The organism is Microbacterium hibisci (assembly GCF_015278255.1).
Lineage (GTDB): Bacteria > Actinomycetota > Actinomycetes > Actinomycetales > Microbacteriaceae > Microbacterium > Microbacterium hibisci.
Map to the genome: position 1 here is coordinate 1 of NZ_JADIJC010000010.1, position 56,748 is coordinate 56,748.

The following is a 56,748-nucleotide window of genomic DNA, read 5'->3' on the forward strand; positions in this document are numbered from 1 at the left end:
GAATATCAAACTGACATCCATGAATTGATCCAAAAAAGACCCCCACCAACCACAAACGTGGTCGACAGAGAAAAAAATTGGCATTTGACAAGTGCACGCTGTTGAGTTCTCAAAGATCGGACGCACCAGCCAGCATCGGATCTCGCGATCCGCGCCCCGGCTGGGCAACTTCACTATCTTATCTCGCCGAAGCGATCCCGTCAAATCGACCGGAGCTCTTCGAGCAAGTCCCCCACGTGTCCGACGAGCGGACGATCCGAAGAACGGATCCAGTGTGTTGGAGGTGGTTCGCTGCTTGAGGGGAGCCAGACCTTCCGGTCTTCCGCTCTACCCTTTGGGGCGAACAACAAGAACATTACGCCGAAACCACCCCACCGTCGAATCCACCCCACATCCCGGGCGTGTCGCACCCCACCACCCCCGGAATCACGCGGAAGTGGAGTGGCCCGCCGCTTCCGCGGCGACGGGCACCCCCCTGGCATCGAGAAGCACCCCTGCGGTGCGCGCCGATTTCACCCGTCGAGGGTGCGCGCTACGGCCGCGAGCTCCACGCGGTCGGCGACCGCGCACTTCGCCAGCAGCACCGAGACGACGTTCGCCACAGTCTTGCCCGCCACGCCGAGCCGCTCCGCCACCTGGCGGTTCGTCAGGCCTCGCGCCACCAGGCTGAGGACCTCTCGTTCGCGAACCGTGAGTCCCAGTGCTTCGGAGGCAGGACTCTCGCGGATCGCGGCATCCGACGCTCGCGCGACCCCCGACCCGATCACCGTCGCCCCCTCGAGCGCGGCGGCGAGCGCAGCGAGGATCTCGGACGGCGCCGCGTCCTTCACGACGTAGCCGGCTGCCCCGGCGGCGAGTGCTCGGCGGACCGACCCGTCGTCGTCGAACATCGTCACGACGATGATCCTCGTGGCGGGGCGCTCGCCCACGATGCGCGCGGTCGCGTCGATGCCCGAGCCGTCGGGCAGACCGAGGTCCATCAGCACCGCGTCCGGGCACGTCCGGCGTGCCCAGGCGATCGCCTCGGCCGCACTGCCGACCTCGCCGACGACGTCGTAGCCCGAGGCTTCGAGGAGGGTGCCCAGACCCCGTCGATACACCGGATGATCGTCGACGACGAGTACGCGGATCATGGGACCGCCACCGATCCTTCGCCCGGGGTCGGCGCACCGACGCTGGGGACGCTGCGCCGCGGCAGCCTCACCGCGACGATCGTCCCGCCCTCATCCGCATCGAGGATCTGCAGCGAACCACCCAGCTCCTCGGTCCGTTCCCTCATGGACCGCATGCCGAGCCCTTCGCGGAGGTGTGCCGGAAAGCCGCGGCCATCGTCCGCCACTGATACGGCGAGGTGCGTCGCGTCGAGCTCGATCCGGACGACGCACCGAGTGGCCGCCGCGTGCCGTCGGACGTTCATGACGGCCTCCTGCACGATGCGGAGAGCGGCGAGCTCCACCGCGGCGGGCAGCTCCACACGCGACGGCGGCGCCTCCAGCCGGACGCTCGGACTTCCCTCCTCCGTCGCGACCCGTTCTTCGATCGCCGCGATGAGTCCGCGGTCATCGAGCACCGGCGGACGCAGGTCGTACGCGACGTCGCGCAGCTGGCGCGTCGCGGAGCGGAGCCCCTCGACGAGGGTGGCCGCGGCATCCGTCGCCCGTTCATCGCCCGCGCGCGTGAGCGTCTGCACCGCCGCTGCCGAGAGCCCCAGACCGGCGAACGTCGGCGCCAGCTCGTCGTGCAGGTCGCGCCGCAGTCGCTTGCGCTCCTCCTCGCGGGCGTGCACGACGCGCGTCCGGGCATCGATCAGTTCCCCCATGACGCGTGCCCCATGCAGGGCCGGGGCGGCCTGTCGGCAGATCTGCTCGATCACTGCGCGATCCTGGGCCGTGAGCTGCCGGTCGCCTCGACGAGGCGCCACCTCGAGGGTCGCGAGAAGGTCACCCTGATAGCGGATGGGGAAGGCGGCGATCTCGTCCGCCACCGTGCCGAGCTCCCCCGCGGTAGCCGCGAGGAGCGGATCACCGCGGAGCGCAGCGCCCGCGAGCCCCCAGGCGTCTGTGACGGTGGCCACGATTTCGGCGGGCACCTCGCGCGGATCAGCCGATGCTTCCAGCCGCCCGCCGAGCTCGTCCAAGGTCCGCAGCGCATCGGCGCGCCGGCCGTAGACCACGAGGTCTGCCAGCCGTCGAGCGCCGTAGGCCGCCGGGACGGCGGCGATGGCCGTCACCACCGCCGTCGTCCACGCGCGCGGAACAGGCGGCATGGCGACCGTCGCCACGGCGGCGGCCCAGGCGACGATCGCGACGGAGACCGCCCAGAGTCCGCCGTGCAGCACGAGGCGCAGCAGCTGGTCCACCCGCGCCATCCGCGGTGCGAGGAGTCCGACGGCGAACGCGGGCGCCGGGATCGCCAGCAGGAGGTTCGCGAACCACGTCGCGTCGAACGCCGCGACGCCCGCGACCGCGGCGATCGACCACAGGACGAATGAGATGACCATCACGAGGAGCCCGAGCAGCGGCCACTGCACCCGCTCGCGGCCGTCGACCGAAGAGCGCGAGAGGAAGCGGTACAGCTGTCCGCCGAACAGGAGCAATCCCCAGGTCACGAGGTAATGCGCAGGCCACCATGCCTGCTCCTCCCACCGGAGGCCGGCGATGAGATTGCCGAGCTGGATCGCGATCTCGGCGGTCGCCGGAATCAGGATCCAGCGCGGCACCGGTCGTCCGTCCGGGTACAGCGCGAGCAGCACGACCACGCTCATCTGCACGAACGCCACCGCCACGCGGGAGAACGGCCCCGCGGCCAGCGGATCCCAGGCGGCGATCGCCGCGGCGGCGAGCAGGACCACCACCGCTGCGCCCACCACAGCGGGGACTCGGCGGAATGCCGCCCGCCACGCGACCAGCGCGGCGAGCGGCCAGTTCACCACCTGAACCAGGATGGCGACGGCGAGGTCCATGGCGTCATCATGCCCCAACGGCTGCCGCCCCGACAGGCGGCGCAGTCCCCCCTGCGTCGACCGTCCGGCGTGCCCGGCGGAGCAGAATCACCCCGACGAAGACGAAGACGGCCATCACGATCAGGAACCCGTACTGGGCGCCGAGGACCACGAAACCCGCGAAAGACGCGAGCGCGGCGATCCACAGCAGCACCGAGACCGTCTTCGAGATGCGGCGCGCGGCCCCCACCGCAGCGACCGCCAGCCACGGCACGGCCGCTGTGGCGAACAGCACGCCACCGGTGTGGACGCCGATGAAGAGTCCGGCGACCACTGCCCGCTCCACCGCTGGTGCCGCGGCCTCGGCGGCGATCCCGTCGTTGAGCAGGGCCGACCGCTGCGCCAGGCCCGCCGCCCCGCTCATCAGCCACCCCGCTGTCGCGATCGTGCCGAAGACGGCGGAGATGCGGGCGGGCGCGCCGCCGGGACGGAGCGCTGCCGAAGCGAGTCCGACGGTCGCCACGCCGAGGGCGGCGCCACAACTGCTCCAGGTGACCAGGAAGAGCACGCCGCCCCAGTGATCGGCGGCCATCTCCGATGCCAGCGGGTGCTCGGGATAGTCCACGAGCACGGCGTTGACCAGCGCGTTGATCAGGAAGGTGGCGAAGAAGGCGATCCCGAAACCCAGGGTTCCCCAACCCGCCACCCGCAGCGATGTGCGCATGAGCGTTCCTTTCGACGGGGCACCCGGATGGTGCCGCTACCGTCAGGAAACCGGCATCCGTTCCCGGGACGCCAGGGTCACCGGTTCCCGGACCGGCGCGCGCGCCGCAGCTGCACCACGATGCACAGCGCCACGGTCACCGCGCCCCAGATCGCGCACGCCGGCGGGAGGACGCGGTAGCCGAGGTGCGCGGCGGTGAACTCGTCATCGAGCCCGCCGGAGACTGCGAGGCCCCACCCCCATGCGGCGACCAGCACCAGGGGCAGTGAGAGCCACCACACCCAGCGGACCGCGTCGGGCAGAACGCGGATGACGGATGCCGCTCCCCGGCGCCTCGCCAGCCACGCCACCATCCAGATCCCGATGATGGCGAGTCCGAGCACGCTCGATCCGTGCTGCAGCCACTTGTACCCGGGCACCGGACCCCACTGGGCGTCCAACGCGGGCAGGGCTGTCGTGCCCCAGCGCCCCTCGTGCGTGAACAGGTCCCACACGATGTGGCTCACGACGCCGAGCGCGAGCGACAGCACGAGCAGCAGCATCCGTCTCCACGACAACCGCCCCGGCGGAGCCGGGTCGATCCCCAACGTCTCGCGGAGCGCCGGGCCCGCACCGGCATCCCAGTCGGACGGCAGTCGCTCAGCGAGGCGGCGCGGCGCCAGCTCGCGCGCCGCAGGCCGCAGCACGCAGCGCCACACGAGCAGCAGCGCCAGCGCGAGCACGATCGTCGCCGGCAGCCATGCGAAGGTGTGGGTGATGCCGTAGTGGAGCGGGAGTCCGCGCACGAAGAGCGGCAGGTCGGGCGTCATCGCCCCGATCGCGATGGCAGCGGGGACGAGCGGCGTGCGGATGAAGGGCAGCGCGACGACGGCGTGGCTGGGAGTGAACGGCATCCGTCACTCCCCCGCCCGCGTCGCCGCGCCGCCCATCCGGTCAGCCGACGAAGACGCCGGCCAGGGTCTTCTTGCCGCGGCGGAGCACCGAGACGCCGCCGGGCAGCGAGCCCGACACTGTCGCCGTGTCGTCTTCGACCTTCACGCCGTCGAGAGACACACCGCCCTGCGCGATCGCGCGGCGGGCCTCCGACAGGCTCGAGACGAGTCCGGTGTCGACGAGCGCCTGCACGACGTTCGTCCCGGAGGCGACCGAGGCGTTCGGAAGCTCCTCGAGCGCGTGACGCAGTGTCGTCGCGTCGAGCGCAGCGAGATCGCCTTGACCGAACAATGCCTCAGATGCCGCGATCACGGCGGCCGTCGCATCCGCCCCGTGCACGATCGTGTTCACCTCGAGGGCGAGACGCTTCTGGGCGGCGCGGCGGAAGGGCTCCTCGGCCACGAGGCGCTCGTACTCGACGATCTCGTCGCGCGTGAGGAAGGTGAAGACCTTCAGCCGCTCGATGACGTCGGCATCGTCCGTGTTGAGCCAGAACTGGTAGAAGGCGTACGGACTGGTCATGTCCGCGTCGATCCAGATCGCGTTGCCCTCGCTCTTGCCGAACTTGGTGCCGTCGCTGTTCGTGATGAGCGGCGTGCCGATCGCATGCACCGAGACGCCCTCGACGCGGTGGATGAGGTCCGTTCCGCTGGTGAGGTTGCCCCACTGGTCGCTGCCGCCGGTCTGGAGCACGCAGCCGTACTGGCGGTACAGCTCGAGGAAGTCCAGGCCCTGGAGGATCTGGTAGCTGAACTCGGTGTAGCTGATGCCCGCTTCGGAGTTGAGGCGCGCACTGACGGCGTCCTTCTTGATCATCGTGCCGACCCGGTAGTGCTTGCCGATCTCGCGCAGGAAGTCGATCGCGCTCAGCGGGGCCGTCCAGTCGAGGTTGTTCACCAGGCGCGCCGCGTTGTCGCCTTCGAAGCTCAGGTACTGCTGCACCTGCCCACGCAGCCGGCCGACCCATTCCGCCACCGTCTCGGGCGTGTTGAGGGTGCGCTCCGCCGTCGGACGCGGGTCGCCGATGAGGCCGGTCGAGCCGCCGACCAGGCCGAGCGGCCTGTGGCCGGCCAGCTGCAGTCGGCGCATCGTCAGCAGCTGCACGAGGTGACCGAGGTGCAGGCTCGGCGCCGTCGGATCGAAACCGCAGTAATACGTGATCGGGTCCCCGGCGAGAAGGGCGCGCAGCGCCTCCTGATCGGTGGACACATGCACGAGCCCACGCCACACGATCTCGTCCCACACGTTCTCGAACGAGGGGTCGATCGCGGGCACGGTCGCGCTCACGACGATTTCTGACACGCTCGCCAGGTTATCAGCGACGGATGCCTCGACCCGCCGCGGGGCGGGTCGAGGCCCCAGTGGTCACGCACGGCGGTGGGGCGCCGCCGCGTCGGCGTCATCGCGGACGCCGACGCCGTCACGCGGGCGCGTCCAGGCGCTCGATCTGATCGGCCGTGAGCGGAAGGCGGACGGCGTCCATCGCCGCGTCGAGCTGCGCCACCTTGCTGCCGCCGAGCATGGGCCGGACGCCGTGCGCGACGTGCCAGGCGAGCACCGTCTGACCGCGGGTCGCGCCGAGCTCCGCAGCGACCTCGTCGAGCACGGCGAGGCGTCGATCGGTGCCGGGGTGGTCGTACACCTCGGGGATCGTCTTGTCGGGGTTGTCGTACGCGCCCCCGAGCAGCGGTGTGTACGCCCACACCTCCAGACCGTGGGTCTCGGCGTAGTCGCGCTGCTCCTCGGACAGAACGCCGAAGCGGTGCTCGACGCCGGGCGGGCGCGTCCCCGGCCGCACACGCAGATACGTCGCGTTGAGCTGCAGCGCGTCTATGGGCGTCGATCCGATGGCCCGGGCGTGCGCTCGCGCGCGCTCGATGCGCCACGCCGGATGGTTGGATGCCCCGACCCGGCCCGTGAGACCGGCTCCGGTCAGCTCGGCGAGCGCTTCCGCCGTCTCTTCGATCGGGACGGCGCGGTCTTCCTGATGCAGCCACAGCAGGTCCACGGAGTCGAGGCCGAGCCGCTCGAGGCTCCCGGCGAACGCGTCGCGGACCGCGCGCCGCGAAAGACCGGCACGCCGCTCCGGCCAGGAGCCCGCCCAGAGCGGCTCGGCGCCCAGCTTGGTGGCGATCTTGACGCGATCGCGCATGCCCGGTCGCGCTGCGAGCCAGCGGCCGAGCAGGCGCTCACTGTCGCCGCCCAGGCCGGAGTCGCTCGCCCAGAAGCTGTAGCAGTCGGCGGTGTCGATCCAGACGCCGCCCCGCTCCACGAACCGGTCGAGCAGCGCGAAGGACGTCGTCTGGTCGACGGTCGTGCCGAACATCATGGCGCCGAGGACGAGCGGGGATGCGGGAGGGGTGGAAGTGGTCATGTCACCACTGTGCAATCTGGAGCCCGCTCCAGGTCAAGCACTATCGTCGGCGCATGACGTCGTACACCCCTGCCGAGGCGGCCGCGCTCTCGGGCTTCTCGCTCGACACACTTCGCTACTACGAACGCGAGGGCATCCTTCCACCGGTCGCGCGATCGGCAGGCGGACACCGGCAGTACTCGGAGGCCGACCTCGGCACGCTGGGCTTCCTGAAATGCCTGCGCGAGACGGGCATGCCCATCGAGCGGCTGCGCCGGTACGGCGAGCTCTGCCGCGACGCCACGACCGTCCCCGATCGCATCGCGCTGCTCGAGGAGCACGCGGCCGCCGTGCAGCGCGACCTGGACGAGCTGCTCGCGCAGCAGTCCCGCCTCGACGAGAAGCTCGCCTGGTACCGCGACCAGCTCGCGCAGCCCGAGCCGGCATCCCTGGTCGCTCCGCCGCTCGCAGATTGAGTATGCAGGCTAATCTGATGGTCGTTTAAGCCCGAGGACTTATGTCAATGAAGCCTCTGCGCTAAACTAGCGATGGTTCAGCCCTCTGCATAAAGGATCCACCACGTGTTCGTCATCACCGCCGACCAACGAGACAGCCGGGTGAGCGCCGACCTCGTCCCCACCGCGCTCGAGGTCGTCGAAGAACGGGGCGCGCGCCGGCTCGCCCTCGCTCCCGAACGCACAGCCGGCGACGAGATGCAGGTGGCCCTGGCCGATCCCGCCGCGGTCCTCGCGATCGTGCTCGATCTCACGCGATCCCGCCAGTGGAGCGTGGGGGTCGGCATCGGCACGGTGGAGACACCGCTCCCCGACAGTGTGCGCGCTGCACGCGGCGAGGCCTTCCTCAACGCCCGCGACGCTGTCGACCGCGCCAAACGGGCGTCGACGCGCTTGGCGATCACCGCGCCGGGAGACGACCCCGACGCCGAAGCGCTGGTGCGGCTTCTGGTCGACCTGCGCGATCGCCGCAGCGCCGAGGGCTGGGAGGTGTACGACCTGCTCGCCGACGGCCGGAGCCAGCGGGAGGTCGCCGACCTGCTCGGCATCTCGGAGGGTGCCGTCAGCCTGCGCGCCAAGGCCGCGGGCCTGCGCGTGGAGGAGGCCGCAGCGCCGGCGCTCGTTCGCCTGCTCACGCGTCTCGACGCCGCCGCGGACACGCGCCCCGCAGACGACTGACAGCAGCAGCGCCCGCGGGTCCATCACGCAGATCGTCGGCGCGCGGCGGTGCGAAGACGGGATGGACGACGGGCGGATGCCGCGACCCGGTCACGTCGCGGGTCCGTGCCAGACTGACGCCATGGTCTCCCCCGACGTGCTGCTCGTCGCCGCGCTCTCGATCTTCCTGTTCCTCGCGCTGTGCGGAGCGCTCGTGCTCGTGGTGATCAGTTTTCGCAAGCCGGCGGACGTCCCGCTGATCGTCGCCGGCGTGCTGGTCGTGCTCTGCCTGATCGTCGTGACGGTGTCGCCCTTCAACGTGCCGCTGCTAGTGGGCCTGGCCATCGCACTCCTCGGCACCGCACTCGCCGTGCTGGGCGGGAACCCCGTCACCCGCCGCGTGCTCGACGTCGCCAGTCACGGGCGCGTGGAGGAGGGCGACAACGGCGGCATCCTGCTGCGCGCACCGTCATCCCCCGGGGTCGCCGCCGGCGACGAGCCGGTGCGCGAGATCATGCGCGGCGGCACCACCATCGGCTATCTCGAGCGCGTCGCGGTGGCCCTCGGGGTCATCGCGGGCTTCCCCGAGGCGATCGCCGTCATCGTCGCTCTCAAGGGCATCGGCCGCTTCTCCGAGCTGGCCGCCGCGGAGGCGCGCGAGCGCTTCATCATCGGCACCCTCGCGAGCCTGCTGTGGGCGTGCATCGTCGCGGGGCTCGTGCGTCTCGCGATCTGGTGACCGCAGCTGCGGTCTGAACGACGGAGGGGCCGCTACAGGCCCAGCGCGTGCGCGGCCGCCTGCACGCGCTCGATGAGCTCCGTGCGCTGCTCGGCGACGCGCACCGGCGCCGTGCCGCCGACACCCGCGCGGCTCGCGACCGAGCCCTCGACGCTCAGCACCTCGCGGACCTCGGGGGTGAGGTGCGCCGAGACGGACACCAGCTGCTCATCCGACACGTCGTGCAGCTCGATGCCGCTCTCCTCGCACACACGGACGAGGAGTCCGGAGATCTCGTGCGCGTCGCGGAACGGCACGCCGCGCTTGACGAGCCACTCGGCGACGTCGGTCGCGAGGGAGAACCCTTGCGGGGCGAGCGCCGCCATGCGCTCGGTGTGGAACCGCATCGTGGCGACCATGCCGGCGAACGCCGGGAGCACCGTCTCGAGCGTGCGCACCGAGTCGAAGACCGGCTCCTTGTCCTCCTGCAGATCGCGGTTGTACGCCAGGGGCAGTGCCTTGAGCGTCGCGAGCAGTCCCGTCAGGTTGCCGATGAGCCGCCCCGACTTGCCGCGAGCCAGCTCGGCGATATCGGGGTTCTTCTTCTGAGGCATGATGCTCGAACCGGTCGAATAGCCGTCGTCGAGCGTCACGAACCCGAACTCGCGGGTGTTCCAGAGGATGATCTCTTCGGCGAACCGCGAGACGTCGATGCCGATCATCGCGGTGATGAAGGCGAACTCGGCGACGACGTCGCGCGCCGCGGTCCCGTCGAGCGAGTTCTCGGCGGGGCGATCGAGCCCGAGCTCACGCGCGACCAGCTGGGGGTCGAGGCCGAGCGTCGAGCCGGCAAGGGCGCCTCCGCCGTACGGCGAGACGGCCGCGCGGGCCGACCAGTCGCGGAGCCTCTCGAGGTCGCGCACCAGCGGCCAGGCGTGCGCCTGCAGATGGTGCGCGAGCAGGACGGGCTGCGCGTGCTGCAGGTGCGTGCGGCCCGGCATGATGGCGTCGGGGTGGGCTTCGGCCTGCGCGACGAGCGCATCGACGAGACGCAGGATCTCGCGTGAGATGGTGCGCGAGTGGTCGAGCAGGTACATGCGCACGAGCGTCGCGATCTGGTCGTTGCGGCTGCGCCCGGCGCGCAGCTTGCCGCCGAGCTCCGCGCCGACGACGCCGATCAGCGCCTGCTCGAGTGCGCCATGGACGTCCTCGTCGGAGGCCGAGGGCAGGAGCGTGCCATCGGTCACCCCCCGCGCCAGCTCGTCCAGGCCGTCATGCATCGCACGTTCTTCGTCGTCGCTCAGATACCCTGCCGCGGCGAGCGCCTTCGCGTGCGCGTGCGACCCGGCGATGTCGTACAGCGCGAGATCCCAGTCGAAGTGCGTCGATCGGCTCAGTTCGGCCAGCTCCGGGGACGGCCCCGTCGCGAAACGGGCTCCCCACAGTGCGCCTTCGTTGGTGCCGTCGCCCTTCGATTCACTCACCCGACAAGCCTACCGACGCCCCGCCGCGCACACGGACGCTGTGACCGCGCCGCGGCGGTCGCGGCATCCGTCACCTCACGGGTGGGGCGGGCAAGCCGGCGTCGTCGGGCACCGCCAAGCGCGACGCCGTGTCGATCGCGGTCTCGAGCGGGCCACGACCCACGAGGAGCGCCCAGGCGGAGCAGAACAGGATCGTCCCCACCGTGAAGCCCCAGAAGGGCTCCAGCGCGCGGAATCCGCTGAGGTCGCGCACCCGGTCGAGTGAGACGAGCGCGACGAGCGCCCACACCACCAGCTGCAGCGTGTATGCCGTGAGCGGCATCGCGCCGACGGCCCGCAGCGGCAGGACGACCCAGACCAGCGCCGTGCGGCACAGCAGCAGCGACGCTCCCAGCACGAGCAGCGCGAAGCCGCCCGAGCCGACCACTTCGAGCAAGCCCGTGGAGTGCGGCCGCGCGGTCCACACCGCCCCGAGGTACGACGTGGCCTGCTCCGCGGGCGAGGCGCCGGTCGCGGCATCCGCTCCGTATCCGAGCGCCGCGAGCATCATGCCTACCGCGACCAGGTACCACTGCACGGGCCACCGCGTGATGTCGGCGCGCGCCACGCCGAGCCCCGCGACGACGAAGGCGATCCAGGTGGTGAAGGGGTAGTGCCAGCCGATGGCCGTCGACAGGTGGGCACCCCAGGGCGAGGTCCAGAGGGGCAGGACGTCGAGCCACACCTGGACGAACGGCATCGTCACCGCCAGCACCGCCGCGAGCGTCAGGAGCGCGCGCGCTCCCAGCGCCGTCAGCGGCAAGGCGATGAGGAAGAGCAGCGCGTAGGCCGGGAGGATCACGAAGACCGGCACCTTCGTCGCGATCAGCAGTCCGCCGATCCCCCACAGCAGGAGCGCCCGGACGGCGAGACGGCCCCGCGCCGTCGCCATGTCGGCCGGCGGCAGCGGCGTCCGGCCTCCCGTCATCAGTCCGATCGAGACGCCCGCGAGCGTGGCGAACAGGATCGACGACCGGCCGTCGACGACGGCGACCCACGTGCCGGGGTCGCTGATGTCGAGATCATCGGAGATGACCAGCAGATGCGCGGCGAACATGCCGATCACCGCGAGCCCGCGGGCGAGGTCCACGCCGGTGATGCGCGGCGCCCGGTTCAGGCGGTGCCAGCGCGACGCGAACCAGCCGTCGCGTCGCATCGCCGGGCTCGTCGTCGCGCCGCGTTCGCTCACCGCCGAGGCCGTCCGGCGCTCAGTCCTGACGGAGCAGCCAGACCAGCAGCGCCTTCTGGGCGTGGAGCCGGTTCTCGGCCTCGTCCCAGACGACGCTCTGCGGGCCGTCGATCACCTCGGCGTCGACCTCGTAGCCGCGGTCCGCGGGAAGGCAGTGGATGAAGATCGCGTCGCCCTGTGCCAGCGCCATGAGCTCTTGCGTGACCTTGTACTGGCCCAGGTCGCGGAGGCGCTCGAGCTTCTCCTCCTCCTTGCCCATCGACACCCAGGTGTCCGTCACGATGACGTCGGCGCCGGCCGCCGCCTCGTTGGGGTCGGTGTACAGGGTGACGGAGCCGCCGGTCTCTGCGGCGCGGCGGTCGGCGTCGGCGATCACGTCGTCGCGCGGCGCGTACGCCTCCGGCGACGCCACCCGCACGTGCATGCCGGCGGTGACGCCCGCCAGCACGTACGAGTGCGCCATGTTCGACTTGCCGTCGCCAAAGAACGCCAGCGTGAGGCCGGCGAGCTCGCCCTTGTGCTCCTTGATCGTGAGCAGATCGGCGAGCAGCTGGCAGGGGTGGAAGTCGTCGCTCAGCGCGTTGACGACCGGCACCCGGGTGCCCTCGGCCATCTGCTCCAGTCCCGCCTGCGTGTACGTGCGCCACACGATTGCAGCGACCTGACGCTCGAGCACCCGTGCGGTGTCGGCGGGTGTCTCCTTGCCGCCCAGCTGGCTGTTGGCGGTCGAGATGATCAGCGGCGAGCCGCCGAGGTCGGCGATGCCGACCGCGAACGAGACGCGCGTGCGGGTCGACGACTTGTCGAAGATCACCGCGACGGTCTGCGGACCCTCGAGGGGCTTGAGCTTCCAGCGGTCCTTCTTGAGCGCGACCGCGAGGTCGAGGATCTCGTCCTGCTCGGCCTGCGTCAGATCGTCGTCGCGCAGCAGGTGGCGGGTCATGCGGGAACCTCCGTGCTCGTGCTGAGCCCCGTCGAAGCATCGAGGACGAGGGCGTCCTCGACCGTGCGCAGCGAAGCAGTGAACAGCTCGATGAACTCGTCGATCTCGACGTCTCCGATCGTGAGGGCGGGCACCAGGCGGATCGTCTCGTCGTTCGGCGCGTTGATCACGATACCGTGCTCCTGCGCGGCCGCGACGAGCGCCTTGGCGACTGGATGTCGCAGCCCCACGCCGATCAGGAGCCCCGCGCCGCGGCACCCGGTGATGAGATCCGAGTCGATCGCCTCGATCGCCTGGCGCAGCTGCGCACCACGCTCGGCCGCGTTGCGGACGAGGTCCGCCCGCTCGATCTCGCCGAGGACGGCGCCCGCGACGGCCGTGCCGAGGGCGTTGCCGCCGAAGGTCGAGCCGTGCGTGCCCGGGTAGAAGAGCTCGCTGGCGGCACCGAACGTGATGAGGGCGCCGATCGGGAACCCGCCGCCGATGCCCTTGGCCACCGTGATCGCGTCGGGGGTGATTCCCTCGTGCTGGAAGGCGAACCACTCCCCCGTGCGCCCGGCGCCGGTCTGGATCTCGTCGATGATGAGCAGCGCGCCGTGGCGCTCGGTGATCTCGCGCGCGGCGGCGAGGTAGCCCTCGGGCAGCGGCAGCACCCCCGCCTCGCCCTTGACGGGCTCGACGAACAGGGCGGCCACGCGGTCGTCGATCGCGGCCTCGAGCGCTTCGACCGTCGAGTCGATGAACTCGACGCCCGGCGTCATCGGGAGGAACGGCTCCTGCATGTACGGCTTGCCCGTGAGCGCGAGCGTGCCCATGGTGCGGCCGTGGAAGGCGTCGGTGAGCGCGAGGATGCGCGGCCGCTCGGCTCCGCCGTGCAGGCGGGCGAGCTTGAACGCCGCCTCGTTGGCCTCGGCCCCGGAGTTGCCGAAGTAGACCCGCCCGCTGTCGCCGGTGCCGGCGATGCGCTTGAGCGTGGCAGCCAGCGCGAGCTGCGGCGGCGTGGCGAAGTAGTTCGACACGTGCGACAGGGTCGCCGCCTGGGTCGCGATCGCGTCGACGAACACCGGGTGGGCGTGACCGAGCGAGTCGACCGCGATGCCCGCGAGGAAGTCGAGGTAGCGCTTGCCGTCGGCGTCCCACAGGTAGGAGCCTTCGCCCCGCACGAACATCTGCATGCGAGCGCCGAAGCTCTTGACGAGGTCGCGCCCCGCATCGTCCTGCCACGTCATCCGAGCACCACCTCTGTTCCGATTCCCTTGCTGGTGAAGATCTCCACGAGCACCGAGTGCGGCACCCGCCCGTCGATGATCGCGGCCGTCTCGACGCCGCCCTCGACGGCCTCGAGGCACGCCGCCATCTTCGGGATCATGCCCGACTCGAGCGTGGGCAGCATCGCCTTCAGCTCGGTCGACGTCAGGTGCGACACGAGCGAGTCGCGGTTGGGCCAGTCTGCGTAGAGGCCGGCGACGTCCGTCAGGACCACGAGCTTCGCGGCACCCAGCGCGACGGCGAGAGCGGATGCCGCGGCATCCGCGTTCACGTTCAGCGAGTGCCCCGGGTGGTCGAGGTCGGGCGCGATGCTCGAGACGACGGGGATGCGCCCGGCCTCGATCTGATCGAGCACGGGCTGCGGATCGACCTGGACGACGTCGCCCACACGGCCGAGGTCGTGCTCGACGCCCTCGATGACCACCCCGCGGCGGCGGCCGCCGAAGAGGCCCGCGTCCTCGCCGCTCAGTCCCGTGGCCACGGGTCCGTGGGCATTGATCTTCGACACCAGCTGCGGGTTGATCTGCCCCGTGAGCACCATGCGCACCACCGAGATCGCCTCGGTCGAGGTGACGCGATAGCCGCCCTTGAACTCGCTGGGGATGGCGAGGCGGTCGAGCATCGACGAGATCTGGGGACCGCCGCCGTGCACCACGACGGGCTTCACGCCCACGTAGCGGAGGTAGGCGATGTCGGCGGCGAACGCATCCTGAAGCTCTTCGCTCACCATCGCGTTGCCGCCGTACTTGACGACGACGATCTGGTCGCGGAAGCGCTTGAGCCACGGCAGCGACTCGATCAGCGTCACCGCGCGGGCGCTGGCTGCGTCGGGATCGGTCTCTTGCAGGTCGGTCATGAGGAGTAGGCGCTGTTCTCGTGGACGTAGTCGTGGGTCAGGTCGTTGGTGAGGATCGTCGCCGTCGCCGCGCCGACCTTGAGGTCGATGACGAGGTCGGTCGCGCGCGGCGTGAGGTCGACCTCCTCCCGCGGCGCGTCGGGGCCGCCGTGCGAACAGACCCGCACACCGTTCATCCACACGTCGACGTCGTACGGGTCGAAGGCGGCACCGGTCGTGCCGATCGCGGCGAGCACGCGGCCCCAGTTCGGGTCGTTGCCGAAGATCGCGGCCTTGAAGAGGTTGTTGCGGGCGACCGAGCGGCCGACCTCGACCGCCTCGGCCTCGGAGGCCGCGTTCACCACCCGGATCGAGATGTCGTGGCTCGCGCCCTCGGCGTCACCCTGCAGCTGCTTCGCGAGATCCTGGCTGACCTCGGCGAGCGCGGCGGCGAACTCCTCTGCGTCGGGCGTCACGCCCGAGGCGCCGCTGACGAGCAGCGTCACCTGGTCGTTGGTCGACATGCAGCCGTCCGAGTCGAGCCGGTCGAACGTGCGTCCGGTCGCCTGGCGCAGCGCGGCGTCGGCCTGTGCCGCATCGAGCACGGCGTCGGTCGTGATCACCACGAGCATGGTCGCGAGACCTGGCGCCAGCATCCCGGCGCCCTTCGCCATGCCGCCGATCGACCAGCCGTCGCGACGCACGACCGAGCGCTTCGGCCGCGAATCGGTGGTCATGATGGCGAGGGATGCCGCCTCGCCGCCGTCCGCCGAGAGCTCGGCGATGCCCTGCTCGGTGCCGGCGAGCACCTTGGCGCGGAAGACCTCGTCTCCGGTGCCGATCAGGCCGGTCGAGCACACGAGGATGTCTCCGGCACTCACGCCGAGCAGCTCGGCGGCCTTCTCGGCGGTCTGGTGCGTGGTCTGGAAGCCGAACGAACCCGTGAAGCAGTTGGCACCGCCGGAGTTCAGCACGACCGCCTCGACGGTGCCGTCCTGGATGACCTGCTGCGACCAGATGATGGGGTTGGCCTTGGCACGGTTGCTCGTGAAGACCGCGGCGCCCACCTTGAGGGGCCCGCGGTTGACCACGACGGCGACATCGGGCTTGCCGGTCGACTTCAGTCCCACGGCGACGCCCGCCGCCTCGAATCCCTGGGGCGCGGTGACGCTCACGGCGCGACTCCGTTCACGGTGAGCGCGGTGCCCTCGGGCAGGCCCAGCGCGATGTTCATGGACTGCACGGCCGCTCCGGCCGTGCCCTTGACGAGGTTGTCGACGGCGGTGACGACGGTCACGCGGTTCGCGTCACGGTCGATCGCGAGGCCCATCAGCGCGGTGTTCGCACCGATCACGTCGGCCGTGCGCGGGAACTGACCCGCCGGCAGCAGCTGCACGAACGTCTCGTCGCCGTACGCGGACTCCCACGCGGCCCGGATCTGCTCGTCGGTCGCGCCGGGCGCGATGGGCGCCGTCGAGGTCGCGAGGATGCCCCGGGCCATCGGCACCAGCACGGGCGTGAAGGAGATGCCGATCCGCCCGCCGGCCCCCGCGCCCCGGAGCGCCTGCGCGATCTCGGGGATGTGGCGGTGCGTGCCGCCGACGGCGTACGGGTTGGCGGTGCCGAGGATCTCACTGGCGAGAAGGTTCGTCTTGAGGCTCTTGCCAGCTCCCGACGGCCCGACCGCGAGCATCGTCACGATGTCGGACGGGTCGATGACCCCTGCGGCGACGCCCGGGGCGAGGCTCAGGCTCACCGTGGAGGCGTTGCATCCGGGGGCGGCGATCCGGTTCGCGCCGACGAGGCGGTCGCGCTGCTTGCCGCCGTCGACCGCGAGCTCCGGGACGCCGTACGCCCACGGCTCGTGGAAGTCGCCGCCGTAGAAGCGGTCCCACTCCGCCTGCGTCGTGAGGCGGTGGTCGGCGCCCGCGTCGATGACGAGGGGCGTGTCGCCGAGGGCGTCGGTGTACTGCCCGGACTGACCGTGCGGGAGCGCCAGGAAGACGATGTCGTGACCTGCGAGCACCTCGGGAGAGGTCTCGGAAAGGGTCAGGTGCGCGAGCGAGCGCAGGTGGGGCTGGTGCTGGATGAGCGGCTGTCCCGCGTTGGAGTGCGCGGTCACGGTGCGGATCTCGACGTCGGGATGCGCGGCGAGGATCCGCAGGATCTCGCCGCCCGCATAGCCGGATGCGCCGGAGACGGCGACCGAATATGTCATGGATTCCACCTTAGAGTCTGGGTGCGGGGGCTACAGACGGCGACGCCCGCTCGCAGACGTCCATGACAGGACGGCGTACGGGGTCGCCTAGAGTCGGCGCAGGCCCAGACGGCGTCGGCGCGCGGGAGCGACGCTCGGAAGGAGCGTCGGGAGTCCCTGGGTCGCCGAAGGCATGCGCCGACGATAGCGGCCGGTCCGCGGCATCCGCAAATCGAGGGTCATGTCGGCGTCACTCGGTCGGGCCGGAGTCACGCCTGGAGCTCGTGCAGCAGGGCGAGCTCGTCGGGCCGGGAGAGTCCGGCGCGACGCTCGCGCTCGAGGCCGCGCTCGCGCTCGTCGGCCAGCGTGCGCTCGAGGGTGTCGCGGAGCGGACGGAGCCGGCCGCCGAGCAGCCGGTACGCCGCGTTCGACCGGGTCCAGAAGCCGGGCATGCCCGCGGGAAGCCACAGCGGAAGGGATCGCGGACCCATCCAGTAGGCCACCTCGTGCTCTTCGAGCCACGCATCGGCCGCGGGGACGAGTGCGCCGGTGTGTGCGGCGGCCTCTCGCGCGTCGGCGAACACGCGGTCGAGGTCTACCGGGTCGCCCACCGCGTTGACCACGCCCGTCCAGCGCTCGCGACCGATCGCCTGGACGAAGTCCGCGAGGTCGTCGACGTCGATGACCTGGGCCCCGCGACCGGTCGTGGCGGGGACGAGCACCTCCTCGCCGCCGGCGAGCGCGAAGCGGCCGACCCAGTAGCCGAACCGGTCGGTGGGATCGCCCGGGCCGACGATGAGTCCCGGACGCACGACGGCCGCGCGATGGCCGAGTGCGGCGCGGACGGATGCCTCGGCCCTGACCTTCGCCCGGCCGTAGTCGTCTTCCTCGTCGGCGCCGGCGGGTGCGAGCAGGTCGGCCGACTCGTCCGCCCCGGGCTCGTCGTTCGACGCGTAGACCGAGACCGTGGAGATGTACGTCCAGTGCTTCGCGCGCCTCGCGAGTGCGTCCACCGCCGCCGCGACGTGGACGGGGTTCGACGAGATGTCGACGACCTCGTCCCAATCACGCCGCGCGACCTCGTCATAGGCGCCGGGATCGTTCCGGTCGCCGACGACGAGCGTGGTCCCGTACGGAGCCTCCCTGCCGCCCCGCGCGAGGCAGGAGACGGATGCCGCGGCATCCGCCCACCGCTCCGCGATGCGCCCGCTCAGCCAGCCCGTCCCGCCCAGCACCAGTACGTCCGTCATGGGTACACCCAACCAGACGCGCCGGGTCGCGGCATCCGTCGCCCCGCCTTCTCCGCCCTCAGCGGAGCCGGATCACTCGCGCAGCGTCGCGCCGAACCGCTCGGCCGCGACGGCCACGCCCGCGAGCTTCGCCTCGGTCGCCTCGGCGGCCGTGAGCGTGCGGTCGGGAGCGCGGAAGCGCAGCGCGAACGTGAGGCTCTTCTGCCCCTCGGGCACGCCCTGGCCGCGGTAGTCGTCGACCAGGCGCAGCGACTCGAGCAGCGACCCGGCGCCCTCGACGAGCGCGGCACGCACGTCCGAAGCGGGTACGTCGGCGGCGAGGACGAGCGACACGTCCTGCGTGGCGGTCGGAAAGCCCGACAGCGACGCGGCGACGACCTTCTCGCCCGCGAGCGACAGCACGAGGTCGAGGTCGAGCTCGGCGACGATGACGCGACCCGGGAGATCGGATGCCTCGGCCACGGCCGGCAGCAGTTCGCCGACGTACCCGACCTCGGTCCCGCCGACCGAGAGCACGCCGGTGCGACCGGGGTGCAGCGCGGCGCGCGCGCCCTGCGCGACGTCGATGACGACACCCGCGGCAGCGGCGACCGTGCGGATCGCGTCCAGCGCGTCCGCGAGCTCGGCGGTCACCGGCGCGACTCCGGGCTGCTTCGCGACGAGGCTGCCGGTCAGCAGCACCGCGAGGTGACGGCGCTGCGGCGGGATCGACGCGTCGAGCTCGGTGAGGGTCGCGGCATCCGGTCGCACCGCCAGCGGCGGCACGTGCGACGTGCCGTACTGCACGCCGGGCTCGGGCAGGAACACGACACCGCTCTCGAAGAGCGAGAGGTCGGTGAAGCCGCGCGCCACGTTGCGGTGCGCGACCTGCAGGAGACCCGGCACGAGCGACCGGCGCAGGAACGGGGACTGCCCGTCCAGCGCGTTCGCCAGCTTCACGCTCGGCAGGTGCTCGCCCGAGGCCGAGCCGTGGAGGTCGTTCTGCTCCTCGGTCGTGAAGCCGAACGACGGCGTCTCGACGTAGCCCGCAGCGGCGAGGGCGTTCGCCACGCGGCGGCGGCCCTGCTGCAGCGGCGTGAGACCGCGACCCGACGGCGGGAGCGGCAGCACCGACGGGATGCGGTCGTAGCCCTCGATGCGGGCGACCTCCTCGGCGAGCGTCCACTTGTCGGTGAGGTCGGGGCGCCACGACGGCGGGATCACCTGCCAGCCGGCGGCGTCGTCCTCGGCCTCGACGACCTCGCAGCCGATGAGGCGCAGCGCGGCCTCGATCTGTCCCGGCGTGTAGTCGACGCCGATGAGGTGCTGCACGAAGGTCGGGGGCAGCTCGATGCCGGGGATGAACACCTCGGCGAACAGGGCCGCACCGTAGGCGTCGTCGCTCGTGCCGCCGGCGTACTCGACCATGAGGTCGGCGACGCGGCGCGCAGCGACGAAGGGCACGAGCGGGTCGACTCCCCGTTCGAAGCGGCGGGATGCCTCGCTCGGCAGCTTGTGGCGCCGGGCCGTGCGCGCGATCGACACTGTGTCGAACGTCGCCGCCTCGATGAGGACGTTGCGGGTGGTGTCGCCCATCTCGGTCGCGCCGCCGCCCATGACGCCCGCCAGGCCGATCGGGCCGGACTCGTCGGCGATGAGGAGGTCTTCGGGGTCGAGCATGCGGACCTTGCCGTCGAGCGTCTCGAGCTTCTCCCCCGCCGTCGCACGGCGGACGGTGATGCCGCCCTGGAGCTTGTCGAGGTCGTAGCCGTGGATCGGCTGACCCAGCTCGAGCATGACGTAGTTGGTGATGTCGATCAGGATGCCGAGCGAGCGGATGCCGGCCAGCGACAGCCGCGCGATCATCCAGGCCGGCGTGGGCTTGGTCGGATCGACGTCGCGGACGACGCGCGCCACGAACTCCGTCACTCCGGCGCGGCCGCGGATCGGCGCGATGTCGTCGGCGCTGACCGCGAAGCCGGAGCCCGGTGCGAGCTCCTCCCAGGGCCGATCCGCCGGGTCGCGGAAGGTCGCGCCCGTCGAGTGCGAGTACTCGCGCGCCACACCGCGGATCGAGAGCGCGTAGCCGCGGTCGGGGGTGACGTTGATCTCGACGGCGACGTCGTCCAGGCCGAGCAGCTCGATCGCGTCGGTGCCGACGGGTGCGTCGATGCCGAGCTCCACGAGCCGCAGGATGCCGTTGTGCTCCTCGCCCAGACCGAGCTCCTTGGCCGACGCGATCATGCCGTCCGACACATGGCCGTACGTCTTGCGCGCCGCGATCGGGAACGGGCCGGGAAGCACGGCGCCCGGAAGCGTCACCACGACCTTGTCGCCGGCGAAGAAGTTGCGGGCGCCGCACACGATGCCGTGGACGGCGTCGCCGCCGTCGGCCGCGGTCTCGCCGTCGGGCGCGACGCGCACCTGGCACCAGCGGATCGTCTTGCCGTTCGACTGCGGCTCTTCGACGAACTCGAGAACCTCGCCGACGACGATCGGACCCTGGAGCTCGAAGCGGTGCACGTCCTCCTCTTCGAAGCCGACGCGCACGAGCGCCGCGAGGACGTCCTCGGGCGAGGCGTCCGCGGGGACGTCGACGTACTCACGAAGCCATGAGAGCGGGACGCGCATCAGACCACCATTCCGAACTGCTCGCTGAAGCGGACATCGCCCTCGGCCATGTCGCGCATGTCCTGGACGTCGCTGCGGAACATCAGCGTCCGCTCGATGCCCATGCCGAACGCGAAGCCCGAGTACTCCTCCGGGTCGATCCCCGCCGCGCGCAGCACGTTGGGGTTGATCATCCCGCAGCCGCCCCACTCGATCCACCGCGCCCCGCCCTTGAACGTCGGGTGCCACAGGTCCAGCTCGGCGGACGGCTCGGTGAACGGGAAGAAGTTCGCGCGGAACCGCGTCTTCGCCTCGGCGCCAAACAGCACCTTGGCGGCGTGGTCGAGCGTGCCCTTGAGGTGCGCCATCGTGATGCCCTTGTCGACGACGATGCCCTCGAACTGCGTGAAGACCGGCAGGTGGGTCGCGTCGTACTCGTCGGTGCGGTACACGCGGCCGGGGCACAGCACGTACAGCGGCAGGTCTCGCTCGAGCATGGATCGCACCTGGACCGGGCTCGTGTGCGTGCGCATCACCAGGTGCCGCTCCACCGGGTCGACGAAGAACGTGTCCTGCATCTGACGCGCGGGGTGGTCGACGTCGAAGTTGAGCGCGTCGAAGTTGAACCACTCGTGCTCGAGCTCGGGTCCCTCGGCGATCTCCCACCCCATGCCGACGAAGATGTCGGCGACCTGCTCCTGCAGGAGGGAGATCGGATGCCGCGCCCCCACGCGCGCGCGGGCCGCCAGGGCCGTGATGTCCACGCGCTCGGCCTCGAGCTTGGCGGCGGTCTCGGCCTCGGCCAGCTCCTCCTCGCGCGCCGCGAAGGCCTGGTTCACGCGTCCGCGCGCTTGCCCGACGAGCTTGCCGAACTCGGCCTTCTTGTCGTTCGGCACGTCGCGCAGGCGGGCGTTGAGCTTCGCCAGCGGCGAGCCCTCGGCGGAGTGCGCGGAGCGCGCGGCCTTGAGCGCCGCGGTGTCGCCCGCGCCGGCGACGGCCTCGAGGGCGGCGTCGACGGCGGCGTTCACCGCCTCGGGCGTGATCTCGGCCGAATTCGATGGGCGCAGGTCGGGAGCGTCGGACACGAGAGACGAGTCTACCGACGGGCGACGGGCTCGCCCGCCGTCTCAGTGGGCGGTGCCGTCGTACTGGCCGAGCCCGCGGTTGGCCGCAGAGCGCTCGGCTTCGTCTGCGCGGGCCTCCGCCTCGAGCAGCGCCGCGGGGTTCAGCGGATCCGTCGTCCTGCCGCGGCGACGCCCGCCGCTGGCGGTACGACGCGCGAGCCAGCGCGCGAACCACGACAGCGCCAGGTTGATCGCGAGGTAGATGACGAGGGTCACGACGAACAGCGAGAACAGGTATCGGTTGCCGTAGAAGCTCGCGAGGATGTTCATGTTCGTGCGGATGAGCTCGTTGTAGCCGACGATGTAGCCCAGCGACGTGTCCTTCAGCAGGACGACGAGCTGCGCCACGATGATCGGCAGCATCTGCCGGAACGCCTGCGGGAACTCCACCAGCATCTTCGACTGGAACTCGCGCATCCCCAGGCTCAGTGCGGCCTCGCGCTGTCCTCGCGGCAGCGCCGCGAGACCGGCGCGGAGGATCTCGCCGATCAGCGTGCCGTTGTAGATCACGAGGGCGATCACGACCGCCCAGAACGCACCGGTCGATGCCACCAGCAGGATGAACAGCATCATGAGCAGCACCGGCATGCCGCGGAAGAACTCGATGAGCCACGCCGTCGGCACGCGGATCCAGCCGATCGAGGAGCTGCGCAGCAGCGAGAGGGCGATGCCGACGACGATCGCGCCGACGGCGGCCACGGCCGCGGCCTGCAGAGTCGCGACGACGCCCTGCCCGATGAAGGCCCAGACCTGCGGGTCGGCGAAGATGTCCCATCGCGAGGCGTCGAACATGCCCGGGAGGGTGATCCCGCCGGATTCGCGGGGCGCGGCGAGCGTCATGATGATCCACGCGACTCCCGCGAGGATCACGACCAGCGAGACGAGGGACGCGATCAGCGAGAGTCGTCGGGCGCGGGGTCCCGGCGCGTCGAAGAGAACGCTCGAACCGGTCATCGCTTCACCACCCAGCGCTTCTCGAGGCGCCCGGCGACGAAGCCGAGCGGCACGGTGATGACGAGGTAGAGCACCGCCGCGGTGATCAGGATCGGAATCACGATGTTCCCGTTGTCGTTGGCGAGCTGTCGCGTCGTCGCGAAGAGCTCGACCACGAAGAAGCCGCCGGCGACGGAGGTGTTCTTCGTAAGGGCGATGAAGACGTTGATGAGCGGAGGAATCGTCATGCGGAACGCCTGCGGCAGCACCACGAGCGAGACGGTCTGGCCGAAGCCGAGGCCGATGCTCCGCGCCGCCTCGGCCTGTCCGACCGGCACGCCGTTGATCCCCGAGCGCAGCGCCTCGGCGACGAACGGCGCCGTGTAGTAAGTGAGGGCGACGAACGCGAGCAGCACGTACGGCGCGCGGACGCCGAGCATCGGCATGACGAAGGCCGTGAAGAAGAAGACGAGCGTGAGGGGCGTGTTGCGCGCCACCTCGGTCCAGAACGCCGCGAAGCCGCGGAGGACTCCGACCGGCGAGATCCGCATCGCCGCGATGAGCGTGCCGAGGATCAGTGAGAGGACGCCCGACACCGCGAGGAGCAGCAGGGTGACACGGAACCCTTCCAGGAAGGTCGGCATCAGCGACCACAGTTGCTCCATGGGCTCTCCTTTCGCGGTCGAGGCGGGGGCGGAGGATGCTGCGACCCGGCGATGAGGCCGGGCCGCAGCATCCGTCGATCAGTAGCGGTCGGGAGTCGGCGGCTCGACGAACGGCAGGACCGTGCCCGCCGTCGAGTTCCAGGCCTCTTCGTACCGGCCGTCCTCGTACGCCTTCTCCAGCACGTCGTTGATCCACATGCGGAAGTCGGTGTCTTCGAGTGCGAGGCCGATGCCGTAGGGCTCCTCGGTGAACGGCTCGCCGACGACCTTGAACTCGCCCTCGTTCTGAGCCGCGAGGCCGGCGAGGATCACGTTGTCGGTGGACACCGCGACGACCTGGCCGTTGCGCAGGGGCTCGAGGCAGTTCGAGTACGTGTCGGTCAGCACCGGCTCGGCGCCGATCTCTGCGAGCTTGGCCGCCGGGGTCGAGCCCGTCACCGAGCAGACCGGCTGGCCGACGAGGTCGTCTTCGCTCTCGATGTCGTCGTTGTCGGCGAGCACCAGGATCGACTGACCGGCCATGTAGTACGGCCCGGCGAAGGAGACGACCTCCTTGCGCTTGTCGTTGATCGTGTAGGTGGCGATGACGATGTCGACCTCGCCGTTCTGGATGAACGGCTCACGGTTGGCCGACACGGCCTCCTTCCACTCGATGTCCTCCTCGGCGATGCCGAGCTCGGACGCGATGATCTTGCCGATCTCCACGTCGAAGCCCTCGGGCGTGCCCGACGGGCCCATCAGGCCGAACAGCGGCTGGTCGAACTTGGTGCCGATCGTGATCGAGCCGGCCTCGTTCAGCTCGGCCATGGTCGTGCCCTCTTCGAAGGTGACCTCTTCGGGCTCGGGCGCGGCGGTGTCGTCGCCGCCCGGCGTGCCGCCGGAGGCACAGGCCGACAGTGCGAGCGCGCCGGCCGCGGCCAGCGCGATCAGCGGAAGTCGCATTCGCTTCATGTCTTCGTCCTTTGCTGTGTGGGGACCGCTCGTGACGGTCCTCTCGGATCCCGGCCGCTGGGAACGGCTGGGGGCTTTCAGTGCTCGAGGATCTTGGAGAGGAAGTCCTTCGCCCGGTCGCTCTGCGGGTTGGTGAAGAACTGGTCGGGCGTGGCCTCCTCGACGATGGCGCCGTCCGCCATGAAGAGCACGCGGTCGGCCGCCTTGCGAGCGAAGCCCATCTCGTGGGTCACGACGATCATCGTCATGCCCTCCTGCGCGAGGCCGACCATGACGTCGAGCACCTCGTTGATCATCTCCGGGTCGAGCGCACTCGTCGGCTCGTCCATGAGGATGAGCTTCGGGTTCATCGCCAGCGACCGTGCGATCGCTACGCGCTGCTGCTGACCGCCCGACAGCTGATTGGGCATCTTCTTCGCCTGGTTGGCCACACCGACGCGGTCGAGCAGCTGCATCGCCTTCGCCTCGGCGTCCTTCTTCTTCACGCCCCGCACCCGGATCGGGCCGAGCGTGACGTTCTCGAGCACGGTCTTGTGGGCGAACAGGTTGAACGACTGGAAGACCATTCCGACGTCGGCGCGCAGCTTCGCGAGCGCCTTGCCCTCTTCGGGCAGGGGCACGCCGTCGATCGTGATCCTGCCCAAGTCGATCGTCTCGAGGCGGTTGATCGCGCGGCACAGCGTGGATTTGCCCGACCCGGAGGGGCCGATCACCACCACGACCTCGCCGCGGTTGACCACGGTGTTGATGTCCTTGAGGACGTGGAGGTCGCCGAAGTGCTTGTCGACGTGGTCGACGACCACGAGCGGCTCGCCCCGACGGACGTTGATGTTCGAAGTGCGCGGCGCCGCTGCCGGTGCATCAGGTGTCGCCATGACCATCACACTAGGGGTGCGCAGCGACACTCAGCCACACCTGGGCCGCGTCTTTACCGTGTTGTAACAGCGCCGGAACAGCGCCCGCTCAGCCCTTCGCGCGCTGGGCGAACGCGGTCTCGTACAGGCAGACGCTCGCCGCCGTCGCGAGGTTCAGCGACTCGGCCGCACCGTAGATCGGCAGCCGCAGCGACAGATCGGCGAGCGCGAGCGCCTCGTCCTCGAGGCCGCGCGCCTCGTTGCCGAACAGCCACGCCGTCGGCTCGGCCAGCATGTCGCGCGATGAGAGGAAGTCCCCTCCCCCGACATCGGCCGCGATGACGCGCACGCCCGCCGCGTGGGCCTTCTCGACGGCGGTGACGAGATCGACGCCTACCGCTACGGGCACGTGGAAGAGCGAGCCGGTCGTGGCACGGACCACCTTCGGGTTGTACGGGTCGACCGTGCGACCGGTGAGGATCACCGCGTCGGCGCCGGCCGCGTCGGCGGCGCGGATGATGGTGCCGAGATTGCCCGGGTCGCGGACCTCCTCGCAGATCGCCACCAGCCGCGGCGCGCCCGCGAAGATCTCGCGGACCGACGTCGGCGACTGACGTGCGACGGCGACGATGCCCTGCGGCGTGACGGTGTCGGCCATCGCGTCGAGCACGGCCTCGGTCGTGTAGACGACCTCGAGCCCCGCGTCCTTGGCGGCATCCCGCACGTCCGTGTGCTTCTCGAGCGCGGACGGCGTGGCGAAGATCTCGACGAGGGTCTCGGGCCGGTAGGCCAGCGCCTCGCGCGCGGCCTGCGGCCCCTCCAGCAGGAACAGCCCCGTCTCCTGACGGGCGCTCCGCTTGGTCAGCTTCGCGACGGCGCGGACACGCGGAGAGCGAGGGTTCTCGAGCACGGCATCAGTCTAGGGTCGCGGCATCCGCGTTACCTCTCGCTCTCACCACACTCGCTCGACGACCGCTCGCCGCCTCGGCAAGGAAAGGCGAAAGGGCGCCCTTCCGTGAGGAGGACGCCCTTTCGGGAGAACGGATGCCGTGGGTCAGGCGCTCTTCGGAGCGTTGACGTTCTCGGGCAGCGCCTTCTTGGCGGTCTGGACGAGCGACGCGAACGTCTTGGGCTCGTTCACCGCGAGCTCGGCGAGCATGCGGCGGTCGACCTGCACACCCGCGAGGCCGAGGCCCTGGATGAAGCGGTTGTACGTGATGCCGTTCTGACGGGCAGCGGCGTTGATGCGCTGGATCCACAGGCGGCGGAAGTCGCCCTTGCGCTTGCGGCGGTCGCGGTACGCGTAGACGAGCGAGTGGGTGACCTGCTCCTTCGCCTTGCGGTACAGGCGCGAACGCTGACCCCGGTAACCGGAGGCGCGCTCGAGGATGACGCGACGCTTCTTGTGGGCGTTGACGGCCCGCTTGACTCTAGCCATTTCTTGATGTTCCTATTCGTGCGTCGGCGCGCTCAGCGGCCGAGAAGCTTCTTCGCGACCTTGGCGTCGCCCGGGGCGAGAACCTGCTCCTGCGACAGGCGGCGGGTACGGCGGCTGGGCTTGCCCTCGAAGTTGTGGCGGAGGTTCGCCTGCTGCTTCATGAGCTTCCCGCTGCCGGTGACCTTGAAGCGCTTCTTGGCGCCCGAGTGGGTCTTCTGCTTCGGCATCTCTTCTTCCTTCGTTTCACTTCCCGCCCAGGCGGGAGTCGGTATCCCGCGGTGCGGGAGTCTGTGGGGGCCTTATTCGGCCGTGGCTTCCTCTGAGGCGGCCGGGGCGTCGGCCGCCGGGGCGTCGGCCGCCGGGGCGTCAGCGTCGGCCTGCGGCGCTCCGCCGTTGCGGGCCGAGCGTGCGGCTTCCTTGTTCGCGGCGCGCTGAGCGTTCTGCTCGGTCTTCACCTCGGACTTGTTCTTGTGCGGAGCCACGACCATCACCATGTTGCGGCCGTCGATCGTGGGGTTCGACTCGACGGTTCCGAACTCGGCGACATCCTCGGCGAACTTGCGGAGGAGACGCACGCCCTGCTCGGGACGCGACTGCTCGCGACCGCGGAACAGGATCATCGCCTTGACCTTGTCGCCGGACTGGAGGAAGCCCTCGGCGCGCTTGAGCTTGGTGATGTAGTCGTGGGCCTCGATCTTCAGGCGGAACCGGACCTCCTTGAGGACGGTGTTCGCCTGATTGCGACGCGCTTCCTTGGCCTTCTGCGCAGCCTCGTACTTGAACTTGCCGTAGTCCATGATCTTGACCACGGGCGGCTTCGAGTTCGGGGCCACCTCGACGAGATCGAGGTCGGCCTCCTGGGCCAGGCGCAGCGCCACCTCGATGCGGACGACGCCGACCTGCTCTCCGTTCGGGCCGACGAGGCGGACCTCGGGCACGCGGATGCGGTCGTTGGTGCGGGGATCGCTGATGCGGAACTCCTTGGGTATATGGGCTGGACCACCGCGACACACGTTCGTGTCGCGGGCGGAGGAAGATCCACTCCACCCGTCAGGCGCTTCGGCGCCGACTTCCTGCACCCTCTCCGGTGATGGAGTTCCCGCCGGGTCGCCCAGACGGCTACCCCGGCCGCAGAGCGGTCGGGGCGGAGTGCATGACCCGGTAGCCTGGAACGGCAAGCGCGGGTGGGATGTGATCCACTTTCCGATCCGGTACAGAGCGCACCGGAGACCGCAGCAGTCTATCAGAGAGAACGGCGTGGACACGATTCGAGACCAGGACGACCCCTCGACGAGCGCGACGGCGGTCGACGCCGAGCGTCAGGCACGCTGGGAGGAGCAGGAGCAGGCAGCCGCCTCCGCGTCACGCGACATCGCCGACGTGCCGGCCGTCGAGGTCATCACGACGACCGCCGTGCACCTGCTGAGCGCCGCCGCCGTCAAGGTGGGCCTGGCCGACGACCCCGCCACGCAGACCGACCTCGACGAGGCCCGCAAGCTCATCAACGCCCTCGCCGGGCTCATCACCGCCGGTGCCCCCGAGATCAGCGACATGCACGCCCGCTCGCTGCGCGACGGGCTGCGGTCGGTCCAGCTCGCCTTCCGCGAGGCATCCGTGATCCCCGACCCGATCGGCAAGGGCCCCGGCGAGAAGTGGACAGGCCCCGTCACCTGACCGGCCCCATCACCTGATCGAAAGGTCAGGGTCGACCGGACGGCGAACGGGTCGCGCCGAGGCCGGGTCGCACGCGATCGAGAGCGGATGCCGCGGCCTCGAGCGTGCGCGCCACCTGCGCGGCATCCGTCGCCCAGTTGCTGACCGAGAAGCGGAGCACCGAGCGGTCGTGCCACCGCGACGACGAGGCGAACGCGATCCCCTCGGCGCGCAGCGCGTCGGCCCACGCGTCGGTCGCCGCGTCGTCCGACAGCGCGACGCACACCTGCGTGAACACGACGTCGTTCAGGACCTCGACCCCTGGAAGACCCGCGAGACCCGCGGCGAGGGCGGTCGCGGCATCCGTCAGCCGATCCACGAGCGCAGCCACGCCGTCGCGCCCCATCGCGCGCAGGGCGGCGTACGTCGGCACGCCGCGCGCGCGGCGAGAGAGCTCGGGCACGCGATCGTGCGGGTCGGCGTGGTCCTCGCTCGCGGTGCGGCTGAGGTAGGTCGCCGACATGCCCATCGCCGCACGCAGCGCGGTGCCGTCGGCGACGATCGCGATGCCGCAGTCGTACGGCACGCTGAGCGTCTTGTGCGCATCGGTCGCCCATGACTCGGCGCGCTCGACGTGCGCCACGAGAGCGCGCGAGCGGGCGGATGCCGCAGCCCACAGCCCGAACGCGCCGTCCACGTGCACCCACGCGCCGTGGACGTGCGCAGCGTCGATCGCGCGGCCGAAGTCGTCGAACGCGCCGGAGTGGATGTTGCCGGCCTGCAGCACCACGATCGTCGGGCCGTGGTCGAACGTGAGCTCCATCTCGAGGGCGGCGACGTCGATGCGTCCCTGGTCGTCGGCCGGGACGACGACCGGCGCGCCGAGGCCCAGCATCCGCACGGCGTGGTCGACGGTGTCATGACGCTCGGCGCCGACGATCACCCGCACGCGGGGACCGCCGGCGAGACCCTGCAGCGACGTGTCCCAGCCCACCTCGCGCAGCACCGCGTCGCGCGCGGCGGCGAGGCACGTGAAGTTGGCCACCGTCGCGCCCGTGACGAAGCCGACGTCCGACTCCGGAGGCAGGCCGAGCAGGTCGAGCACCCATTCGCCGGCGAGCTCCTCGGCGGCGATCACGCCCGGCGTGACGGCCCGCAGAGCGGTGTTCTGATCCCACGCCGACACGAGCCAGTCCGCCGCGAGCGCCGCCGGCTGCGTCCCGCCGATCACCCAGCCGAAGAACCGCGCGCTGGGCATCCCCATGAGTCCGGGCTCGACGGCTGCCGCGAGGTCGCGGACGACGGTCTCGGCATCCGTCGCCTGCGTCTCGAGGTCGCGGCCCAGCGCGCTCTTGACCTCCTCGACGCTCGTCCGCGGCGGGATGGGCCGGCGGTCGAGCGCGGCCAGCCACTCGTGCGCGGCGTCGGACGCCGCGCCCAGGGCACGCGTGTAAGCGGTGGACTCGAGATGCTCCATTGCGACCTCCTGCGACGGGCGGCTGCCGTCGCGAACCAGGAGGACTCTACGCCCGGGACGATACGTCTGTCTCGGGTCAGGCGCGCACGAGCTTGACGGTGAGCGAGTCGACGAGCACCGCGATGCGATCGTCGGCCGCCCAGCGCTTCGCCAGCCGCGCGAGCACCGCGTCGAGCTCGGCCTTCTCGAGACCGTCCATGAGATGCAGACGCACCACGAGCTCGGGGCCGCGCAGGCGCGCGTCGGGGTCGCCGGGCTCGACCGCGAGGTCGATGACCGACAGCTCGCCGCCGATGCTCTGCTGCAGGCCCGCGAACACCTCCGGCGAGAGGTGGCTGGGCTCCCACGGCTGCCCCTGCCCGATCGCCCACACGGCGGGCCGGCGGAGGACGAACTCCGTCTCGGAGCCGGGGTCGACCACGATGAGGTCGGTGTCGTCGGCGGCTGCCGAGAGCGCGGTGCGGACGCCGTCGGCGGGAACGGGCCGGGCCGTGGAATCCCACCGCGCCATCGCCTCGACCGACGTGAACACCGGCAGCACCCGCCGGCCGTCGGGGGCCGCGACCGTCACGATCGAGAGCTCCTGCGTCTTGTCGACCTCGAGGCCGTGCGCGCCGATGCCGTGGTCGCCCTTCTCGGCGACGAGGGGGATCAGCAGGCGCGCGCGGCGATAGGCGTCGACGACCTCGCGCTGACCGACCGACCCCGCGCGGAACGCCTGCAGCGCCGCGAGCAGCGCCGGGTCGGCGGAGCCGTCGTCGGACGCGTGCGGGTTCGCCTGGAAGCTCCGGCCCTCCCACGGCACGCCGGCGGAGTCGGCGCTGTGGCCGTGCGGGCCGCCATGGCCCGGGGCGCCGTGACCGTGCGGGTCGTGGCCCGGGGCGTGGGGGTCAGTGTCCGGCGACATCCAGCGCCTCGGCGAGCGTGAACGCGCCGGCGTAGAGCGCCTTGCCGACGATCGCGCCCTCGACGCCCAGCGGGACGAGATCGCGCAACGCGGCGATGTCGTCGAGGCTCGACACGCCGCCCGATGCGACGACCGGCTTGGGCGTGCGGGTCGTCAGCTCGCGCAGGAGGTCGAGGTTCGGCCCCTTGAGGGTGCCGTCCTTCGTGACGTCGGTGACGACGTAGCGGCTGCAGCCGGCGGCCTCGAGCCGGTCGAGGACCGTCCACAGGTCGCCGCCCTCGCGCGTCCAGCCGCGGGCGGCGAGCGTCGTGCCGCGGACGTCGAGGCCGACCGCGATGGCGTCGCCGTAGCGGCCGATGACGTCGGCCGCCCATTCGGGGTTCTCCAGCGCGGCAGTGCCGAGGTTGATGCGCGAGGCGCCGCTCTCGAGCGCGGCCTCGAGGGTGCGATCGTCGCGGATGCCGCCCGAGAGCTCGACCTGCACGCCCTTGACCTGCTTGATCACCTTGCGCAGGACCCCGGCGTTGCTGCCGCGGCCGAACGCCGCGTCGAGGTCGACCAGGTGGATCCACTCGGCACCCTGTCGCGCGAAGTCGAGCGCCGCGTCGACCGGGTCGCCGTAGCTCGTCTCGGTGCCGGCCTCGCCCTGGGTCAGGCGGACGGCCTTGCCGTCGGCGACGTCGACGGCGGGCAGAAGGACGAGCTTGGGTGTGGACGCGAAATCGTTCATGGCTCCTGGCTCAGGCATCGAAAGTCGTGGGGAGGGATGTCGAGAGCAGGTCATCCCGCAGACGGCACGGTCTCAGAGGGTAGCCCCGCGAAGCCCGTCGATCCAATTCGCGAGGAGACGGATGCCGGCATCGCCCGACTTCTCCGGGTGGAACTGGGTTGCCGACAGAGGTCCGTTCTCCACGGCGGCGAGGAAGGGCGTGCCGTACTCGCACCACGTGAGCACGGGCTCGGGGAAGGGCGGCTGCACGTCGAGCAGCCACTTCTGGGCACCGAACGAGTGGACGAAGTAGAAGCGCTCGTCCTCGATGCCCCGGAAGAGGCGCGAGCCCTCGCCCGCCTGCACCGTGTTCCAGCCCATGTGGGGCAGCACCGGGGCGTCCAGCTCGGTCACCACCCCGGGCCACTCCCCCATGCCCTCGGTGTCGACGCCGCGTTCCACGCCGCGCTCGAAGAAGATCTGCATGCCGACGCAGACGCCCAGCACGGGGCGACCGCCCGCGAGCCGGCGCTCGATGAGCTCGTCGCCGCGGCTGGCGCGCAGCGCCTCGGCGACGGCGCGGAATGCGCCGACGCCCGGCACGAACAGCCCGTCGGCGTCCATCACGAGACCCCGATCGGAGGTCAGCCGCGCATCGGCACCCGCGGCCACGAGCGCCTTCACGGCCGAGTGCACATTCCCCGAGCCGTAGTCGAGAACGGCGACGACCGGCCGGTCCTGATCGGTGGACGGCTCGGACGTCACAACGCCCCCTTGGTGCTCGGGATGCCCTCGACCAGCGGGTCGAGCGCCTTGGCCTGGCGGAACGCCCGCGCGAACGCCTTGTACTCGGCTTCGGCGATGTGATGCGGGTCTCGGCCCGAGAGCACGCGCACGTGCACCGTCAATGCGCCGTTGAAGGCGATCGCCTCGAACGTGTGCCGCACCAGCGATCCGGTGAAGTGGCCGCCGATGAGGTGGTGCTCGTAGCCCTCGGGCTCACCGGTGTGCACGAGGTAGGGACGGCCGCTGATGTCGACGACGGCCTGCGCGAGCGCCTCATCGAGGGGCACGAGCGCGTCGCCGTACCGCGAGATGCCCGCCTTGTCGCCGAGCGCCTGGCGGATCGCCTGCCCGAGCACGATCGAGATGTCTTCCACGGTGTGGTGCGCGTCGATGTCGGTGTCGCCGGATGCCCGCACGGTGAGATCGGTCAGCGAGTGCTTCGCGAACGCCGTGAGCAGGTGGTCGAAGAAGGGCACGGTGGTGTCGATGCGGCTCCGGCCGGTGCCGTCCAGATCGAGGTCGAGCTCGACGGTCGACTCGCTCGTCGCTCGACGCAGCGAGGCGGTCCTGGATGCGGCGCTCATGCGGCCGATCCTACCGAGGCGAGCGCGTCGAGGAACGCGGTGGTCTCGTCCGCGGTCCCCGCCGTGACCCGGAGGTGGGAGGGGATGCCGACGTCGCGGATGAGCACTCCCCGGTCGTACAGCGCGTGCCAGGTGGCGACGGGATCGGCGACGCCGCCGAACAAGATGAAGTTCGTCCAGGACTCGTGCGGGGTGTAGCCGAGCGCCTCGACGGTGGCCGAGATGCGGTCGCGCTGCGCGACGATCTCGTCCACCATGCCGAGCATCGTGGGCGCGTGGCGCAGCGCGGCCGACGCCGCCGCCTGGGTCAGCGCACTCAGGTGGTACGGCAGGCGCACCAGTCGCAGCGCGTCGATCAGCGCGGGGTCGGCGGCCAGATAGCCGACGCGGGCACCGGCGAACGCGAAGGCCTTGCTCATGGTGCGCGACACGACGAGCCGCTCGCGGCCGGGCAGGAGGGTCAGCGCGGAACGCGCGTCATGCGGGGCGAACTCGAAGTACGCCTCGTCCACGATCACGACGCCGTCGGTCGCCTCGTAGACGGCCTCGACGACGTCGAGCCCGAGCGGCGTGCCCGTCGGATTGTTCGGTGCGCAGAGGAAGACGACGTCGGGAGTGGCATCGGCCACCTGCGCCGCCGCCTCGTCGGCGCCGACGGTGTAGTCGGCGGCGCGCGTGCCCGAGATCCACTCGGCGCCGGTGCCGCGCGTCAGGAGCGGGTACATCGAGTAGGTCGGCGTGAAGCCGAACGCCGTGCGCCCGGGACCGCCGAACGCCTGCAGGATGTGCTGGAGGACCTCGTTCGACCCGTTGGCCGCCCAGATCTGATCGCGGGAGAGGCCGTGGCCCAGGTAGTCGGCGAACCCCTCTCTGAGCGCCGTGAACTCGCGGTCGGGGTAGCGGTTCACGTCACGCAGTGCCCGCGCGATCGAGTCGAGGATGTCGTCCGCGACCTCCTGGGGGACGGGATGCGTGTTCTCGTTGACGTTCAGTGCGACCGGGAGGGGCGCCTGCGGCGCGCCGTAGGGCTTCTGCCCTCGCAGATCGGCGCGGAGGGGGAGGTCTTCGAGACGTGCACTCACCCCAACCATGGTAGAGCCGTGGTGAGAAGCCGGACCCCCACGTGACGGCTCTGCGCGCTCCCTCGGGGGTCAGCGGGTCGCGTCGTAGGCGTCCGGGATGGCGAGGCTCTGCCCCGACTGCAGGACGACGCTGTCGAGCGCGTTGAGGCGCACGATGTCGTCGACCACGTCGCGAGGGTCATGGCCGGGTGCCACCTCTTCGGCGATGCTCCAGAGCGTGTCGCCGGGGGCGACCGTCACTGTGCTGAAAGAGCCTGCCGCCGCGCCCGCATCGCGCGAGGCGAGCGCAGCGCCGCCGCCGAGCACCGCCGCGCTCAGCGCGATGATCGCCGGCAGGGCCGCGAGCGCCGCGAGCACCCGGCGGCCACGAACGGTCAGCCGCAGCCGCGTCGCGCGGCGGGCCACAGCACTGGTCGCGCGCGCCGGCGAAGGGACGGACGTCGTGTAGCCGATCGCGGTCATGCTCTTCTCCTCCTGCTGGGGAGAGATTCGCATTCACCGCCCGGCCGGGGGTGGCGAATGCGAACCTCTCTTCCGAAGCTATCTTCGAGTCTGTACGATGTCAACACCGGATTCCGAGGACGATCTCTCGAACGCGACACGCGGTCGAGATGTTCCCCTCGCGCGTGCGATCCGGATACGGTTTCGATACGAGAACCCCACCACGGGCCTCCGACATTCGAAGAAACAGCGCTCGCGGCGGGCGCAGGACGGAGCCGGACATGAGCGACGCGGCCGGGCGCGAGAAGCCCCAGACTCGTCGGCGCAAGAGCCTGAGCGACAAGCAGCTGGCGATCCTCGAGGTGATCCAGCGGTCGATCGCACGCCACGGGTACCCGCCGAGCATGCGCGAGATCGGCGACGCCGTGGGCCTGAAGTCGCTCTCCAGCGTCACGCACCAGCTCAACCAGCTCGAGCTCAGCGGCTACCTGCGACGCGATGCCGGCAAGACGCGGGCGATGGAGGTGCTCATCGACCTTCCCGGCACGGCGACCGAGAGCCCCGCCGACGCCGCGCCCTCTGTCGGCGACGCCGCCCTGGTCCCCCTGGTCGGGCGGATCGCCGCCGGCGTGCCGATCACGGCCGAGCAGCAGGTCGAGGAGATCTTCCCCCTCCCCCGCCAGCTCGTCGGCAAGGGCGACCTGTTCATGCTGAAGGTCTCGGGCGACTCGATGATCGATGCCGCGATCTGCGACGGCGACTGGGTCGTCGTGCGTTCGCAGGCGACCGCCGACAACGGCGAGATCGTCGCCGCGATGCTCGACGGAGAGGCGACGGTCAAGACGTTCCGGCAGCGCGACGGCCACACGTGGCTGCTTCCCCGCAACTCGGCGTTCGAGCCGATCCTCGGCGACGACGCCACCGTGCTGGGCAAGGTCGTGGCGGTGCTCCGGGCGGTCTGAGTCGCCCCATTGCGGAACGCGCGGCCGAAAGGGTGGTGAGCACCGCTCGCGACGCGCTATAAGGGGGGAATGACCGACACGATCGCCGCAGGCGACGCCGCAGACCTCCAGGCGCGGCTCGACGCCCTCGAAGCCGAGAACGCCCGACTGCGGGCCGGAACCGACGCCGCCGCCGCTCGTGCGTCGACGGCGCCGGCGGGCAGCCGGTGGAGAGCGTTCTTCTCCGCGCTGTGCATCGTCATCGCCGGCATCCTCGTGCCGATCTCGATCGTGGCGGCGTGGGCGCGCCTCGAGCTCGTGGACGAGTCCGCGTTCGTCGAGACGCTCGCACCGCTCGCCGAGGATCCCGCCGTCCAGCAGATGATCATCGACGAGACGGTCGAGGCCGTCGAGGCGCAGGTCGACTTCGAGGAGATCACGGCGAACGTCTTCGACGGCATCGACCAGCTCGGCCTGCCCCCGCGCGCCTCGCAGGCGCTGCAGCTGCTCCAGGCGCCCGCCGCGTCGGGCCTCGAGAACCTCCTCACGCAGACGGTGACGCGCGTGGTGGAGTCGGATGCCTTCGCCGACACCTGGACGGCCACCACGCGGGCCGCGCACCGTGCGCTCACGACCGCGGCCACCTCGGACGGCGGCGGCATCGTCGTGATGACCGACGACGGCCTCGGGATCCAGCTGGGCGCCATCGTCGAGCGCGTCAAGCAGAACCTCATGGACCGCGGCGTGGGGATCGCCCAGCTGATCCCCGCCATCGACAGGGTCGTCATCATCGGCACCGGCGAGACCCTCGTCACGATCCGCACGACCTACGCGATCGCGACCACGCTCGGGTGGTGGCTGCCGATCATCACGATCGGCCTGTTCGTGCTCGGCATCCTGATCGCGCGCCGCCGCAGCACCGCGGTCATGGGCTCGGGCATCGCCTTCGCCGTGGGTGGGGGCGTGCTGGCGCTCGCCTTCGCCATCGGCTACCCCGTCGTCGGCCAGACAGCGGCTCAGCTCGGGGTGTCGGCACCGGCTGTCGACGTGGTGTACCAGAGCCTCATCGGATCGATGCAGCAGACCGCCTCGATCGCGGTGCTCCTCGGCGTCGTGATCGCGGTGATCGGATGGTTCGCCGGCCGCTGGTCGCCGGCAGTGCGCTCTCGCCAGGCGATCTCGAACGTCAACTCCTCGCTGCGCCGGCAACTCGGCGGCCACGGTCTGCGCACCGGACGCGTCGGCGCCTGGCTCTTCCGCTACCGCGGACTCGTCCGCACGCTGGTCGTGGTCCTCGCGGTCATCTGGCTCTTCGCCCTGCGTCCGCTGTCGGCGGGCGACATCTTCCTCGTCCTCATCGTCGCGCTGCTCGTGGCGTGGATCCTCGAGCTCCTTCAGGTTCGCCCGGACGAGCAGGCGGACGGGGAGCTGGACGCGGTCGGCGCGGTTGACGCCGAGGCCCCGGGCATCGCCGAAGACGCCGACACCCTCGTCATCGCCGACACCGTGGTCGTCGGCTCCCCCGACACCGTCGACACCGAGGTGATCGACGGGACTCCGGGTGCCGCGGCCGGCCCGGCCGCGGCACCCGGAGCGAAGAAGCGTCCCTAGGCCGGCACGCCCGCACGCACCGTCCGCGTCGCCTCGACGAGGTTGCGGAGCGACGCGACGGTCTCGTCGTAGCCGCGGGTCTTCAGCCCGCAGTCGGGGTTCACCCACACGCGTCGCAGCGGAAGCTCGGCCACCGTGCGGTCGAGCAGCTCGGTGATCTCGCCGACCGACGGGACCCGCGGCGAGTGGATGTCGTACACGCCCGGCCCGATGCCGGCGGCGAAGCCCGACGACGCGATGTCGCCGATCACCTCTCCCCGGCTGCGGGCGGCCTCGATGGAGGTGACGTCGGCGTCGAGCGCCGCGATCGCGTCGATGACGACGTCGAACTCCGAGTAGCACAGGTGGGTGTGCACCTGCGTGGCCGGCACGGCGCCCGCGGTCGCCAGCCGGAACGACTCGACGGACCACTTCAGGTAAGCGGGCTGGTCGGCGCTCTTGAGCGGCAGCAGTTCGCGCAGGGCGGGCTCGTCGACCTGGATGACGCGGATGCCCGCGTCTTCGAGGTCTGCGATCTCGTCGCGCAGGGCCAGTGCGACCTGGTTCGCCGTCTCGCCGAGCGGCTGGTCGTCGCGTACGAACGACCAGGCGAGGATCGTCACCGGTCCCGTCAGCATGCCCTTCATGGGCTTGTCGGTCAGCGACTGCGCGAACGCCGACCACGCCACGGTGATCGGTGCGGGGCGCGCGACGTCGCCCCACAGGATCGAGGGGCGGGTCGCTCGCGATCCGTACGACTGCACCCAGCCGTTCTCGGTCACCGCGAAGCCGCCGAGGTGCTCGGCGAAGTACTGCACCATGTCGTTGCGCTCGGCCTCGCCGTGCACCAGGACGTCGAGGCCGATCTCCTCCTGCAGCGTGACGACGCGCGCGATCTCGTCGCGCAGGAACCGCTCGTAGTCGGCGCCGTCGAGCTCGCCGCGTCCGTGACTCGCCCGTGCGCGCCGGATGTCGCCGGTCTGCGGGAACGATCCGATCGTGGTGGTCGGCAGCACGGGCAGCGCCAGTTCCGCCTCCTGCGCGGCGACACGGGCGTCGTAGTCGCCGCGTTCGAAGTCGGCGGCCGCGAGCGCGGCCGCCCGCGCTCGGACCGCACCGTCTCGCACCCCGGGCGCGTTCCGGCGGTCGGCGAGGGCGACGGATGCCGCGGCCAGCGCCTCGGCGATCGCGGGGCGCCCCTGGTCCAGGCCGGTGGCGAGGCTGACCACCTGGCCGACCTTCTGGTCGGCGAACGCGAGCCACGACACCAGTCGCGGGTCCAACGCCGTCTCGTCCTCGACGTCGTGCGGAACGTGCTGGAGCGAGGTGGAGGTGCCGACGGTCACGTCGGCGGCCCCGAGGGAGCGGAGCTGCGTCAGCGTCTCCCATGCGCCCTCGAGGTCGCCCCGCCAGATGTTGCGTCCGTCGACCACACCGCCGACGAGCGTCTTGCCCGAGAGCCCCTCGACCGCGGCCGGGACTCCCCCGCGCGTGAGGTCGACGGCGATGCCCTCGATCGGGGCGGCGGCGAGCGCCTCCCACGCGTTGCCGGAGAGCTGCGCGTAGCCGGCGGCGACCAGGATCGCCGGCCGCTGCGCGGCGGCGCCGAGCACTGCGTATGCGCGGGCTGCGGCATCCGCCAGCCGTTCCGGCGTCGCCGGCAGGCTCTCGCTCACGAGCGCGGGCTCGTCGAGCTGCACCCACTCGGCACCGGCGGCGCGCAGGCTCGCGAGGAGCTCCGCGTACACCGGCAGCAGGTCGTCGAGACGGTCGAGCGGGTCGAAGACCCCCTCCCGGCCGTCGCCGCCGTGCGCGGCATCCGTCGCCTTCGACAGCGCGAGGAGCGTGACCGGCCCGACAACGACGGGACGAACGGTGAACCCGTCGGCCTTCGCCTCGGCGACCTGTCGCGCGAATCGGTCGCCCGAGAGCGAGAAGACCGTCTCGGGCCCGATCTCGGGGACGAGGTAGTGGTAGTTCGTGTCGAACCACTTCGTCATCTCGAGCGGGGCGTCCTCCCCTGCGCCGCGCGCGGCGGCGAAGTAGGCGTCGAGGCCGATCCGGCCGTCGGCGTCGCGCAGCGCGGCGAAGCGCTCGGGCAGCGCGCCGACCGCGACGGCGGCGTCGTGCACCTGGTCGTAGAACGAGAACGACTCGGGGATCGACGAGTCGTCGCGGCCGAGACCGAGCGCCGCGAGGCGCTCTCGCGTCGCGCGACGCAGCTCGGCCGCGGTCTGCTCGAGCGCGTCGGCGTCGATCGCGCCCGACCAGTGCGCCTCGACGGCGCGCTTGAGCTCACGTCGGCGGCCGATGCGGGGGTAGCCGAGGATCGTGCCGGTCGGGAACGGAGGGCGAGGGTCGGTCATGTGCGTCTCTCTTTCGGTTGTCGGTGGCTGGGATTCGGGGGCTGCGGGGTCGCCGAAGAGACCGTCGGGACTCCCGACGGACGTTGGCGCCTGCGTCAGTGGACGGGGTGGGACACTCGGGGCTCGGGGCTCAGCGCTCCGGCTTCGCGGAGCACCTCGAGGACGGTGTCGTGGTTGTTGAAGGCGTAGAGATGGATGCCGGGGGCACCGCCGTCGACGACCTCCCGCGCGAGGCGGGCCGCGTGCGCGATGCCGACGTCGCGCTGTCCCTCCGCCGTCGGCTCTCGATCGAGGGCGGAGGCGAGATCGGCCGGACGCTGCTCGCCGGTGAGTTCGAGGACCCGCCGCAGCCGTCCCGGCGAGGTGAGGGGCATGATCCCGGGCAGGATCGGGAGGGTGACGCCCGCCTCGCGGGAGCGCTGCACGAACGCGAGGTAGTCGTCGGAGTGGAAGAACAGCTGGGTGATGGCGAGAGTCGCGCCGGCGGCCTGCTTGGCGAGCAGCGCGTCGATGTCTTCGAAGGGACGACGGGAGCGGGGGTGTCCGTTGGGGAACGCCGCGACCGCGATGTCGACGGTGGGGCGCTTCTCGACCCGCACCGCGCCCGGGACGCCGGGGATCGGCGTCTCGGCGTAGGGCGCGCGCTCGGCCTGCACGCGGTCGATGAGCTGCACGAGCTGCGCCGCGCTCTCGAGCTCGCCGAGGAACAGGTCGTCCTCCGAGGCCCCGGCCGGCGGATCGCCGCGCAGCGCGAGGAAGCTCGTGATGCCGGCATCCAGGAACTCGCGGATCAGGGCGTTCGCCCCGGCATAGGTGCTCCCGACGCACGTGAGGTGCGCGAGCGGCTCGATGTGCGTCTCGCGGAGGATGTGCGTGAGCAGCTCGAGCGACCGGCCGCCCGTCGACCCGCCCGCACCGTAGGTGACGGAGATGAAGCGCGGGTCGACCGAAGCCAGGTGACGGATCGTCTCATGCAGCGCAGGAAACCCCGCGTCGGAGCGCGGCGGATACACCTCGAAGGAGATCGGCACGGGAGGAGTGCTCAGGTCGATCGACATGGGCCTGCTTCTCAGGATCGGCGGACAGGGCTGAGCCGAACGGGAAGGCCCGGGCGGCCGCGGCACCTCTCTCCGCCGGGAGCTCTGTCGAGCCCCTGGCGGCGGGGGTGTCATCGCGGGCGGGTGCCGGGCTCGGCTGTCGCTCCTGCCCGGTGCCCCGAGGTTCGGGGCGTCCGTGAGGACGACCGGGCGACGATGGGTCCACGGTAGCGGAGGGAGTCATCGCCGTGCGACCTGTGACGTTCTGTTTCGTCCGCGCCGGCTCCGCACTTCGTCGTAGCGTGGTGTGCGTGACGACACCCGACGTGCTCCCCTACGGCAGCTGGCGCTCCCCGATCTCGGCCGCGGAGGTCTCCGCTGCGTCGCCCCGCCTCGAAGGCGCGCGCTTCGTCGGACCGGCTTCCGAGGTCTGGTGGGGCGAGTCCGTCGCCGAGGAGGCCGGGCGTTCGGCGGTGCGCCGGCGTGCGGCATCCGGAACGGTCGTCGACGTGCTCCGCGCACCCTGGAGCGCGCGCTCGCGCGTGCACGAGTACGGCGGCGGATCGTGGACGGCCGACGAGGAGGGCACCCTGTACTTCGTCGAGAAGTCCGACCAGCGGGTCTGGCGGCAGGACCGCGACGGCGAGCCCCGCCCGCTCACCCGCGACGCCGGCGACGTCCGCTACGGCGGCTTGACCCTCCAGCACGGACGGCTGCTGGCGGTGCGCGAGGACCACACGCGCGGCCGCACGCCGGTGCGCGACATCGTCGAGATCCCCCTCGACGGCTCGGGCGCCGACAGAGCGACGCGACTGCCGTCGCTCGCCGGCGGCAGCGACTTCGTCGCCCATCCGGCGCTGTCGCCGAGCGGTCACCGTCTCGCGTGGGTCGCATGGGATCACCCGCACATGGCGTGGGACCGCGCCGAGCTGCGGGTCGCGCGGCTCGACGGCGAGGACGGTCCCGAGTGGACGACCGTGGCCGGCGGCGGCTCGTCTCCGCTGCAGCCGGTCTGGACGGACGACGACGAACTGATCTACGCCGACGATCCGACCGGGCGGTGGAACCTGTGGCGGCTGCGGCTCACTGCCGACCTGCGCCATGAGCCGCTCGCCGAGGCGGACGCCGACACCGGCGGGCCGCTCTGGGTGCTGGGCACGCGCTGGTTCGCGCTCCTGGACGACGGCCGGGTCGCGGCCGTGCGCACCGACGGCTCCGAGAAGCTCGTCGTGCTCGACGGCGGCGACGAGCGCCAGGTCGCCGTCGACGCCGTCACCCGCCTGTCGATCGAAGACGTCCGTGGATCCCGCCTGCTGCTGTCGGGCGCCGGCTCCGGCGGTGCCGGCCTCTGGGAGGTCGACGTCGACGACGAGTCCGCGACCGGGTTGATCGTGGGCGGCACCTCGCCGTGGGGAGACGAATGGATGCCGCGGTCACGAGCGGTGACCTTCGCCGGGCTGCACGGACCCGTGCACGCATTCGACTATCCGCCGGCCAATCCCCGCGCCGTGGGACCCGAGACGGAGCGTCCACCCTACGTCGTGTTCGTGCACGGTGGTCCGACCGATCACGTCGGGGGCGCGGCATCCGGCAAGATCGCGTATCTCACCAGCCGCGGCATCGGCGTGCTCGACGTGAACTACGGCGGGTCGAGCGGGTACGGACGCGCCTACCGCGAACGCCTGCGCGGGCAGTGGGGCGTGGTGGACGTCGACGACGTCGTGGCAGCGGCGCGCGGCCACGCCGATTCCGGCGCGGCCGACCCCGAGCGGCTCGCGATCGCGGGCGGCTCGGCCGGTGGCTGGACGGTGCTCTGCGCCCTCACGAACTCCGACGCCTTCGGCGCCGGCATCAGCCGGTACGGCGTGGCCGACCTGCGGCGCCTCGCCGAAGACACGCACGACTTCGAAGCGCGCTACCTCGACGGCATGGTCGGACCGCTCCCCGAGGCGGAGGCGCTGTACATCGAGCGGTCGCCGCTGTCGCACCTCGACCGCCTGCGCACGCCGCTGCTCATCGAGCAGGGGCTCGACGACACCGTCGTGCCTCCGTCGCAGTCAGAGGCCGTGCGCGACGCACTGGCGCAGAACGGCGTTCCGCACGCGTATCTCGCGTTCGAGGGCGAGGGCCACGGCTTCCGGGGCGCCGACACGCTCGTTCGGACGATGGAGGCCGAGCTGGCGTTCCTCGGCCAGGTCTTCGGGTTCGAGACGCCCGGCGTGCCGCCCCTCGAGCTCGACTGACTCGAGGGACGGCGCAGCGGGTCTCAGACCGCGAACGGCGCGAGCCGGGCGGCGAGGTGCTCGCCGACGCGGGCGTGCACCGCGGTGCCGCCCTCCTCGTGCTTCTGCGAGAGGATCATGCCCTGCTCGTGGATGGCCGACACCAGGTCGCCGCGGTCGTACGGCACCAGAGCGTGCACTTCGACCGCCGGAAGCGGCAGCGCCGCCTCGATCGCGGCGCGCAGCTCTTCGACGCCCTCGCCGGTGCGCGAGGACGCGAAGATCGCCTTCGGCTCGAGGCCGCGCAGCACCAGCCGCGTGTCGTCGTCCACGAGGTCGGCCTTGTTGAAGACCACCAGCTCAGGGATGTCGCGCGCCCCCACGTCGCCGATCACGTCGCGCACCGTCGCCAGCTGGGCGGCCGGGTCGGGGTGCGAGCCGTCCACGACATGCAGGATGACGTCGGCCTCGCCGACCTCCTCGAGCGTCGAGCGGAACGCCTCGACGAGCTGGTGCGGCAGGTTGCGCACGAAGCCGACCGTGTCGGTCAGCGTGAAAACGCGGCCGTCGGTCGTCTCGGTGCGGCGGACGGTCGCGTCCAGGGTCGCGAACAGCGCGTTCTCGACGAGCACGCCAGCGCTCGTGAGGCGGTTGAGGAGGGACGACTTGCCGGCGTTGGTGTAGCCCGCGATCGCGACCGACGGGATCGTGTTGCGCTTGCGCTCGGCGCGCTTGGCGTCACGTGCGGGTGCGAAGTCGCGGATCTGCCGGCGCAGCTGCGCCATCCGGGTGCGGATGCGCCGTCGGTCGAGCTCGATCTTCGTCTCACCGGGACCGCGGGAGCCCATGCCGGCACCGCCGGCGCCGACCTGACCACCGGCCTGACGGCTCATGGAATCACCCCAGCCGCGCAGGCGCGGGAGGAGGTACTCGAGCTGCGCGAGCTCGACCTGGGCCTTGCCCTCGCGGCTCTTGGCGTGCTGGCTGAAGATGTCGAGGATCACGGTGGTGCGATCGATGACCTTGACCTTGACCACGTCCTCGAGGGCACGACGCTGGCTCGGCGCGAGCTCGGTGTCGGCGATCACGGTGTCGGCGCCGACCGCGGCGACGATGTCGCGCAGCTCCTCGGCCTTGCCGCGACCCACGTAGGTCGCAGGGTCCGGGTGCGGACGCCGCTGCAGCACGCCGTCGAGCACCACGGCACCGGCGGTCTCGGCCAGCGCCGAGAGCTCGCGCAGCGAGTTCTCGGCGTCCTCCGTCTCGCCCTGCGTATGCACGCCGACCAGCACCACGTTCTCGAGACGCAGCTGCCGGTACTCGACCTCGGTGACGTCCTCGAGCTCGGTGGAGAGCCCGGGCACACGCCGCAGCGCGGCGCGCTCCTCACGGTCCCACTGCTCGCCGTCGGTGTCTGCGAGCCCGATGGTGGCCTCGTCCTGGAGCGCCTGAGCGGCTCCGAAGACGTGCACCCCCGAGCGCGCTTCGGCGCGCGCCAGCACGCGATCCACCGGGTCGACCGGCGTCTCGTCGGTGCTCTGGGGGGTTGTCGTATCCGTCATGTGTTCCTTCGTTTGATGGGTGGATGCCGTTTTCCGGTGTTCATCGGCCGGTTCGAGGCATCCGTGAATTCTAGTCTCGCTCACCGCGGCCGCGCCCTGAACCCCTTGACCGTCGCGGCGCTCCCGCTCTGGCGGGCTCCTCCGCTAGGCTCGTCAGCCATGGGGAGCGATCACTACTTCAGTGCTGCGCCCGCCAGTCCGGAGAACCTGCGCCGCATCCGCGTCAGGCTGGCCGGACGCGACCTGGAGGTCACCACGGCCGGAGGGGTCTTCAGCCCCGACCACGTGGACTCCGGCACCGCGGTGCTGCTGGCGAACACGCCGCCTCCGCCGGCCGGAGGACACTTCCTCGACCTCGGCTGCGGGTGGGGTCCGATCGCACTGAGCCTCGCGCTCGACTCGCCCCACGCGACGGTATGGGCCGTCGACGTGAACGAGCGGGCGCTCGACCTCGTTCGCCGCAACGCGGCAGACCTGGGGCTCGACAATGTCAACGCCGTCGCCCCCGACGATGTTCCCGGGGACGTGATGTTCCGCACGATCCGGTCGAACCCGCCGATCCGTGTCGGCAAGAACGAGCTGCACGGGCTGCTGGACCGCTGGATCCCGCGACTGGACGAGCGGGCGGATGCCTGGCTCGTGGTGCAGCGGAACCTCGGGTCGGACTCGCTGCAGCGGTGGCTCGCCGCGACGCTCGACCGCCGCTTCAGCGTCCACCGGGCGGCGACGGCCCGCGGCTTCCGCGTTCTGAAGGTGCGCCGGCACGGCTCGCCGCCGAGCGAGCCCATCGACCTGCCTGAGCTCTGACGCCGGCGCCGGACCCGGCGGCGGGACGCGGCGGCGACGACGGTGCGTCAGGCGAGCGTGACCTCGCCGGTGTAGACCAGGGTCGCAGGCCCCGAGAGCAGCACGTGCCGCTCCCCGTCGACCTCCGGCATCCGCACGCCGAGCGTGCCGCCGGGAACGTCCACGACCCAGTGGTCCGGGGCCGCAGGCCCGGCCCAATGGCGCACCGCGAGCGCGGCCGCGGCCACGCCGGTGCCGCAGCTCAGCGTCTCGCCGACGCCGCGCTCGAAGACCCGCATGCGGATGGAGCCGACGCCCTCGCGGACGAGCGGATCGCTGGGGACCACGAACTCGATGTTCGCGCCGTTCGGCGGCTCGGGCTGCAGCAGCGGCTGGGCCGCGAGGTCGAGGCCTTCGAGCTCGGTCTCGTCGGGCAGCGCGACGACGACGTGCGGGTTGCCGACGTCGATGCCGACGCCGGGACGGGGCGCTCCCCCGCCGCGGGTGCGCACGAGCACCTCGGACTCGTCGACGGAGAACGGGCCGAGGTCGACCTCGTAGCCCTTCTCACCGAGGGTGCCGTCGCTGCGGGTGACGGTCTTGACGCCGGCGCGGGTGCCGATCGCGAGCGGGGCGCCGTCGACGTCCGCCCAGCCGACGTCGACGAGGTACCGGACGAACACCCGGACGCCGTTGCCGCACATCTCGGCCTTCGAGCCGTCGGCGTTGCGGTAGTCCATGAACCACTCGGCGCCCGACGCCGCGGCCTGCGCGCCCTCGGCGGTCGCCGTCGCACGCACCACCCGGAGGATCCCGTCGCCGCCGATGCCGAAGCGCCGGTCGCACAGCACGGCGACCTGGTCGTCGGTGAGATCGAGCGCGCCGTCGGGGTCGGGGACGATCACGAAGTCGTTGCCGGTGCCGTGGCCCTTGGTGAACGCGATCGTCTGCGGCATCGTCCCAGTCTAGAGTCGCGGCGCGGGGCGTCCGGCCGCGGTCAGTCGGCGATCAGCCGCTTGCCGGTGTTCCAGGTCTCGAACGGCTCGTACCCCAGCGAGTCGTAGAACCCGCGGGCGACCCCGTTCTCGGGCCGCACCATCAGCTGCACCTTCGGGCATCCCATCGCGAGCAGGCGATCCTCCGCCTCAGCCACCAGCTTGCGGCCGATCCCCTCGCCGCGCCGATCGGGTGCGCTCGCCAGGTAGTACAGCCAGCCGCGGTGACCGTCGTAGCCGGCCATGACGGAGCCGACGATCGTGCGCCCGTCGGCCGCCACGAGGAACAGCTCCGGCTGCACCGAGAGCTTGCGGCGGATGTCCTGGTACGGGTTGTTCCAGGGACGGGTGAGCCCCGCGGTCTGCCAGAGCGACACCACGGACTCGGTGTCGGCGAGGTCGAAGGGCCGGACGACGATAGTCATGCGCTCGAGTCTGCCAGGGTGGCGGCATCCGTTCCCGACTCGACCCATCGCACGCCGTCATACCGCTTGAACCACGACACCTGGCGGCGCGCGTACCGTCGCGTCAGCGCCTGGGTCTCGGCGATCGCCTCGGCCTCGGTCATCTCGCCCGTCAGCTGCGCGAGCGCCTGCGCGTACCCGATGGCCCGGCGGGCCGTGACGCCGCGCTCCAGGCCGCGCTCGCGAAGCGCCCGCACCTCGTCGACGATCCCCTCGCGCCACATCGCCTCGACCCGCGCGTCGAGGCGGGCCACCAGCTCGTCGCGCGGCACCGTCACGCCGATGAGCCGCGTGCTCCCGTGCCAGAGGACCGGTTCGTCGGGAAGGGCGGCACCGTGCGTGCGCTCACCGAGCTCGAGCACCTCGAGCGCGCGCACCACACGACGGCCGTTGCGCGGATCGATCTTCGCCGCCGTCTTCGGGTCGCGCTCGCGAAGCCGGGCGTAGAGCGCGCCCGGTCCGTGCTGCTCGAGCTCGGCCTCGAGCCTCGCGCGGAGCTGCTCGTCCCGCGGAGGGAAGCGGAAGTCGAACAGCACGCTCGAGACGTACAGCCCCGATCCGCCCACGAGGACAGCGTCGGCGCCGCGCGCGTGGATGTCTGCGATCGCCTGGCGTGCGGCGCCCTGATACCAGGCCACGGCCGCGTCGTCGGTGACGTCGAGCACGTCGAAGAGATGATGACGGATGCCGCGTCGCTCGGCCTCCGGAACCTTCGCCGTGCCGATGTCCATGCCTCGATACAGCTGCATGGCGTCGGCGTTGACGATCTCGGCGGGGCGTCCGGACGCGGCCAGCGCTTCGGCGAGGTCGAGCGACAGCGCCGTCTTGCCGGTGCCGGTCGCCCCCACGACCGCCCAGAGGCGGGGCGGCCAAACCGCGGAGCCGGCTGCGGGCGCGAGGGGGTCCACCGCTCGGTCAGTCACCGATGCGCAGCGTCGGCAGTCCCAGCGACACCGCGCGCGGGGCGCCGGCGGCCGCACCGTCTGGCGCGGCCGGGATGCCGCAGGACTCCGCCTGCGACCGATCCCACGCGTCGCCGGAGCGGGTGCGCCGGATGCGCAGCGGAGCGCCGTCGGTCGAGTCCGCGAGGAGGTGGAACGGCGCGGCGTGGGTCACCACGACCGACACGACGTCACCGGGGCGCGGGGTGGCGGAGCCCGCCGGCACCTCGAAGTGCACGAGCCGGTTGTCTTCTGCCCGGCCCGTGAGGCGGTGGGTCTCGGCGTCCTTCTTGCCCTCGCCGGTCGAGACGAGCACCTGCAGCTCGCGGCCGAGCTGCTTCTGGTTCTCCTCCAGCGAGATCCGCTCCTGGAGGGCGACCAGGCGTTCGTAGCGCTCCTGCACGATCTCCTTCGGGACCTGGTCGGGCATGGTCGCCGCCGGGGTGCCCTCGCGGATCGAGTACTGGAACGTGAACGCGCTCGCGAATCGCGCCTGCTCGACGACGCGCATCGTGTCTTCGAAGTCCTCGTCGGTCTCGCCCGGAAAGCCGACGATGATGTCGGTCGAGATCGCCGCGTTCGGGATCTTGGCGCGGACGCGGTCGAGGATGCCGAGGAACCGCTCGCTGCGGTACGACCGACGCATCGCCTTGAGGATGCGGTCGCTGCCGGACTGCAGCGGCATGTGGAGCTGCGGCATGACGGCGGGCGTCTCGGCCATCGCGTCGATGACGTCGTCAGTGAACGCGGCCGGGTGCGGGCTCGTGAAGCGGATGCGCTCGAGCCCGTCGATCTCGCCCGCGGCGCGCAGCAGCTTGCCGAACGCCTGGCGGTCGCCGAACTCGACGCCGTACGAGTTGACGTTCTGGCCGAGGAGGGTGACCTCCATTGCGCCGTCGTCGACGAGCAGACGGATCTCGTTGAGGATGTCGCCGGGACGGCGGTCCTTCTCCTTGCCGCGGAGGCTCGGCACGATGCAGAACGTGCACGTGTTGTTGCAGCCGACCGAGATGGACACCCAGCCGCTGTACACGCTGTCGCGCTTGGTGGGGAGCGTCGACGGGAAGATCTCGAGCGACTCGAGGATCTCGAGCTCGGCCTCACCGTTGTGACGCGCGCGCTCGAGGAGGCTCGGCAGCGAGCCCATGTTGTGCGTGCCGAACACCACATCGACCCAGGGCGCCTTCTGCTGCACCGCGTCCTTGTCCATCTGGGCGAGGCAGCCGCCGACGGCGATCTGCATGCCCTCGTGCTTGTCCTTGCGCGACTTCAGATGACCGAGCGTGCCGTAGAGCTTGCCGGCGGCGTTGTCGCGTACGGCGCAGGTGTTGATGACCACGACGTCGGCCTCTTCGCCCGCGTCGGCGCGGACGTAGCCGGCGCTCTCGAGCGAGCCGGAGAGCCGCTCGGAGTCGTGCACGTTCATCTGACAGCCGAATGTGCGCACCTCGTAGGTGCGGACGCGGCCGTCGACATCATGCGCCGCCGGTGACGGCGCGATGAGAGTCGGGGATGCGGAAGGCGAAGACATGATCCCGCCATTCTACGAGCCGCGCGCGTGCGCGGATCCTGAGGGCCGCGGCGGGCGTCGCCGGGACGGCGGCTCAGCGATCCGCGCCGAATCGGCCCGTGTCCCGGGATCGCCCCGCAGCCGGGCCGGCTCGTCACACCGGACCCGGCCGACCGGCGCCCCGGGATCGCCCGCTGCCGGGCAGGCTACTCGAACCGGACCCGGCTGGAGGGACGCGTGGCCTCATCAAGCGCCTGCCGTGCAGCGCTGAGCGCGGCCGAGCCTCCGTAGCCGCGCCGCGCGAGCTGCCCCGCGAGCCGGCGGAGCGCGACATCGCGTTCGAGCCCGCGCATCGACCCGGCCTTGGACCGGGCGAACTCGAGCGCCCGCTCCGCGTCGTCATCGGGCAGTTCGGCGAGGGCGGCGTCGGCGACGTCGCGCGGCACTCCGCGCTTGGCGAGACTCTGCGAGATGGCCTGTCGTCCTTGACCCTTGCGGTCGATGCCGGCGTGCACGATCTGTTCGGCCAGCCGGGCGTCGTCGAGATAGCCGCGCGCCAGGAAGGCGTCGAGGATCGCGTCGACGGCCTCGCCCTGGAGCTCGTGCTGGGCGAGATACGAGGTGGCTTCGGCGACCGACACCTGTCGGGCGCGCAGCTTCTTCAGCAGGCCTCGCTCCGCCGCGTCGCGGGAGCCCACGTCGTCCGCGGCACTTCCTCCGCTTCCGCGCGAGCCGGCGCCCTCTGGCCTGCGTCCTCGGCTCCCGCGAGAGCGCGCCCTGGCGCCGCGCTCGGCATCGAGGTCGATCGGGCGGGAGGCCTCGTCGGGCTCGCGCTTCCCCGCGGAGCGTTCGTCTGTGCCGCTTCGTGCGCGCGCGTCGCCGCCCGCGCCGGCCTCGCCGGCCTGTGGGTCGTCGTCGGCGCCGGGGTCGTCATCCCACGCGCTTCGCCACTGCGCCGCTGCCGGAGCGGGCGGTCGCGCGGTGCCCGCGGGATGCCTCGACCGGTCAGCGTTTCGAGCGGGCGCGCGATCCTCGAGCTCCCGGCGGACGTCGGCCGCGGTCTTCGGGAATGCCCTGGCGCCGCGCTCCCCGAAGATCGAGGTCACGGGGGCGAGTCCGTCGCTGTCTGCGTCGTCGGACTCGTCCCCGTTGCCCCCGCTGTCGACGAAGCGGACCATCAGGCCGGGCGGCGCGCCGCCAGCTCGTCTTCGACAGAGCCCTCGGCCGCACCGCGCGGAACGCCGATGCCCAGCTTCGTCTTGATCTTCGTCTCGATCTCGGCTGCGACATCCGCGTTCTTGATGAGGAAGTTGCGGGCGTTCTCCTTGCCCTGCCCGAGCTGCTCGCCCTCGTACGTGTACCACGCGCCGGACTTCTTGACGATGGCGTGCTCGACGCCGAAGTCGATGAGGCTGCCCTCGCGCGAGATGCCCACGCCGTACAGGATGTCGAACTCGGCCTGCTTGAACGGCGGCGCCATCTTGTTCTTGACGACCTTGACGCGCGTGCGGTTTCCGACCGCCTCCGCGCCGTCCTTGAGCGTCTCGATACGACGGATGTCGAGACGCACCGACGCGTAGAACTTGAGCGCCTTGCCGCCGGCGGTGGTCTCGGGCGAGCCGAAGAACACGCCGATCTTCTCGCGCAGCTGGTTGATGAAGATCATCGTGGTGTTGGTCTGGTTGAGACCACCGGTGAGCTTGCGCAGCGCCTGCGACATGAGGCGCGCCTGCAGACCGACGTGGGAGTCGCCCATCTCGCCTTCGATCTCCGCCTTGGGCACGAGGGCCGCGACGGAGTCGATCACGATGAGGTCGATCGCACCCGAACGGACGAGCATGTCGGCGATCTCGAGCGCCTGCTCACCGGTGTCGGGCTGCGAGACGAGCAGCGCGTCGATGTCGACGCCCAGCTTCTGCGCATAGTCGGGGTCGAGCGCGTGCTCCGCGTCGATGAACGCGGCGATGCCGCCGGCGCGCTGCGCATTGGCGATCGCGTGAAGGGTCAGCGTCGTCTTACCCGACGACTCCGGACCGTAGATCTCGATGATGCGGCCACGCGGGAGTCCCCCGATGCCGAGTGCGACGTCGAGGGCGATCGAGCCGGTGGGCACGACCTCGACGGGAGCGCGCTCGTCGCTGCCGAGGCGCATCACCGAGCCCTTTCCGAACTGCCGGTCGATCTGGGCGAGGGCCGATTCCAGGGCCTTCTCGCGGTCAACGGGTGAGGGCATGGCGTGCTCCTTCGTGCTCGCGTTCCGTCGCCTGTAGGCTGTCGCGCTCCGGCCCGGTGGGACGGATGCTGCGACAAGGCGTGAGGTGTCGTTCGACGCTGTTCACGTTAGGGAGGGGCTCCGACATCGGCCTTCGCTCCTCCCTCGAACGTGGAAAACACGTCCTCGACACCTGCTGTGCAGGAGCCTACGCCTGTCTCGAACGAAGATTCGATACGACACGCCGCGCAGCGGCGCCGACCGGTCCGCGACCAACCGAGGAACGAGCGCAACGAGGCGCGATGAGACACACCGCGCAGCCGGCGGTCAAGAGACGTCAGCGGCGCCGCGGTTCGAGCCGGCCCACGCCGTAACGACGTTCGGGCGGGACGTCGAGCTCCTCGCACAGCGCGAGCCAGACCTCGCGCGGATCCACCCCCGCCGAGATCGCGTCGGCCGCGGTGCGACCGCCCACCTTCGAGAGGAACAGGTCGGTCACGACGGCGTTCGCGCGTGCGCCGAACTCGTCCGCGACGGCGCGGTTGAACTCACTGCGACGCATAGGACAGCGGATTCCAGAGCTGAGTGAAGCGGCTCAGGGGCTCAGCGCAGCGACAGCTCGGCGTCGACCGAGGCGACCAGGTCGTCGGGGACGACATCGGGGAACGTCTGCAGGCCCTCGAGCACGGAGATGCGATCGCCGACCTCTCGCATGATGGTCGAGATGGGGACGTCGAGCGCCTCGGCCACCGAGGCGAGGATCTCGCTGGAGGCCTCCTTCTGGCCGCGCTCCACCTCGCTCAGATAGCCCAGCGCGACGCTGGCGCGGCTGGCGACCTGCCGGAGGGTCCGCCCCTTCTGCTGGCGGAAATCACGAAGCACTTCGCCGATCTCTTGACGTACCAGGATCATCGGGGCCCCTCCTCACTTCTGATTCCACCGTCTTCCGGGTGCCCAACAGTACAGCACCGGATGATGCCAATCTAATCCCGCGAACTGGGCAATGGGTGGGAATCACCGAATGTAACCGAGACGAAACACCGTCTGTTCCCGTCGGCGCGTCGGCTGACGGATGCCTCACATCAGCGTGAGCGCGAGCTCCAGCACGCGGTCCACGGTGGCCGTCCGGATCTCGTCGCGTGTGCCGGAGAGCGCCAGGGCGGAGACGACGGCGGTCTCGGGCGTGGCGACCGCGATGTACACGGTGCCCACCGGATTGCCATCCTGCGGGTCCGGACCGGCGACGCCGGTGGTCGCCAGGCCGACGTCGGCTCGGAGGACGCGCCGCACCCCCTGGGCCATCTGCTCGGCGACCGTGGGATCGACGGCGCCGCGGGCGGCCAGCAGGTCGGCCTCGACCCCCAGCGCGATCGTCTTGAGCTCGGTCGCGTACGCCACGATCCCGCCCCGCACGCGCGCGGAAGCCCCGGGGACGTCGACGAGCGCCGCCGTGACGCGCCCGCCCGTGAGCGACTCGGCGGCCGCGACCGACCAGCCGCGGACGTCCAGCGCGCGCAGCAGCGCGGCGGCGCCGGTCACGCGTCCCGCCTCTTGGCGCGAGCAGCGCGCAGCTCGGTGACGATGTAGTCGATGCCGCTCAGGATGGTCAGGATGACCGCGATCGTCATCAGCACGCCGTTGACCCAGAAGATCCAGTCGCCGACGAGCGTCCACAGCGGCAGCAGCGCGATGGAGAGCGCCACGCCCTGCGCGAGCGTCTTCAGCTTGCCCATCCAGGCGGCGGCGAGCACATGGTCGCTCACGACCATGAAGCGGTACACGGTGATCCCGATCTCGCGGATGAGCACCACGATGGTGACCCACCACGGCAGCTCGCCGAGGATCGACAGGCCGATGAAGGCGAAGCCGGTGAGCACCTTGTCGGCGATCGGGTCGAGGAGCTTGCCGAGATCCGTGACGATGTGGTGCTTGCGCGCGAGGTACCCGTCGATCCCGTCGGTGCCGATCGCCACGATGAAGAGTACGGCCGCCCACCACCGCAGCGGGCCGTCCGCTCCCCCGTCGGCCAGGAGCATCCACAGGAAGATCGGGGCGCACAGGATGCGCACGATCGTGATCGTGTTGGGCAGCTGCCGCGGGATCGCCATGGCCCCGAGCCTATCGGCGCGCACTCGGCCACCGGTGCCGCTCGATCACCGCGCCGGAGCTCAATCCCGGCCGGTGAGCCCCCAGGCGTCTTCCGAGCCCTCGTCGCCGTCGACGACGGGATAGCCGTCGTACTGCGACGCCACGGCATCCGTCCCGTACCGGTCGTCACCGGCCGCGGCGGCGGGTGCGGGCGCAGGCGCAGGTGCCGCGTCGGGCACCTCGTCGCCGCGCAGACGCGCCAGCACGCCCGGTAGCTGCTCGACCGTCACCAGCACGTCGCGCGCCTTCGAGCCCTCGGACGGACCGACGATCTCGCGCGACTCGAGCAGGTCCATGAGGCGGCCCGCCTTCGCGAAGCCGACGCGCAGCTTGCGCTGGAGCATCGACGTCGATCCGAACTGGCTCGAGACGACGAGCTCGGCAGCCGCCAGCAGCAGCTCGAGGTCGTCTCCGATGTCGGCGTCGATCTCCTTCTTCTCGGCGACCGCCGCGACGTCGGCGCGGTACTCGGGCCGTGCCTGGTGCGTGACGTGCTTGACGACCGCCTCGATCTCGCTCTCGCTGACCCACGCGCCCTGCACGCGCAGCGCCTTGGACGCGCCCATCGGCAGGAAGAGCCCGTCTCCCTGGCCGATCAGGCGGTCGGCGCCCGGCTGGTCGAGGATGACGCGCGAGTCGGTCACGCTCGTCACCGCGAACGCGAGACGCGACGGCACGTTGGCCTTGATCAGACCCGTGACGACGTCGACCGACGGACGCTGGGTCGCGAGCACCAGGTGGATGCCGCTCGCTCGCGCAAGCTGCGTGATGCGCACGATCGAATCCTCGACGTCGCGAGGGGCGACCATCATGAGGTCGGCGAGCTCGTCGACCACGACCAGCAGGTACGGGTACGGCTTGAGCACGCGCTCGCTTCCCGGCGGCAGCGTGATCTCGCCCGCGACGACGGCCTTGTTGAAGTCGTCGATGTGGCGGAAGCCGAAGGACGCGAGGTCGTCGTACCTCATGTCCATCTCCTTCACGACCCACTGCAGCGCCTCGGCGGCCTTCTTCGGGTTCGTGATGATGGGCGTGATGAGGTGGGGCACGCCCGCGTACGACGTCAGCTCCACGCGCTTCGGATCGATGAGCACCATCCGCACGTCGGCGGGCTTGGCGCGCATCAGCAGGCTCGTGATCATGGAGTTCACGAAGCTCGACTTGCCCGAGCCGGTCGAGCCGGCGACCAGCAGGTGGGGCATCTTGGCGAGGTTCGCGACGACGTACCCGCCGCCGACGTCCTTGCCGACGCCGATCGTCATCGGGTGCGTCTGGTTCGTCGCGGTGGTCGAGCGCAGCACATCGCCGAGCGTCACGATCTCGCGGTCGGTGTTGGGGATCTCGACGCCGATGGCGCTCTTGCCGGGGATCGGGGCGAGGATCCGCACCTCGTTCGAGGCCACCGCGTAGGCGATGTTGTTCGTGAGCGCGGTGATGCGCTCCACCTTGACGCCGGGGCCGAGCTCGATCTCGTACTGCGTCACTGTCGGGCCGCGCGAGAAGCCGGTGACGCGCGCATCCACGTTGAACTGCTCGAGCACGCTCGTGATGGCGCGGACGGTGTCGTCGTTCGCCTGCGAACGCGCGACATGGGGCGTCCCCGCGGCCAGCGCGTTGACCGAGGGCAGGCGGTACGGCGCCGACGGCGAGTCGACCGCCGCCATCGAGCCGATGCCGTCGAGACCGGGGAGGGTGCCGTCGTCCTCGACGACCTCGGCGTCGTCGCGCAGCGACGTGCGCGACGAGGTCGCGGCCTTCGCCGCCGACAGAACGGACGGGTCGATGACCTCGGTGAGGGCGTCCGTCTGCACGGGCGGCGGGGTGACCGGCTGCGCGATCGCCTGCTCGAAGCCTCCCTGCGACGAGCCCGCCGGCAGCAGCTCGGTGAGGTCCTGCGAGCCGAGACCGCCCTCGGGGTCCTTCTCGCGACCCGTCTTGTTGCGGCGCCAGAACGGCAGCGACGAATCGCCCTCGTCTTCGTCGGAGTCGGCGGCCGCGGCATCCGTCGCCGGCTTGTCCTCCCGCGGCTCGGCGCCGAACATCCAGGCGTACAGCTCGCCCAGCCGGCGCCCGATGCGGTTCGGGGGCGTCTTCGTGATGATCAGGATGCTGAGCACCGCCAGCAGCGACAGCACGATGTAGGCGCCCACGTCGGTGAGGAGCATCGCGAGCGGCTCGCCGAGCATCCAGCCGAAGAGACCGCCGGCAGCGCTGAGCGCGGGCAGCAGTTCACTCGGCTGGGGGCGCCCGCCGGCGACGTGGCAGAAGCCCGCGATCGTCAGGACGAGCAGGCCGAAACCGATGCCGACGCGGCCGTTGTCGTGGACGGAGGACGGATGCCGGAACATCCAGCCCGCAAGCAGCAGCAGGAGCACCGGCATGACGAACGCCTCGCGGCCGATGAGCGCGCCGACCGTGTAGGCGCTGATGGTCTTCGCAACCTCGTTGCCGATGAAGAACCACTCGTTGACGGCGCCGGCGATCGCCAGCAGCACGAGCAGGAACGGGAAGCCGTCGCGGCGCTGCTCTTTCTCGAGGGACTCGGGCCCGAAGGCGCGGAAGAGCCCTCCGGTGGCATGCGCGAGGCCCATCCACGCTCGCACGATGACGGGCGGGCGATCGGGCTGGTCGACATAGCGCTTCGGCGCCGGCGCGGGCTTCGTGGCCGCAGGCTTGCGCGCCGTCGACGACGACGCGTTTCCGCGCGCATTCGTCGACGCGCTCGAAGACGCGCGCGACCCCTTGGTCGGGCTTGAGCTCCTGGCCATCCCTCCACGGTACGGGCGGCGCCCGACATTTCGCGGAACCACGCCGCCCGGACGACACCCCGGCGGAGTCGGGGACCGCCGGACGACGGATGACTCAGCGCAGGCGCTTGACCATCGTGTCGCGGCCCGATCCGCTCTGGGTGACCGCGAAGCCCTCGCTGCGGTACAGCGTGGTCGCGAAGTTGCCCCGCTCCACGCTCAGGCTGATGCGTGCGAACCCCTGGGCGGCTGCGTGCTCGCACAGCCGCTGCAGGAGCGCGCGCCCCACGCCGTGGGCGCGCCAGATCGGCCGGACCCCGATGATGAGCTCGGGGACGCCGGTGCCGACGTAGCCGAAGCCGGGCTCGCTGCGGGGCAGCATGCGATACCACGCGGCGCCGACCGGCTCGCCGTTGAGGTCCTCCGCCACGAAGCCCGCGTCGCCGGGGCGCAGCCACCCGGCGACATAGCGGCGATGGTCGTCGCCGGCGATCACCTCATGGCGCGGCCGCGCCCCGCCCTGCCGCCAGTTGGCGGCCTCGACGACCATGTCGCCGAGGAACGCGCCGTCGGCCGACGTCGCGGGGCGGATGCGGTAGGAGGAGGCCACGAAGCCGATGGTACGGCGCCGCGTGTTACGCGCGGGCTACGCTTCGATTCCGCCGGATGGTGATCTCGCTACGCTTCGATACTCCGCCGGATGGTGATCTCGCTACGCTTCGATGCTCCGCCGGATGGTGATCTCGCTACGCTTCGATGCTCCGCCGGATGGTGATCTCGCTACGCTTCGATCACGAGTGGGACGATCATGGGCCGGCGGCGCAGCGACTGGTTGACCCAGCGGCCGATCGTGCGGCGCACGACCTGCGACAGCGCGTGCTGGTCGCGGACGCCCGACTTCGCCGCCTCAGCGAGGGCCGCGGCGATCTTCGGCTTGACGTCCTCGAACACGGCGTCGTCCTCCGCGAAGCCGCGCGCGTGCACCTC

General features: G+C 71.2%; 55 protein-coding genes (1 of these 55 only partly in view). 8 read left to right on the forward strand and 47 right to left on the reverse strand.

Features of this window, described 5'->3' with window-relative positions:
• Window positions 1–512 precede the first annotated feature (512 nt).
• The 6 genes from IM770_RS15915 to IM770_RS15940 all read right to left on the reverse strand — a co-directional run bounded on the left by IM770_RS15915 (window position 513) and on the right by IM770_RS15940 (window position 6,972).
• Window positions 513–1,133: a response regulator gene (locus IM770_RS15915; protein ID WP_203582145.1), complete on the reverse strand. Its 621-nt coding sequence runs from the start codon at window positions 1,131–1,133 to the stop codon at window positions 513–515.
• The gene (locus IM770_RS15920; RefSeq protein WP_203582146.1) at window positions 1,130–2,962 is read right to left on the reverse strand and encodes a sensor histidine kinase; all 1,833 of its coding nucleotides are present in this window, start codon (window positions 2,960–2,962) and stop codon (window positions 1,130–1,132) included. The genes IM770_RS15915 and IM770_RS15920 overlap by 4 nt, the downstream gene beginning before the upstream one ends.
• A 7-nt stretch (window positions 2,963–2,969) precedes the next feature.
• Window positions 2,970–3,665 (reverse strand): hypothetical protein, encoded by a 696-nt coding sequence (locus tag IM770_RS15925; RefSeq protein WP_203582147.1) that lies wholly within the window; start codon window positions 3,663–3,665, stop codon window positions 2,970–2,972.
• Between the two features lie 77 nt (window positions 3,666–3,742).
• Window positions 3,743–4,558: a DUF4184 family protein gene (locus IM770_RS15930; protein ID WP_203582148.1), complete on the reverse strand. Its 816-nt coding sequence runs from the start codon at window positions 4,556–4,558 to the stop codon at window positions 3,743–3,745.
• 40 nt (window positions 4,559–4,598) lie between these two features.
• Complete coding sequence (tyrS, locus tag IM770_RS15935; protein WP_372430698.1) at window positions 4,599–5,900, reverse strand: tyrosine--tRNA ligase; 1,302 nt, start codon at window positions 5,898–5,900, stop codon at window positions 4,599–4,601.
• A 118-nt stretch (window positions 5,901–6,018) separates the two neighbouring features.
• On the reverse strand, window positions 6,019–6,972 hold the full coding sequence (locus IM770_RS15940; protein WP_203582149.1) for an aldo/keto reductase: 954 nt from the start codon (window positions 6,970–6,972) through the stop codon (window positions 6,019–6,021).
• Between the two features lie 53 nt (window positions 6,973–7,025).
• Between IM770_RS15940 and IM770_RS15945 the strand changes: the two genes are divergently transcribed.
• The 3 genes from IM770_RS15945 (at window position 7,026) to IM770_RS15955 (ending at window position 8,862) form a co-directional block, all read left to right on the forward strand.
• Window positions 7,026–7,427, forward strand: a complete 402-nt coding sequence (locus IM770_RS15945; RefSeq protein WP_203582150.1) for a MerR family transcriptional regulator — start codon at window positions 7,026–7,028, stop codon at window positions 7,425–7,427.
• Window positions 7,428–7,532: 105 nt separating this feature from the next.
• Window positions 7,533–8,144 (forward strand): DNA-binding protein, encoded by a 612-nt coding sequence (locus tag IM770_RS15950; RefSeq protein WP_203582151.1) that lies wholly within the window; start codon window positions 7,533–7,535, stop codon window positions 8,142–8,144.
• 121 nt (window positions 8,145–8,265) lie between these two features.
• On the forward strand, window positions 8,266–8,862 hold the full coding sequence (locus IM770_RS15955) for a hypothetical protein (protein ID WP_203582152.1): 597 nt from the start codon (window positions 8,266–8,268) through the stop codon (window positions 8,860–8,862).
• A gap of 32 nt (window positions 8,863–8,894) precedes the next feature.
• Here IM770_RS15955 and argH read toward each other — a convergent pair whose 3' ends face one another.
• The 18 genes from argH to infC form a co-directional block, all read right to left on the reverse strand.
• A complete protein-coding gene (gene argH, locus IM770_RS15960) occupies window positions 8,895–10,325 on the reverse strand; it encodes an argininosuccinate lyase (RefSeq protein WP_203582153.1) in 1,431 nt (476 codons plus the stop codon).
• A 70-nt stretch (window positions 10,326–10,395) separates the two neighbouring features.
• Window positions 10,396–11,520, reverse strand: coding sequence for a heparan-alpha-glucosaminide N-acetyltransferase domain-containing protein (locus tag IM770_RS15965; RefSeq protein WP_203582154.1), 1,125 nt, complete (start codon window positions 11,518–11,520; stop codon window positions 10,396–10,398).
• 52 nt (window positions 11,521–11,572) lie between these two features.
• Window positions 11,573–12,496, reverse strand: a complete 924-nt coding sequence (argF, locus tag IM770_RS15970; protein ID WP_203582155.1) for an ornithine carbamoyltransferase — start codon at window positions 12,494–12,496, stop codon at window positions 11,573–11,575.
• Window positions 12,493–13,725, reverse strand: a complete 1,233-nt coding sequence (locus tag IM770_RS15975; protein ID WP_203582156.1) for an acetylornithine transaminase — start codon at window positions 13,723–13,725, stop codon at window positions 12,493–12,495. The genes argF and IM770_RS15975 overlap by 4 nt, the downstream gene beginning before the upstream one ends.
• Window positions 13,722–14,621, reverse strand: a complete 900-nt coding sequence (gene argB / locus IM770_RS15980; RefSeq protein WP_203582157.1) for an acetylglutamate kinase — start codon at window positions 14,619–14,621, stop codon at window positions 13,722–13,724. The genes IM770_RS15975 and argB overlap by 4 nt, the downstream gene beginning before the upstream one ends.
• Complete coding sequence (argJ, locus tag IM770_RS15985) at window positions 14,618–15,775, reverse strand: bifunctional glutamate N-acetyltransferase/amino-acid acetyltransferase ArgJ (RefSeq protein ID WP_203582158.1); 1,158 nt, start codon at window positions 15,773–15,775, stop codon at window positions 14,618–14,620. The genes argB and argJ overlap by 4 nt, the downstream gene beginning before the upstream one ends.
• On the reverse strand, window positions 15,772–16,818 hold the full coding sequence (gene argC / locus IM770_RS15990; protein ID WP_203582159.1) for an N-acetyl-gamma-glutamyl-phosphate reductase: 1,047 nt from the start codon (window positions 16,816–16,818) through the stop codon (window positions 15,772–15,774). Before argC ends, argJ begins: the two co-directional genes overlap by 4 nt.
• Before the next feature lie 248 nt (window positions 16,819–17,066).
• Window positions 17,067–18,047, reverse strand: coding sequence for an NAD-dependent epimerase/dehydratase family protein (locus IM770_RS15995; protein ID WP_203582160.1), 981 nt, complete (start codon window positions 18,045–18,047; stop codon window positions 17,067–17,069).
• A gap of 72 nt (window positions 18,048–18,119) precedes the next feature.
• A complete protein-coding gene (gene pheT / locus IM770_RS16000; protein WP_203582161.1) occupies window positions 18,120–20,657 on the reverse strand; it encodes a phenylalanine--tRNA ligase subunit beta in 2,538 nt (845 codons plus the stop codon).
• Complete coding sequence (gene pheS, locus IM770_RS16005) at window positions 20,657–21,721, reverse strand: phenylalanine--tRNA ligase subunit alpha (protein ID WP_307785483.1); 1,065 nt, start codon at window positions 21,719–21,721, stop codon at window positions 20,657–20,659. Before pheS ends, pheT begins: the two co-directional genes overlap by 1 nt.
• 42 nt (window positions 21,722–21,763) lie before the next feature.
• Window positions 21,764–22,714 (reverse strand): amino acid ABC transporter permease, encoded by a 951-nt coding sequence (locus IM770_RS16010; RefSeq protein ID WP_203582162.1) that lies wholly within the window; start codon window positions 22,712–22,714, stop codon window positions 21,764–21,766.
• The gene (locus tag IM770_RS16015) at window positions 22,711–23,358 is read right to left on the reverse strand and encodes an amino acid ABC transporter permease (RefSeq protein WP_203582163.1); all 648 of its coding nucleotides are present in this window, start codon (window positions 23,356–23,358) and stop codon (window positions 22,711–22,713) included. Before IM770_RS16015 ends, IM770_RS16010 begins: the two co-directional genes overlap by 4 nt.
• A gap of 78 nt (window positions 23,359–23,436) precedes the next feature.
• Complete coding sequence (locus tag IM770_RS16020; RefSeq protein WP_203582164.1) at window positions 23,437–24,309, reverse strand: glutamate ABC transporter substrate-binding protein; 873 nt, start codon at window positions 24,307–24,309, stop codon at window positions 23,437–23,439.
• Window positions 24,310–24,386: 77 nt separating this feature from the next.
• Entirely contained in the window at window positions 24,387–25,184 is a 798-nt protein-coding gene (locus tag IM770_RS16025; RefSeq protein ID WP_239066341.1) for an amino acid ABC transporter ATP-binding protein, read from the reverse strand.
• 88 nt (window positions 25,185–25,272) lie between these two features.
• Window positions 25,273–26,073 carry a TrmH family RNA methyltransferase gene (locus IM770_RS16030; RefSeq protein WP_203582165.1) on the reverse strand — a complete coding sequence of 267 codons (801 nt, stop codon included), beginning with the start codon at window positions 26,071–26,073 and terminating at the stop codon, window positions 25,273–25,275.
• 144 nt (window positions 26,074–26,217) lie between these two features.
• On the reverse strand, window positions 26,218–26,601 hold the full coding sequence (gene rplT / locus IM770_RS16035; protein ID WP_045297244.1) for a 50S ribosomal protein L20: 384 nt from the start codon (window positions 26,599–26,601) through the stop codon (window positions 26,218–26,220).
• Between the two features lie 32 nt (window positions 26,602–26,633).
• Complete coding sequence (rpmI, locus tag IM770_RS16040) at window positions 26,634–26,828, reverse strand: 50S ribosomal protein L35 (protein WP_045297246.1); 195 nt, start codon at window positions 26,826–26,828, stop codon at window positions 26,634–26,636.
• A 72-nt stretch (window positions 26,829–26,900) separates the two neighbouring features.
• Window positions 26,901–27,539 (reverse strand): translation initiation factor IF-3, encoded by a 639-nt coding sequence (gene infC / locus IM770_RS16045; RefSeq protein WP_307785484.1) that lies wholly within the window; start codon window positions 27,537–27,539, stop codon window positions 26,901–26,903.
• A 319-nt stretch (window positions 27,540–27,858) separates the two neighbouring features.
• On the opposite strand from infC, the gene IM770_RS16050 reads away from it, so the two are divergent.
• On the forward strand, window positions 27,859–28,275 hold the full coding sequence (locus IM770_RS16050) for a DUF1844 domain-containing protein (RefSeq protein ID WP_203582166.1): 417 nt from the start codon (window positions 27,859–27,861) through the stop codon (window positions 28,273–28,275).
• A 25-nt stretch (window positions 28,276–28,300) separates the two neighbouring features.
• Here IM770_RS16050 and IM770_RS16055 read toward each other — a convergent pair whose 3' ends face one another.
• From IM770_RS16055 to IM770_RS16085, 7 genes are all read right to left on the reverse strand, one after another.
• Window positions 28,301–29,731 (reverse strand): pyridoxal phosphate-dependent decarboxylase family protein, encoded by a 1,431-nt coding sequence (locus IM770_RS16055; protein WP_203582167.1) that lies wholly within the window; start codon window positions 29,729–29,731, stop codon window positions 28,301–28,303.
• Window positions 29,732–29,807: 76 nt separating this feature from the next.
• Entirely contained in the window at window positions 29,808–30,638 is an 831-nt protein-coding gene (locus IM770_RS16060) for an SseB family protein (RefSeq protein WP_203582168.1), read from the reverse strand.
• Entirely contained in the window at window positions 30,622–31,368 is a 747-nt protein-coding gene (gene priA / locus IM770_RS16065) for a bifunctional 1-(5-phosphoribosyl)-5-((5-phosphoribosylamino)methylideneamino)imidazole-4-carboxamide isomerase/phosphoribosylanthranilate isomerase PriA (protein ID WP_203582169.1), read from the reverse strand. The genes IM770_RS16060 and priA overlap by 17 nt, the downstream gene beginning before the upstream one ends.
• Before the next feature lie 72 nt (window positions 31,369–31,440).
• Window positions 31,441–32,112 carry an imidazole glycerol phosphate synthase subunit HisH gene (gene hisH, locus IM770_RS16070; protein ID WP_203582170.1) on the reverse strand — a complete coding sequence of 224 codons (672 nt, stop codon included), beginning with the start codon at window positions 32,110–32,112 and terminating at the stop codon, window positions 31,441–31,443.
• Window positions 32,109–32,717 (reverse strand): imidazoleglycerol-phosphate dehydratase HisB, encoded by a 609-nt coding sequence (hisB, locus tag IM770_RS16075; RefSeq protein WP_203582171.1) that lies wholly within the window; start codon window positions 32,715–32,717, stop codon window positions 32,109–32,111. Before hisB ends, hisH begins: the two co-directional genes overlap by 4 nt.
• Complete coding sequence (locus tag IM770_RS16080; RefSeq protein ID WP_203582172.1) at window positions 32,714–33,808, reverse strand: histidinol-phosphate transaminase; 1,095 nt, start codon at window positions 33,806–33,808, stop codon at window positions 32,714–32,716. The genes hisB and IM770_RS16080 overlap by 4 nt, the downstream gene beginning before the upstream one ends.
• 60 nt (window positions 33,809–33,868) lie before the next feature.
• Window positions 33,869–34,261: a LysM peptidoglycan-binding domain-containing protein gene (locus tag IM770_RS16085; protein WP_203582173.1), complete on the reverse strand. Its 393-nt coding sequence runs from the start codon at window positions 34,259–34,261 to the stop codon at window positions 33,869–33,871.
• A gap of 260 nt (window positions 34,262–34,521) precedes the next feature.
• Between IM770_RS16085 and lexA the strand changes: the two genes are divergently transcribed.
• Both lexA and IM770_RS16095 read left to right on the forward strand, forming a co-directional pair.
• A complete protein-coding gene (lexA, locus tag IM770_RS16090; RefSeq protein ID WP_203582174.1) occupies window positions 34,522–35,202 on the forward strand; it encodes a transcriptional repressor LexA in 681 nt (226 codons plus the stop codon).
• Window positions 35,203–35,271: 69 nt separating this feature from the next.
• The gene (locus IM770_RS16095; RefSeq protein WP_203582175.1) at window positions 35,272–36,792 is read left to right on the forward strand and encodes a hypothetical protein; all 1,521 of its coding nucleotides are present in this window, start codon (window positions 35,272–35,274) and stop codon (window positions 36,790–36,792) included.
• On the opposite strand, the gene metE is transcribed toward IM770_RS16095, so the two are convergent.
• Window positions 36,789–39,137, reverse strand: a complete 2,349-nt coding sequence (gene metE / locus IM770_RS16100; RefSeq protein WP_203582176.1) for a 5-methyltetrahydropteroyltriglutamate--homocysteine S-methyltransferase — start codon at window positions 39,135–39,137, stop codon at window positions 36,789–36,791. The genes IM770_RS16095 and metE overlap by 4 nt on opposite strands.
• Before the next feature lie 95 nt (window positions 39,138–39,232).
• Complete coding sequence (locus IM770_RS16105) at window positions 39,233–40,195, reverse strand: methylenetetrahydrofolate reductase (protein ID WP_203582177.1); 963 nt, start codon at window positions 40,193–40,195, stop codon at window positions 39,233–39,235.
• A gap of 290 nt (window positions 40,196–40,485) precedes the next feature.
• Here IM770_RS16105 and IM770_RS16110 point away from each other — a divergent pair, with 290 nt between their 5' ends.
• Window positions 40,486–42,417, forward strand: coding sequence for a S9 family peptidase (locus IM770_RS16110; protein ID WP_203582178.1), 1,932 nt, complete (start codon window positions 40,486–40,488; stop codon window positions 42,415–42,417).
• A 23-nt stretch (window positions 42,418–42,440) separates the two neighbouring features.
• On the opposite strand, the gene hflX is transcribed toward IM770_RS16110, so the two are convergent.
• Window positions 42,441–43,958, reverse strand: a complete 1,518-nt coding sequence (gene hflX / locus IM770_RS16115; RefSeq protein ID WP_203582179.1) for a GTPase HflX — start codon at window positions 43,956–43,958, stop codon at window positions 42,441–42,443.
• Between the two features lie 159 nt (window positions 43,959–44,117).
• On the opposite strand from hflX, the gene IM770_RS16120 reads away from it, so the two are divergent.
• Entirely contained in the window at window positions 44,118–44,765 is a 648-nt protein-coding gene (locus tag IM770_RS16120) for a class I SAM-dependent methyltransferase (protein ID WP_203582180.1), read from the forward strand.
• Window positions 44,766–44,812: 47 nt separating this feature from the next.
• On the opposite strand, the gene dapF is transcribed toward IM770_RS16120, so the two are convergent.
• From dapF to IM770_RS16185, 13 genes are all read right to left on the reverse strand, one after another.
• Window positions 44,813–45,700, reverse strand: a complete 888-nt coding sequence (gene dapF / locus IM770_RS16125) for a diaminopimelate epimerase (RefSeq protein ID WP_203582181.1) — start codon at window positions 45,698–45,700, stop codon at window positions 44,813–44,815.
• Window positions 45,701–45,741: 41 nt separating this feature from the next.
• Window positions 45,742–46,164, reverse strand: coding sequence for a GNAT family acetyltransferase (locus tag IM770_RS16130; protein ID WP_203582182.1), 423 nt, complete (start codon window positions 46,162–46,164; stop codon window positions 45,742–45,744).
• On the reverse strand, window positions 46,161–47,126 hold the full coding sequence (gene miaA, locus IM770_RS16135) for a tRNA (adenosine(37)-N6)-dimethylallyltransferase MiaA (protein ID WP_307785485.1): 966 nt from the start codon (window positions 47,124–47,126) through the stop codon (window positions 46,161–46,163). Before miaA ends, IM770_RS16130 begins: the two co-directional genes overlap by 4 nt.
• Window positions 47,119–48,675 (reverse strand): tRNA (N6-isopentenyl adenosine(37)-C2)-methylthiotransferase MiaB, encoded by a 1,557-nt coding sequence (miaB, locus tag IM770_RS16140; RefSeq protein WP_203582183.1) that lies wholly within the window; start codon window positions 48,673–48,675, stop codon window positions 47,119–47,121. Before miaB ends, miaA begins: the two co-directional genes overlap by 8 nt.
• Window positions 48,676–48,860: 185 nt before the next feature.
• Window positions 48,861–49,352 (reverse strand): regulatory protein RecX, encoded by a 492-nt coding sequence (locus tag IM770_RS18225; RefSeq protein WP_307785486.1) that lies wholly within the window; start codon window positions 49,350–49,352, stop codon window positions 48,861–48,863.
• Between the two features lie 479 nt (window positions 49,353–49,831).
• Window positions 49,832–50,887: a recombinase RecA gene (recA, locus tag IM770_RS16150; protein ID WP_203582185.1), complete on the reverse strand. Its 1,056-nt coding sequence runs from the start codon at window positions 50,885–50,887 to the stop codon at window positions 49,832–49,834.
• 316 nt (window positions 50,888–51,203) lie between these two features.
• Entirely contained in the window at window positions 51,204–51,428 is a 225-nt protein-coding gene (locus tag IM770_RS16155; protein ID WP_203582186.1) for a DUF3046 domain-containing protein, read from the reverse strand.
• 41 nt (window positions 51,429–51,469) lie between these two features.
• Window positions 51,470–51,778, reverse strand: coding sequence for a helix-turn-helix domain-containing protein (locus IM770_RS16160; RefSeq protein WP_109211855.1), 309 nt, complete (start codon window positions 51,776–51,778; stop codon window positions 51,470–51,472).
• A gap of 165 nt (window positions 51,779–51,943) precedes the next feature.
• Window positions 51,944–52,405 (reverse strand): CinA family protein, encoded by a 462-nt coding sequence (locus IM770_RS16165; protein WP_203582187.1) that lies wholly within the window; start codon window positions 52,403–52,405, stop codon window positions 51,944–51,946.
• Window positions 52,402–52,974 carry a CDP-diacylglycerol--glycerol-3-phosphate 3-phosphatidyltransferase gene (gene pgsA / locus IM770_RS16170; protein WP_203582188.1) on the reverse strand — a complete coding sequence of 191 codons (573 nt, stop codon included), beginning with the start codon at window positions 52,972–52,974 and terminating at the stop codon, window positions 52,402–52,404. The genes IM770_RS16165 and pgsA overlap by 4 nt, the downstream gene beginning before the upstream one ends.
• A 60-nt stretch (window positions 52,975–53,034) precedes the next feature.
• Entirely contained in the window at window positions 53,035–55,782 is a 2,748-nt protein-coding gene (locus IM770_RS16175; protein WP_203582189.1) for an FtsK/SpoIIIE family DNA translocase, read from the reverse strand.
• 94 nt (window positions 55,783–55,876) lie between these two features.
• The gene (locus IM770_RS16180) at window positions 55,877–56,311 is read right to left on the reverse strand and encodes a GNAT family N-acetyltransferase (RefSeq protein WP_239066352.1); all 435 of its coding nucleotides are present in this window, start codon (window positions 56,309–56,311) and stop codon (window positions 55,877–55,879) included.
• A gap of 230 nt (window positions 56,312–56,541) precedes the next feature.
• Window positions 56,542–56,748: the end of a ribonuclease J gene (locus tag IM770_RS16185; RefSeq protein WP_203582191.1), read on the reverse strand. It continues 1,470 nt past the right edge of the window; the window shows 207 of its 1,677 coding nt (coding positions 1,471–1,677); its start codon lies off the right edge, out of view; the stop codon is at window positions 56,542–56,544.

Coding starts and splice junctions, on each gene's coding strand:
- IM770_RS15915 (WP_203582145.1), bottom strand. CDS start 1,133: ATGATCCGCGTACTCGTCGTCGACGATCATCCGGTGTATCGACGGGGT.
- IM770_RS15920 (WP_203582146.1), bottom strand. CDS start 2,962: ATGGACCTCGCCGTCGCCATCCTGGTTCAGGTGGTGAACTGGCCGCTC.
- IM770_RS15925 (WP_203582147.1), bottom strand. CDS start 3,665: ATGCGCACATCGCTGCGGGTGGCGGGTTGGGGAACCCTGGGTTTCGGG.
- IM770_RS15930 (WP_203582148.1), bottom strand. CDS start 4,558: ATGCCGTTCACTCCCAGCCACGCCGTCGTCGCGCTGCCCTTCATCCGC.
- IM770_RS15940 (WP_203582149.1), bottom strand. CDS start 6,972: ATGACCACTTCCACCCCTCCCGCATCCCCGCTCGTCCTCGGCGCCATG.
- IM770_RS15945 (WP_203582150.1), top strand. CDS start 7,026: ATGACGTCGTACACCCCTGCCGAGGCGGCCGCGCTCTCGGGCTTCTCG.
- IM770_RS15955 (WP_203582152.1), top strand. CDS start 8,266: ATGGTCTCCCCCGACGTGCTGCTCGTCGCCGCGCTCTCGATCTTCCTG.
- IM770_RS15965 (WP_203582154.1), bottom strand. CDS start 11,520: ATGCGACGCGACGGCTGGTTCGCGTCGCGCTGGCACCGCCTGAACCGG.
- argF (WP_203582155.1), bottom strand. CDS start 12,496: ATGACCCGCCACCTGCTGCGCGACGACGATCTGACGCAGGCCGAGCAG.
- IM770_RS15975 (WP_203582156.1), bottom strand. CDS start 13,725: ATGACGTGGCAGGACGATGCGGGGCGCGACCTCGTCAAGAGCTTCGGC.
- argB (WP_203582157.1), bottom strand. CDS start 14,621: ATGACCGACCTGCAAGAGACCGATCCCGACGCAGCCAGCGCCCGCGCG.
- argC (WP_203582159.1), bottom strand. CDS start 16,818: ATGACATATTCGGTCGCCGTCTCCGGCGCATCCGGCTATGCGGGCGGC.
- IM770_RS15995 (WP_203582160.1), bottom strand. CDS start 18,047: ATGACGGACGTACTGGTGCTGGGCGGGACGGGCTGGCTGAGCGGGCGC.
- pheT (WP_203582161.1), bottom strand. CDS start 20,657: ATGCGCGTCCCGCTCTCATGGCTTCGTGAGTACGTCGACGTCCCCGCG.
- IM770_RS16010 (WP_203582162.1), bottom strand. CDS start 22,714: ATGACCGGTTCGAGCGTTCTCTTCGACGCGCCGGGACCCCGCGCCCGA.
- IM770_RS16015 (WP_203582163.1), bottom strand. CDS start 23,358: ATGGAGCAACTGTGGTCGCTGATGCCGACCTTCCTGGAAGGGTTCCGT.
- IM770_RS16020 (WP_203582164.1), bottom strand. CDS start 24,309: ATGAAGCGAATGCGACTTCCGCTGATCGCGCTGGCCGCGGCCGGCGCG.
- IM770_RS16025 (WP_239066341.1), bottom strand. CDS start 25,184: ATGGCGACACCTGATGCACCGGCAGCGGCGCCGCGCACTTCGAACATC.
- rplT (WP_045297244.1), bottom strand. CDS start 26,601: ATGGCTAGAGTCAAGCGGGCCGTCAACGCCCACAAGAAGCGTCGCGTC.
- rpmI (WP_045297246.1), bottom strand. CDS start 26,828: ATGCCGAAGCAGAAGACCCACTCGGGCGCCAAGAAGCGCTTCAAGGTC.
- IM770_RS16055 (WP_203582167.1), bottom strand. CDS start 29,731: ATGGAGCATCTCGAGTCCACCGCTTACACGCGTGCCCTGGGCGCGGCG.
- IM770_RS16060 (WP_203582168.1), bottom strand. CDS start 30,638: ATGTCGCCGGACACTGACCCCCACGCCCCGGGCCACGACCCGCACGGT.
- priA (WP_203582169.1), bottom strand. CDS start 31,368: ATGAACGATTTCGCGTCCACACCCAAGCTCGTCCTTCTGCCCGCCGTC.
- hisB (WP_203582171.1), bottom strand. CDS start 32,717: ATGAGCGCCGCATCCAGGACCGCCTCGCTGCGTCGAGCGACGAGCGAG.
- IM770_RS16080 (WP_203582172.1), bottom strand. CDS start 33,808: ATGGTTGGGGTGAGTGCACGTCTCGAAGACCTCCCCCTCCGCGCCGAT.
- IM770_RS16085 (WP_203582173.1), bottom strand. CDS start 34,261: ATGACCGCGATCGGCTACACGACGTCCGTCCCTTCGCCGGCGCGCGCG.
- lexA (WP_203582174.1), top strand. CDS start 34,522: ATGAGCGACGCGGCCGGGCGCGAGAAGCCCCAGACTCGTCGGCGCAAG.
- IM770_RS16095 (WP_203582175.1), top strand. CDS start 35,272: ATGACCGACACGATCGCCGCAGGCGACGCCGCAGACCTCCAGGCGCGG.
- metE (WP_203582176.1), bottom strand. CDS start 39,137: ATGACCGACCCTCGCCCTCCGTTCCCGACCGGCACGATCCTCGGCTAC.
- IM770_RS16105 (WP_203582177.1), bottom strand. CDS start 40,195: ATGTCGATCGACCTGAGCACTCCTCCCGTGCCGATCTCCTTCGAGGTG.
- hflX (WP_203582179.1), bottom strand. CDS start 43,958: ATGACGGATACGACAACCCCCCAGAGCACCGACGAGACGCCGGTCGAC.
- IM770_RS16120 (WP_203582180.1), top strand. CDS start 44,118: ATGGGGAGCGATCACTACTTCAGTGCTGCGCCCGCCAGTCCGGAGAAC.
- dapF (WP_203582181.1), bottom strand. CDS start 45,700: ATGCCGCAGACGATCGCGTTCACCAAGGGCCACGGCACCGGCAACGAC.
- IM770_RS16130 (WP_203582182.1), bottom strand. CDS start 46,164: ATGACTATCGTCGTCCGGCCCTTCGACCTCGCCGACACCGAGTCCGTG.
- miaB (WP_203582183.1), bottom strand. CDS start 48,675: ATGTCTTCGCCTTCCGCATCCCCGACTCTCATCGCGCCGTCACCGGCG.
- recA (WP_203582185.1), bottom strand. CDS start 50,887: ATGCCCTCACCCGTTGACCGCGAGAAGGCCCTGGAATCGGCCCTCGCC.
- IM770_RS16155 (WP_203582186.1), bottom strand. CDS start 51,428: ATGCGTCGCAGTGAGTTCAACCGCGCCGTCGCGGACGAGTTCGGCGCA.
- IM770_RS16160 (WP_109211855.1), bottom strand. CDS start 51,778: ATGATCCTGGTACGTCAAGAGATCGGCGAAGTGCTTCGTGATTTCCGC.
- pgsA (WP_203582188.1), bottom strand. CDS start 52,974: ATGGCGATCCCGCGGCAGCTGCCCAACACGATCACGATCGTGCGCATC.
- IM770_RS16175 (WP_203582189.1), bottom strand. CDS start 55,782: ATGGCCAGGAGCTCAAGCCCGACCAAGGGGTCGCGCGCGTCTTCGAGC.
- IM770_RS16180 (WP_239066352.1), bottom strand. CDS start 56,311: ATGGTCGTCGAGGCCGCCAACTGGCGGCAGGGCGGGGCGCGGCCGCGC.